Source organism: Streptomyces sp. RG80 (genome assembly GCF_040446465.1).
GTDB lineage: Bacteria > Actinomycetota > Actinomycetes > Streptomycetales > Streptomycetaceae > Streptomyces.
The window spans coordinates 55,945-111,088 of sequence record NZ_JBEAAJ010000014.1 but is presented as its reverse complement, the minus strand read 5'-3'; the positions used below and the strand labels follow the sequence as shown (position 1 = coordinate 111,088).

Below are 55,144 nucleotides of genomic sequence, written 5' to 3'. Positions count from 1 at the left end.
TGCCCGCCCGCTGCCCCGCGCTCACCGTCCTGGCCCGGGTCCGCACCCGCTGCGGCCGGCCCGGCGCCGCCGAACTCCTCACCGAGGCCTGGCAGATCGCCGTACGGACCGGCGAACTCCAGCGCACCGGCCCGGTGGCGGCGGCCCTCGCGGAAGCGGCGTGGCTGCGCGGCGACCTCACCGCCGTCGCCGCGGCCGCCGGCCCCGTCCACGCCCAGGCCGACCGCCTGCCCGGCAGCCCCTACCGCGTCGAACTCGGCTACTGGCTCGCCAGGACGGGACGTCCGGTGTCGTTGGAGGACTCGGACCATCCCTACGCCCTCCAGGCCCGCGGTCAGTGGCGGGCCGCCGCCACCCTCTGGGAGGCCGCGGGCTGCCCCTACGAACACGCCGGCGCCCTCGCCGAGAGCCCCGACCCCGCGGACAAGCTCACCGCGCTCGCCGCCCTCGACGCCCTGGGCGCCGAGCCCCGGGCCCGGCTGCTCCGCACCGAGCTGCGCCGGCTCGGCGTACGCCACATCCCGCGCGGCCCCCTCGCCGCGACCCGTGAGAACCCCGCGGGGCTGACCCGCCGCCAGCTCCAGGTCATGCGGCTGCTCACGGAAGGCCTCACCAACGCCGAGATCGCGGCCCGGCTCGTGGTGTCCGTCCGCACGGTCGACAACCACGTCCGCGCCGTCCTCGACAAACTCGACGCGCCCACCCGACGGCACGCCGCCGACCGCGCGGCCCGGCTCGGGCTGCTGCCGGAACCCGAACCGCCGCTTCCCTCGGCGTCCGACGAAACGTAGGTACCCGGCGGCGCCGAGCTGGGTGACCGCCACGGATGTCCGCTGTGGTGCGACACGAGTAGAACGTGCGGATCGAACCGATTCGGCAGAAAACGGGGGATCGCATGACCAGCACGCTCGCCCAGACCGCACGCAAGGAACTCACCGGGTTCACCGGGGAGTTGATCGGCCCCGACGACACCGCCTACGAGGCGGCCCGGACCGTGTACAACGCGATGATCGACCGCCGCCCCGCCCTGATCGCCCGCTGCGCCGACGCGGACGCCGTCGCCCGCGTCATCGCCTTCGCCCGCACACACCACGTGCCCCTCGCCGTCCGCGGCGGCGGCCACCACGGCGCCGGTCTCGGCACCGTCGACGACGGAGTGGTCCTCGACCTGTCACCCCTGAAGGACATCGAGGTCGACCCCGAGTCCCACACCGTACGGGTCGGCGGCGGCTGCGTCTGGGGCGAGGTCGACCGCGCCACCAACGCCCACCAACTCGCCACGCCCAGCGGCATCATCTCCACCACCGGCGTCGGCGGCATCACCACCGGCGGCGGGCTCGGCCACCTCACCCGCAAGTGCGGGCTGACCATCGACAACCTGCTGGAGGCCGACGTCGTCCTCGCCGACGGCCAAAAAGTGCAGGCCAGCGGCTACGAGAACAGCGACCTGTTCTGGGCGATCCGCGGCGGTGGCGGGAACTTCGGTGTCGTGACGTCCTTCCTGTTCCGGCTGCACGAGATCAGCACGGTCGTCGCCGGACCGACCTTTTGGGCCGTCGAGGACAGCGCCGAAGTCCTCGCCGCCTACCGGGACTTCCTGCCGAACGCGCCCCGCGAGCTGAACGGCTTCTTCCTGCACGGCACCGTGCCGCCGGCCCCGCCGTTCCCGGAGGAGATCCAGCTCCGCAAGACCGCCGGCGTGGTGTGGTGCTACACCGGCGCCGACACCGAGGCGGCCGCCCGCGAGATGGCCCCGCTCCTGGACGCCCTGCCACAACCGCTGCTGCACGCCCCGATGGTGCTTCAGCACCCGGAGCTCCAGTCGATGTTCGACGGGCTCTACCCGCCCGGCCACCAGTGGTACTGGCGCGCCGACTTCGTGGAGGACATCCCGGACGACGCCGTCCAACTGCACGCCAAGTTCGGCGCCGAGGTGCCGACCATGCAGTCGACCATGCACCTCTATCCGATCGACGGCGCCGCCCACGACGTGGGCCAGGAGGACACCCCCTGGGCCTACCGCCACGCCCGCTGGGCGTCGGTCTACGCCGGCGTCGACCCCGACCCGGCCAACGCCGAACTGGTCAAGCGGTGGACGGTCGACTACTTCGACGCCCTGCATCCGTACTCCGCGGGCGGGGCCTACGTGAACATGATGATGGACGAGGGTCAGGAACGCGTCCGGGCCAGCTACCGCGGCAACTACGCCCGCCTGGCCCGCATCAAGGCCGACCGCGACCCGGACAACGTCTTCCGCCTCAACCAGAACATCCAGCCGGCCCCGAAGCCCTCACACGGGACCCGGCCCTAGGCACTCACGCGCACGGGAGGTGCTCCGACCGCGGGGCGGGGCACCCCCGCAGTGGGGCGCGGATCAGGAGGTGGGCGCCGAGCGCACGAGCCAGTCGTACGCGGACCGGGCCGTGAACTCCGGCTGGCCGCCACGCAGGAGCAGGTCCGCGGTGGCGAACTCCGGGGCGTCGGCCTGCGCGGCCACGTAGGGGATCGCGATGCAGCGCATCCCGGCCGCGTGCGCGGCGGCGGCACCCGGGGCCGCGTCCTCCAGGACCACACAGTCGGCCGGGTCCGCGCCGAGCCGGCGGGCCGCCTCCAGGAAGACGTCCGGGGCGGGCTTGCCGCGCTCGACCTCGTCGGCGGAGACGACGGTGCGCAGGTAGGCGTCCAGACCCGTGCCGGCCAGGATCGCGTCGATGGCCTCCGGTGAGGAACCCGAGGCCACGGCCATCGGCACGCCCTCGGAGGCCAGCAGTTCCACGAACTTGCGCATCTCGGGGTAGGCGGGGGTGTTGGCGCGGGCCAGCTCCAGATAGCGGCGGTTCTTGGCGGCGAACAGCTCCTCGACGGAGGCGTCCAGGTCGTACCGGCCCTTCCACAGCTCGACCGTCTCCAGCGTGCTGATCCCGACGTACCGCTCGTGCTCCGCCCAGGTGAAGTCGGGGACGCCGTGCTCGGCAAGGGTCCGGCGGCCCGCCTCGTAGTAGTTCGGCTCGCTGTCCACGAGCGTTCCGTCGAGATCGAAGAGGACCGAGAGGGCGCCGAGGTTGCTCATGGTGCCCAGGATGTCAGGTGCGGCCGGCGCGGCCGATCGACTCCACCAGCGGGAGCAGCCGGTGCGGCACCCGCTCGCGCAGGGCCACCTCCGTCCGGGTGCGGACCACGCCCGGCAGGCTGATCACCTTCTGGATCACGTCCTCCAGATGCGCGTTGTCCCGCGCCACGACCCGGGTCAGCAGATCTCCGCCGCCCGCGATCGAGAAGGCCTCCACGATCTCCGGCACCGAGGCCAGCGCGTCGCCCACGTCGTCGAGCCGCCCCTGGGTGACCTCGATGTGCACGAAGGCCAGCACGGGGTGGCCGAGCGCCGCGGGGGAGAGGGCCGGACCCGTACCGGTGATCACACCGTCCCGCTCCAGACGGTCGAGGCGGGCCTGGAGCGTGCCGCGGGCGACGCCCAGGATCCGGGCGTACTCGCGCACGCTGGTGCGGGGCTGCTCCAGCAGCAGTCGCAGGATGCGGGTGTCGAGCTGGTCCACGGCCATGGTGCGTGGCCCCTCCTCGTCGTGGTCCGTTGGCCCGTCGCTGGACGGTCCGGGACCGATTTGTCTGTGCCAATGGTCCATCGTAAGCGAGGTCGCTTGAGCCAGTCGGGACGGCAGTGCTGCAATGGGCCGGTCGATGGCGCTGCGGACCCCGCGGCGCCTTTTTCATGCCGGAACCCGACACGGTTCCAGGGGACATGCCGGGACCCGTCACGGTTCCAGGGGAGGAGAGCGGTGCTGAAGAGGGTGTTCACGGCGCCGGACCCGGGGCGGGTGCGGCTGCGCTTCGCCGCGCGGGCCGTACTGGGCATCGGGCTCGCGGTCGTCGTCTGCGGCCTCGCCGGACACTCCCTCGTGGGCGCCGTCACCGGCGGCCTCGCCGCACTGCTCGCGCTCTTCACCGTCACCGATACCACGGTCCGCGGCCAGGCGACCACCACCGCGCTGCTCCCGGTCGTCGGCCTGCCCGTGCTGGCCGCCGCGGCCGGACTGCACGACCACCCCGTCGCCCGCGACCTCACCTTCCTCGCCGTGATCGGCGCGGGCGTGTACGCGCGCCGCTGGGGACCGCGCGGGCACAGCCTCGGCGTGTTCGCGTTCATGACCTTCTTCGTGGCGCAGTTCCTGCGGGCGGCCCCGGAGCAGCTGCCCGAGCTGTACGCGGCCGTCCTGCTGTCCGTGCTGATCGCGGCGGCGGTGCGCTTCGGCCTGTGGTGCTACGAGCGCCGGCTGCCCCCGGCTCCGGCGCCCGCGCCGCCCGCGGGCAGCGGCCTGGACCGCGTGACCACCCGCCAGGCGGTCCAGGCGACAGCCGGCGCTGCCTTCGCGCTCGTGGTGGGCCAGCTGGTGTCCCCCGAGCGCTGGTACTGGGCCGTCGGCGCCACCTGGTGGGTCTTCGTCAACACCACCTCGCGCGGCGAGACCCTCGTCCGGGGCTTCCGCCGGGTTCTCGGCACGGTGATCGGCATCGGCCTCGGCCTGCTCGTCGCCGTCCCGATCGAGGGAGCCCCGGTCCCCTCCGCCGTGCTCCTCACCGCCTGTGTCTTCGGGATCTTCTACACGGCCGCGGTGTCGTACACCTGGATGATGCTGTGCGTCACCGTCCTCGCCGAGCTCCTCTACGGCCTCCTCGGCCTGCTCACCCCCGGCCTGCTCGCCCTGCGCCTGGTGGAGACCGGCATCGGGGCGCTGGGCGCGGTCCTGGCCGTGCTGTTCGTGCTGCCCGTCACCACCCACACCACCACCGACGCCTGGATCCGGCGCGCCCTGCGCTGCGTCCACGCCTGTACCGCCGAGACCGCCGCCCGGCTGCGCGGTGTCGAGGGCGCCGACCCGGCCCCGCGCGTGGCCGAACTGGAGCAACTGCTGGCCCGGGTACGGCTCTCGGTCGCGCCGCTGGTGCACCCGCTCAACCCGATGCTGGGCCGCAAGCGCCGCGCCCGTCGCGTCCTCGCCCTCCTGGACGACTGCGCCCACGAGATCCGCGGCCTGGTCGCCGTCGCCGCCGACCCCGAGGCCTCGCACGACGCCCGCCTCGCCGCGGCCTGCTGGCGCGTGGAGACCGCGGTGGAGGCACTCACCGACGGGCGGCGCGACGAGTGGGCGGTCACCGACCAGCCGCCCGCCGCGGAACCGGCGCTGGCCCACCTGCACGGCCTGGAACGGGCCCTCGCCGAACTGGCCACCCCCCTGCGGACGCCGTCCGGGTCACCTCTGGTAGGAGCGTGACCCCTCCCGGAGCCGTCTCCGGGAACCCCATTGACCGGCCACCCAGAAGGGTTGATCAGGCCACCCGGCGGCCTACGCCCACCAGCCCGAGGCACTGGCGCGGGCCCGGGGCGGAGACGGCCCCGCTGTCGCCGGGCCCGCTGACGGAGCGGCCGAACGGCCCCGCGTCCCTTGCGGGATGACGACATTGGCGGTGTATGGTCTAGACCTTCGATGATCGGCTGAGCCGTCGTCCCGACGGCACAGGACCGAGAGGGGACTGCGGTGGCAGACGGCGGCGAGTGGCGGCGGGCCTTCATCGGGTCCTTCACGGCGGCCGGAGGGCCGGGGATCGTGATGGCGTCCGTGGCCCCGGACAGCGGCGCGCTGACGCCCCTGAACAGCGTGAACGGCCTGCCCGACCCCTCGTATCTGGCCCTGGCGCCCGACGGCCGCACGCTCTACGCGGTCAGCGAGACCGCCGAGGGCGCGGTGGCCGCGTACCGGGTGACCGGCGACAAGTTCGAGCCCGCCGGACCCCGTGTGCCGGTCGGCGGCGGACCCACTCATCTCGGCCTGTACGACGGTCACGTCCTGACCGCCGACTACGGCTCCGGCACCGTCACCGCCGTACCCGTACGCCCCGACGGCTCTCTCGCCGGCGCCCCCTCCGGAAGCCTCCGGCACACCGGCTCCGGACCGCACCCACGGTTCCAGCAGACTCCGCACGCCCACCAGGTGCAGGCCGACCCGAGCGGGCGCTGGGCGGTCAGCGTCGACCTCGGCACGGACTCGGTGCGCGTGTGCACGCTGGCCGACGGCAGCCCGCGACCGCACCGCGAGTTCGCCCTGCGCCCCGGTTCCGGCCCCCGCCATCTGGCCTTCCACCCCGACGGCACCCGCGCCTACGTCGTCAACGAACTCACCCCGACCGTCACCGTCTGCCGCTGGAACGCCGCCGAGGGCCTCCTGGAGCCCCTGACGGAGGCGCAGCTGCTGCCCGGCGCCCCGGTCGGCGACGCCTACCCCTCGGGCGTCGTCGTCTCACCCGACGGCCGCTTCCTGTGGACCGCCACCCGCGGCGAGGACGTCCTGTCCACGCTCGCCGTCGAGGACGAAGGACTGCGCCTCGTCGGCACCGTGCCCTGCGGCGGCCACTGGCCGCGGGCGCTCGCCGAGTCGGGGGGATTCCTCTACGTCGCCAACGAGCGCTCGGGTGACGTGACCTGGTTCGCGCTCGACCCGGGGACGGGACTGCCGTACCGGACCGGCTCGATCGAGCTGCCCGCGGCGTCCTGCGTGGTCTTCGGCTGAGCGCCTCTCCCGGCCCGGCCCCACACGAGCCCCGCCGAACCCCTGGTACACGCCGAAGGGCCCGCTCCCGCGCCGGGAGGGGCCCTTCGGCAGTACTGCTCACGGCTGTGCCGTGCGGCGCGACGTCAGCGCGTCGGCGCGCCCTGCGGCTGCTGCGGTGCGATGCCCAGCGCCGTCGTGTACTTGGCCAGCGCGAGCTTGCCGATCGCCGGGTAGGGGCCGAGCGCCTCGGCGGCGGAACAGCCCGCCTCCTTGGCCGCCTCCTCGATCAGCGCGGGCTCGATCTCCGGCCCTATCAGGTACGGCGCCAGTGCCAGCTGCTGCGAGCCCGAGGACCGAAGCTGCTCGGCCACGGAGGCGATCGAGCCCTCCTGGTCCAGCGCGGCGGCCATCACCGGCACGGCGAGGCGCGCGGCGAGCAGCATGCCGGTGATCCCGGCCGCCTGCACCGCCTCGTCTCCGCCCACCGAGGCCAGGATGATGCCGTCCGCGGCGGTCGCCACGGTGAACAGCCGGGCCCGGTCGGCGCGGGCCAGACCGGCCTCGGACAGCCGCACGTGCAGCGCCTCGGCGAGCAGCGGGTGCGGGCCGAGCACATCGGTCAGGTCGGCCGCGACACGGCTGTCCATCACGGCCTGACGGACCACCCGCAGCAGCGCGCTGTCCGGACCGGCCAGCAGCGGCACGACGACGGCGACGGGGCCGTCGGGCTCCTTGACGTCCACACCGGCGGCCTTGGCCTGCTCGTAGCGGGCGGTGCGCTCCTGGGCGGTGTGCGTGAGCACCGACTGGAGCGTGGGGAACTCCACGTCGTCCCCGTCGAGGTACCCGATCCGCGCGTCCAGGCCGGGGAGCTCGGAGCGGGCGATGCTCACGACCTCTTCGGCGAGGCTGCGGGTGGCGGCGCTGGGCTTGCCCGGCACCGCGAGGACAAGCGCGGGCGCGCCCTCGGGAGCCGCCAGCGGCTCGGGACGGCGGTGCCGTCCGGGCTGGCGGGGGCGCGGCATTCGTACTGGCAGGCCGGCGGGCCCAGTGGGGGAGCTCATGGCGCCGCATGTTACTGGCTTACTGGGCTTCCCTGTTCGGGGAGGGTGCAGGTGAGCGGTATCCGTCCGGTTTTGTCTGATGAGTTACGTACGGAACGGAAGCGTCGGACCTGTCGGGATCAGTCGCTCGTTCCGGTCACCACGTACAACATCGCCCCGTCACTCGGCAGAGTGAGAGCCCCGGTCGCGAGGTCGGTCGCGATCCGCACGGACCCGTGCAACGGGTCTCCGGCCGGCGGCACCCGGCGCGCGTGCGGCAGCCGTCTCTCCAACTCCTCCTCCAGGGGTACGAGGAGAGGCTCGCCGATCTTGAACAGGCCACCGGTGAGCGCGACTCGGGGCGCCCCTTCGGCGGGGCAGACGGCGGCCACGGAGTCGGCCATGTGACGGGCCGCGGTGCGCAGGATGTCCGCGGCGACGGGGTCGTCCGGGGCGCAGGCGGCGACCTGAGGGGCGAAGGAGGCGAGGACGGCGGGGCGGTCCGGGCGCGGGTAGAGCAGACCAGGCAGGCCCGGCATCGGGCCGAACAACTCCTCGGCGCGGTCCAGCAGCCCGGTCGATCCACCGGCCCGCCCGTCGTGAGCGCGCAGCGCGGCCTCCAGACCCGCCCGCCCGATCCAGGCACCGCCGCCGCAGTCGCCGAGCAGATGGCCCCAGCCGTCCGCACGGCGCCATCGCCGCAGATCCGTACCGATGGCGATCAGGCCGGTGCCGGCGGCGACGACCGCACCGGACGACGCGCCGAGAGCGCCCGCGTAGGCGGTGACGGCGTCCGCGACCAGGGCGATCCGCCCGACTCCGAACTCCCGCCTCAGGGCGTCCGGGAGATCGGCGCGCAGGCCCTCGCCCAGGGTGGTGAGACCGGCGGCGCCGACGACGGCGGTGCGCAACCGGGCGACTCCGGTCACCTCGGTCAACGCCCGGACCATCGGCACCAGTTGCCGCATCAGATGCTCCGGATCGATCCCCCGCGCCCCGGTCCGCACCGGCTCCCCCGACTCACGCTGCCCCAACACCCCACGCCGCACCGTCCCGACGACGACCCGCAGCCCGGAACCACCGGAATCGACAGCGAGGAAACCGGAGTCGTCGTTGAGGAGAGCGGAGTCGTCGGCGAAGCCGTTCTTGCTTGGACCGGCCGCGTCCCCCACCCCCGCCCCCGCTCCCGGTGTCGTCACGGCAGGCGCCAGTCCACCGGCTGTCCTCCCTGCCCGACCAGCAGGTCGTTGGCCCGGCTGAACGGACGGGAGCCGAAGAAGCCGCGGTCGGCCGACATGGGGGAGGGGTGGGCGGACTCCACGGACGGCAGACTGCCCAGCAGCGGACGGAGGTTGCGGGCGTCGCGCCCCCACAGGATCGACACCAGCGGCTTGCCGCGTGCGGCGAGCGCCCGTATCGCCTGTTCGGTGACCTCCTCCCAGCCCTTGCCGCGGTGCGCGGCCGGCTTGCGCGGGGCCGTGGTGAGCGCCCTGTTGAGCAGCAGCACGCCCTGCTGGGTCCACGGGGTGAGGTCGCCGTTGGACGGCTGGGGCAGACCCAGGTCCGTGTTGAGCTCCCGGTAGATGTTGATCAGGCTGCCGGGCAGCGGCCGCACCTCGGGCGCGACCGAGAACGACAGCCCCACCGCGTGTCCCGGCGTCGGATAGGGATCCTGGCCGACGATCAGGACGCGGACGTCGTCGAAGGGCTGCTGGAACGCGCGCAGGACGTTCGGCCCGGCAGGGAGATAGGTGCGTCCCGCGGCGATCTCCGCCCGCAGGAAGTCGCCCATCTCGGCGACGCGTCCGGCGACGGGTTCCAGGGCCTTCGCCCAGCCCGGTTCGACGATTTCATGCAAGGGTCGTGGTGCCACGGCGTCACCCTACTGCCGTAAGGACAGCGGTGATCAACCAGTGGCCAAAGCCCGGCGGTCCCCCCTCGTCGGTCATCCCACCACCGCGGCCCGCACACATAGCACGTCCGGCAGATGCGACATGAGTTGCCGCCAGCTGTCGCCGTCGTCGGCCGACGCGTACACCTCGCCGTTGCGATTGCCGAAGTACACGCCCGCCGGGTCCGCGTCGTCGGTGCACAACGCGTCGCGCAGCACCGTGCCGTAGTGGTCCCCCTGCGGCAGGCCCGCCGTGAGCGGCTCCCAGCTCTTGCCCGCGTCCGCCGTGCGGAAGACCCGGCATCGGTGGTCGGCCGGGACCCGGTCCGCGTCGGCGTTGATCGGGAACACATACGCCGTGTCACCGCGGTGCGGATGGGCGGCCGCCGCGAAACCGAACGTGGACGGCAGTCCCTCGCCGATGTCCGTCCAGTGCCCGCCCGCGTCGTCGCTGCGGTACACACCCCAGTGGTTCTGGAGGTACAGCCGGTCCGGGGTCTGCGCGTCCTGGGTGACCTTGTGCACGCACTGGCCGAACTCCGGGTCGGGATCCGGCAGGAACACCGCGGAGACACCGGAGTTGGAGGGGGACCAGCTCGCGCCGCCGTCGGCGGTCCGGAACACCCCGGCCGTCGAGACCGCGACGGTCACGGCCCGCGGGTCGCGCTTGTCCGTCAGGATCGTGTGCAGACCCTCACCGCCGCCGCCCGGCACCCACTTGGACCGCGTGGGGTGCTCCCACAGCGGACGGACCAGCTCGAAGCTCTCGCCGCGGTCCTCGGAGCGGTACAGCGCGGCCGGTTCCGTGCCCGCGTACACCACGTCGGGCTCCGCGGCCGCCGGGTGCAGCTGCCAGACCCGCTCCAGCGAAGCACCCGTGTCCTTGGGGAACTTGACGGCGGGCTGTGCCGGCTCCGTCCAGGTACGGCCGAGGTCGTCGGAGTGGAACACGGACGGACCCCAGTGCGCGCTGTCGCCGCCGGCCAGCAGCCGGGTCCGTTCGCCACGGGTGTCGATCGCGACCGAGTACACGGCCTGTGCGTTGAAATACGGACTTTCGTCGAACTCCCAGGTGTCACCCTGCCTGCGTCCGATGAACAGGCCCTTGCGGGTGCCCACGGCGAGCAGTACCTCGGTCATGCCGACCACCTCCGTGACGTCGTTGTCTCAGATATCGGCCAGTCTGCACCCCAGCACTGACAGTCACCCCTGGAAAGAGCTCCGCCGCAGGTCAGGGCGGGGATGGTAACCGCTTGCCGGGATCCGCGCGCCACTTTCGGCAAGACGCGGCCGCGAGTGTGTGACCCGTGCAACGGTCGAGTCGGGGCCGGTCCCTGAGCAGCGAGGAGCCATGCCCCGTATGGAGAGGCGGTCCGGGATGTTCGCGCGTTCATGAGGAGGAAGCCTTCGATGACGTTACGTGGTCCGAAGGTCTGGCTGTGGCGCTGGCGACGCAATCCGCTCAAGCGGCGCGCCGACAAGGTGGAGGCCTGGATCGTGCTCGGCGCCTGGCTGCTCACCGCGCTCGTCGGCGTGCTCGCCGGTATGGGCGCGACCCGGTCCGTCGAGCACAGCCTGGCCCGCGAGCGCGCCGAGTGGCGAGCGGTCGAGGCCCGGCTCGTCGAGGAGGCGCCGGGGACGTTCGGCGGGCAGACCGGGACGGCGAGCGGCGACCAGGTGTGGGCGCAGGTGCGCTGGGCGGCGACCGACGGCTCGTCCCACACCGGCCAGGTCCGGGTCCGCCCCGGCAGCCCCTCGGGCACCGCGGTCACCGTCTGGACGGATCCGGAGGGCCGCCTGGTCACCCGCCCGGCCACCGAATCCGAGGCCGCCCTCCGCTCTTCCCTGATCGGCGCCCTGGTCGGCGTCGGCGCCGCCTTCGTCCCCTTCGTCGGCGGCCGCATGCTCCGCGGCCGCCTGGAGCGCCACCGCATCGACCACTGGGACACGGAGTGGGCACGGTTCGGGCAGACGTGGGGGAGGACAGGCTGAGGTCGGGGTGAGGCCGGGGCGGAGAGGGCGACGTCGGAGGCGGAGGGGTGAGGCCGGAGCCGGACCGACGTAGGGCGGGGCGCCTCCGGCCCGCCCGCCTCAGCTGTCTGCCCCTGACCTACCCCGGCCGCATCATTCCGCCCCGCTCGCCAACGCCTCCCCGCACGCCCGCAGCAACTGCTCGTCCTCAAGCACGTCATGGCTTCCGTGACCCCCGGACGTCGCCAGATGCCGTCGCGGAGCGGCCAGTTCGTCCCGGAGCAGGTCGTGGAGCGGCGCCCCCGCCGGGCCCATCGCCGTGACGCACTCCGCGATGGTGCGGCGGGTCCGGGCGTTCTCCGCCCACGCTCGCCGCAGCACCGGATACGCCGGCTCGGGCTCCCCGGAGATCCGCCACACCGCGCACGCGGCCGCCGTCCGCTGCCATACGCACTCCGCCGCGGTCATCCGTCGCAGCCCGGTCAACGCGGGCGTCGCGGCCCGGCCCAACCGCCCCAGCACCTCGGCGGCCGACCGGCGCTGCCGGGAGCGTTCGTCCGCCACCTCCTGGACGAGCACCGGAAGCACGGCGTCCACGTCCCCCGACACCGACCACAGCGCGTCGGCCGCGGCGATCGCGCTCTCACCCTCCAACAGGCCGCACAGCACCGGTATCCCCTCGCCGGCAGCCTCCCCGAGCGCACCGAGCGTCCGCGCCCCGGCCGCCACGAGCGAGTCCCGGAGCCTGAGCCCCTCCGGTATGTCGCGCAGCAGCCGTACGACCAGCGGAGCGCACTCCCGGTCGTCCAGCACCCGGAGCGCCAGCAGCAGCGGAACCATGCGCTCGTGCAAGTCGGGGGCGTCTAGGGGGACACCGGCGAGCCGCTCCCGCAACGCCGGAGCCAAGGGGGCGGCGACCCGGCCGAGGTGCGGGATCACCTGACCGAGGTCGTCCGGCGCGACCGTCCCCGCCAGCACCTCGCCCAGCACGGGTACCGCCCGCGCGTCCCCGCTCCTGGCCAGGGCCTTGAGGGGGCCGCCCAGTGTCGGCGCGCCGTGCTCCCAGTGGCGCACCCACAGTTCGGGGCGAGCGGCGACCAGGCAGTGGAGGTCGTCGGCGGCGGGTACGGCCAGGTCGAAGAGGTCGACCAGGACGGACGTGGCGGCGTCACGCAACCGGTCCTCCTCGGCGTGCAGTTGGGCACCGATCAGCGCGACAGCCGTGGCGTGGTCGGCTCGCCACTCGCGGAACAGGCCCGCGGACATCCACACCGCGTTGCACCGGTCCGTCGGGTCGGGGCTGGTCAACTGGCCGTTCAGCAGGGCGATCCGGTCGTCCAGCCGCTCGCCGAGCGCGGTGTGCAGGGTCCGCAGCAGCTGGGACCCCTCTTCGTCGGAGGGCCGCAGCCGCCGCAGCCGTCCGACGAGCGTCTCCGTGTCCGGCCGGTCGGGGGCACAGCGCGCGGCGGAGCGCCGATCGGACCGGTCCCGGAGCAGCGCGACGACGGTGGGGACGAGGTCGGCCGGGAGCCGGTCGGGGGCGCACCCCGCCAACTGGCCGAGCGCGGCCAGCCGTAGCCCGGGACCGTACGGCGGCGCACTCTGGGCCGCCAGGAGGTCCACGGCCGCACGCGCGTGGCCGGGGTGGCGGCGGACGAAGGTCCCGAGGCCCTCGGTCAGTGCGAGCAGGACGCGGTCGTCCCGCTCCACCGTGATCCGCTCCCGCAACAGGTTCAGCACCCGCGCGGGTTGGTCGACGAACCGCACGACGGCCCCCGCGGCCGCCCTGCGGACCCCGGCGTCCACGTCACCGGTCAGCCGGGCGAAGACCTCGGCACCCGATCGCACCGCGGTCCGTGCCACCCCGTAGGCGCCCTCGGACGGTTCGCCGTCACCGCCGATGCTGACGAGGAGTTCCACTATCCCGCCCCGGTCCCGCACCTCCTCCCGCGCGGCGAGCGCGAAGAGGAACGGCACACAGGCCAGCGTCGAGTCGTACACGTCGCCCTGGTGGTGCACGGCGCCGTACATCCCGTCGAGCGCGATCTCCCGCTCGGCGGCGTCCGCGGAGGCCAGGCCCCGCAGCAGGCCGGGCACGTCCTCGGCGCTGCCGTACGCATGCCGCATCGAAGCCCAGTCGACCTCGTCGATCCCCGTGAACACGCAGTCCTCCCCAGGCGAAGTGCCATCTGATCGGAGTCTGCACCACGGCACTGACAACGAAGCGGAATCGCGGGGTGACTGTCTGCTAAGGGGTCCTACGGTGGCCGGTCAGCCTTCCCCGGGTGCCCTCGCTCGCCGCTCACCCCTCCCCGGGCAGCGCCCTCCTCAGGATCCCGCTCACGTCCGCCGAGTCGGGAAGGGTGCCGAACGCGTGCCCCCAGTCGCCGGCGAGGCGGGTCGCGCAGAAGGCGTCGGCGACCGGGGCCGGGGCGTGCCGGACCAGCAGGGAGGCCTGGAGGGTCAGCGCCATCTGCTCCACCAGGCGTCGGGCACCGGTCTCGGAGGCCGAGGCCAGCAGGCCCCGCAGCCGGGTCACGGCAGCGTCGAGACGCGCGTCCGCCCCCTGCGCCAGGGCGAGTTCGGCGAAGAGGGCGTCCGCCGTGCCGGGCTCTCTCACCAACGCCCGCAGGACGTCCAGGGCGTTGACGTTCCCCGAGCCCTCCCAGATCGAGAGCAGGGGTGCCTCGCGGTAGTGACGGGGCATGCCCGAGTCCTCGACGTAGCCGTTGCCACCGAGGCACTCCAGGGCCTCGGCGGTGAAGGCCGGGCCGCGCTTGGTGACCCAGTACTTGCCGACCGCGGTGGCGATGCGCCGGAAGGACTGCTCGGCCTCGTCGCCACGCACCGCGCGGTCGGCCGCCCCGGCGAGCCGCAGGGTGAGGGTCGTCGCGGCCTCGGACTCCAGGGCGAGATCCGCGAGCACGTTGCGCATCAGCGGCTGGTCGACCAGGCGGGCACCGAAGGCGCTGCGGTGCCGCGCGTGGTGCCCCGCCTCCACGAGCGTCTTGCGCATCAGCGTCGCCGACATCATCACGCAGTCCAGACGCGTGCAGTTGACCATCTCGATGATCGTCTTGACGCCCCGCCCCTCGGGTCCGACCAGCCAGGCGACGGTCCCGTCGAACTCGGGCTCGGAGGAGGCGTTGGAGCGGTTGCCCAGCTTGTCCTTGAGGCGCTGGATGCGGAAGGTGTTCCGGCTGCCGTCCGGCAGGACGCGCGGCACCAGGAAGCACGACAGCCCGTCCGGGGCCTGCGCCAGCACCAGGAAGACATCGCACATCGGCGCCGACGTGAACCACTTGTGCCCGCGCAGGGTGTACACACCCGGCTCGGCGGTGGGTGTGGCCGTCGTGGAGTTGGTCCGGACGTCGGAGCCGCCCTGCTTCTCGGTCATCCCCATGCCCGCCAGCAGACCCGGCTTCTCGGTCGGCACCCGCAGCACCGGGTCGTACTCCCGGCCGGTCAGCAGGGGTTCGTAGACCTTCGCCAGCTCCGGCTGCTGCCGCAGGGCGGGGACGGCGGCGTACGTCATCGACGTCGGACAGCCGTGCCCGGCGTCCGTGTGCCCCCAGGCCAGTCCGCCCGCGGTACGGGCGACATGGGCGCCCGGCCGGGGGTCGGCCCAGGGCGCGCCGGCCTGTCCCTCGGCGACCGCGACCCGCATCAGGTGGTGCCAGCTCGGATGGAACTCGACCTCGTCGACCCGGTGACCGTACCGGTCGTGCGTGCGCAGCACGGGCTCGTGCCGGTTGGCGAGCTCGGCCCACTCCTGGGCCTTGGCACTCCCGGCCAGCCGCCCGATCCGACGCAGGTCCTCCTCGGCCCAGCCGGCGCCCTCGCGGCGCAGCCCCTCCAGCAGGGCCGTGTCCTCGGACGTGTCGTACGGGGCCAGGGGAGGGGGCTGGTTGGTGACGTCGTGTGTCGCGTGTGTGGGGACCATGGACCGAGTGTTGCACTATCGCTGCGGTCGTAGCAATCGTGCAATACGACATACAGTACGTGACCATGCGGACGAACACCCAGGCGCTGCCCGACGAGCCGGCACTGCGCCCGCTGTCCGCGCGCTCGGTCGTCCTGAGCCTGCTGCTGGGGGCGCATCCGCCCGAGCTGCCGGTGAAGGAGCTGGTACGCCGCGTGGAGCCGTTCGGTGTCGGGGGCTCCACCGCGCGGGCCGCGCTCAGCCGGATGGTGGCCGCCGGTGACCTGCGGCGCGCGGACACCGTCTATCGCCTCAGCGACCGGCTGCTGGAGCGCCAGCGGCGCCAGGACGACGCCGTACATCCACGCACGCGCGCGTGGGACGGCGACTGGGAGCTGCTCGTGATCACCGCGACCGGTCGCGGCCCCGCCGAACGGGCCGATCTGCGCACCCGGCTCACCGCCCTGCGGCTGGCCGAACTCCGCGAGGGCGTCTGGCTGCGCCCCGCCAACCTGCCCCGACCGCTGCCGGCCGACCTCGACCAGGTGGCCGAGCGCTGCACCGCCCGCCCCGACCGCCCCGCGGCCGAACTGGCCGCGGCCCTGTGGCCGCTCGACGCCTGGGCCGCCACGGGCAGGGCCCTGCTCGCCCACGCGTCCCGCGCGGATCACCCCGCGCAGCTCTTCACCGCCTTCGCGGCGGTCGTACGGCATCTGCTCGCCGACCCCGTCCTGCCCGCCGCGCTGCTGCCGGGCGACTGGCCGGGTGAGGCGCTGCGTGCCGCGTACGCGAACTACCGCCGGGAGCTGGGCACATGATGCGGCGGCCGTGCGAAGCGCCGTGCGGGGACGCTTCGTACGGCCGCCTTCACCGTGGGGGGACTACCGGTAGGTGATGTCCGAGGTGGAGTACTTGCAGTTGGTGCTGTCCGGGCCGGTGCCGACCGCGGTGTTGTTGTTGTACTTCTGGCAGGGGATCACCTTGCGACCGGAGTCGTTGAGGATCGTGATGCCCCTCAGCGTGGCCACGTCGTTGCGGTTGACGTTGATGCCCACCAGGCGCGCGGTGGAACCGGTGCCGGTCACCTCGATGTTGCTGAGGTTCACCTTGCGCGTGTACTGCGTGGAGCAGTCGCCGCAGGAGCGGTAGAGCGTCTTGAACTCGCTGACGGCGAAGTTGGAGATGTTCAACGTGCCCGGTCCGTTGTGCTGGAAGACCTTGTCGGCTGCCTTCTTGGCGCCGCCGCCCGTCACGGTGTACGTCGAGCCGCCGCGGAAGGTCGCGGCGTCCTCGCCGACGTCTTCCCACCACACGTTCTGGAGCGTGCAGTTGCCTTCGCAGTGGATGCCGTCGGCACCGGGCGCGCCGATGATGACGTTCTTCAGGGTCGCGCCGGCCGCGAGCTTGAAGATCGGGTCCTGGCCCTCCTCCTGGCCGTCGCCGGCCAGGTCGCCACTGCCGTAGTAGCGCTTCATCCCGCCGTCCACGGTGCCCGAGACCGGGATCGTGGCGGAGACCGGCACACTGCTGGAGGGCGTCGGCCAGGACGCCGCGTTCGCCGGTGCGGCCCCTGTAGTCATGATCATGCCAAGCGAGAAGCCTAACGCGGCCGTCGCGCCGGTCAGCGCGCGCGTGCGGGCGCGCGTACGTGGTGCAGAAGTCATGTCCCGATTCCTTCTGTCCGTCGAGCGGTCGAGGGGGGTGTTCAGAGCTTTCCGGTGCCCGCGCCGGACGTCACCGAGGCGACGACCGTCGAGGCGGACTCCGCGGTGTAGCCGTAGGGCGGCGTGGTGAACGTGCCGACCCGGGAGATCTCGGTGGCGGCCCCGCCGAGATCGTTGCCGCGCAGATTCGCGTAACCGTCCACGTCACTGCTGCGGTTCGTGGTGACAGCGACCCCCGTGTTGCGGAAGACGTTGTTCTCCACGAGCATCTGGGCGCCCATGCGCGAGTGGCAGGCGGTCTCCGCGCCGTCCACGTAGTTGTTGTAGAAGTGGCCCGTCCCGAAGCGCAGGCTGGGGACGCGCGAGTAGACGTTGCTGAACCGGTTGTGGTGGTACGTCACCCTCAGGCGTCCGGTGTCCTCGCTCGCGTTGTTGTCGCTGTGACCGACGAGCGAACCCTTGAAGTGCTCCTTGAAGGTGTTCCATGACACCGTGACGTTGTCGGAGCCGTGGTTGATGTCCAGCAGGCCGTCGTAGTAGTCCTTGTCGTGACTGCGGTCGGCCGAGAAGGAGTTGTGGTCGATCCACACCTTCGTCGATGCCTGCACCTCTACCCCGTCGGCCGGCGCGAGCGGCTTGCTGATGTTCAGGTTGCGGATGACGACGTTGCTGACCTTCTTCAGCCGCAGCCCGCCCCCGGTGAACCCGGACGACGAACCGACGCCCAGCACCGTGGTGTTGGAGCCGATGTCGACCTGACCGCTCAGCGAGATAAGGCCGTTGACCCGGACCACCTTGGCGGAGCTGCCGGTGACGGCCGTCTTGAAAGCGGCCAGTGTCGAGACGGTGACGGCCGAGGCGCTGCCACCGCCGGTGGTGCCGGCCCCGAATCCGACGGGAGCGGAATCGGCCGCACCGGCCGACTGCGGAACGGCGAGCACGGTCACCGTCGCCAGGGCGGCCGCGCAGGCTGTCACCAGGGCGGATCTTTGCGTATGTGTACGTGGGGGGCGAGTACGCATGGGGGATGCGTCCCTTCTGGAGGGCGTTCGCGATCATGTATCTGAATGATGTCCAGCATTCAGAACACTGGTGCGCCAGCATTGTGATGTTTTAGGTCGGTGAGCGAGTCGACCGGTCACACTGCTGAACGGAACGTAGAGGGCAAGCGCTTTCTAGTCAACGCTTTGCGCAAAACATCTTCGGGTGCCGCAGGTGGCGAAGGTGTCGGTCGGACGAGAGGTGTGGGAGCGCTTCCATGGCGGCCATGTGCATGTCACCATGCCTTTGCTCCCCTCAGCGATGCCAGATGCCCCACGAGCCGTCATCACGAAGGGACCCACCCGTGTCCGCCACCCCCGGCACCACCGCGAGGAGACCGCTGCGCGCGGTCCTTGTCGCGCTCCACGGAATGCTGGTGGCGTTGCTCGCCGCCGCCCTCCTCGCCGCACCGCAGGCCGCCGCCCGCGAGGAGATCGCCCCGGCCGCGACGCTCACCGAGATCACGAACTTCGGCACGAACCCCAGCAACCTCCAGATGTACCTGTACGTCCCCGAGACCGTCACCGAGAACCCGGCGATCGTCGTCGCCGTGCACTACTGCACCGGTTCCGGCCCGGCGATGTACTCCGGCACCGAGTACGCCTCGCTCGCCGACCAGTACGGGTTCATCGTCGTGTACCCGTCCGTCACCCGCGCCAGCAAGTGCTTCGACGTCGCCTCACCACAGGCACTCAAGCGCGGCGGCGGCAGCGACCCGGTCGGCATCAAGTCCATGGTCGACTGGACGGTCGACGCCTATGACGCCGACACCAGCCGGATCTTCGCCACCGGCATCTCCTCCGGCGCGATGATGACCAACGTCCTGCTCGGCGACTACCCCGACGTGTTCGCCGCGGGCGCCGCCTTCTCCGGAGTGCCGTTCGGCTGCTTCGCCACCACCGACGGCTCCGAGTGGAACAGCGCCTGCGCCCAAGGCACCGTGACCCACACCCCGCAGGAGTGGGGAGACCTGGTCCGCGGCTCCTACCCCGGCTACACCGGACCCCGTCCGCGCATGCAGGTGTGGCACGGCACCGAGGACGACGTGCTGCGCTACCCCAACTTCGGCGAGGAGATCAAGCAGTGGACCAACGTCCACGGCGTCAGCCAGATCCCCGCGGCCACCGACACACCCCAGTCCGGCTGGACCCGCACCCGCTACGGCGGCACCGGTGACCGGGCCCAGGTGGAGGCCGTCAGCCTCCAGGGCGTAGGCCACAACCTGTACGCCTGGGGCATGGCCGCCCGCGTCCTGACCTTCTTCGGCCTCGACAGCGACGGCCCCGCACCCCAGCCCCCGGCGGGCCCCTGCAAGGTGACCGCGTCCACCAACGCCTGGAACACCGGCCTGACCGCCTCGGTCACGATCACCAACACCGGGACCACCACGCTCAACGGCTGGCAGCTCGGCTTCACCCTGCCCGCCGGCCAGACCATCACCAACGGCTGGAACGCCACCTACGCGCCGAGCTCCGGCGCGGTGACGGCGACGAACGCCTCGTACAACGCGACGCTCGCCCCGAACGCGAGCGTCAGCATCGGCTACCAGGCGACGCACACCGGCAACAGCGCGGCGCCGGGCACGTTCACCCTCAACGGAACGGCCTGCACGAAGAGTTGACGACCTGACGGTGGCCGGAGGTGCCGTCCTCCGGCCACTGCCCGCCCGGGCCGTGGCTCCCGGATCACGCCTCCACGTCGTCCCACCGCGCCCGCAACCGGGCCAACTGTGCGTCGCTGAGCGGGGGGTCGAACCCCTCCGGGAACAACAGCATGTGCGGCTGCGGCCACATGCTCTCCGGTCCGTGCTCCTCACAGTGCAGAGCGACGAGATGCGGCCCCGCCCCGCAGGACTCGCGCCGGTAGGGCCGGTCATGGGTCCGGCAGTGGTACCCGAACCTCCAGCAGGCGTCCCCGTCGGCCGGCTCGTGGAAGCCGGGGTCGCGGACGATCAGGGTCACCGGCTCCTGCCGGTTGAACCGGGGAACGGGCCGGGGGTCACGCCACAGCAGCCGGGGTGGGAGCATGCGCCCATCTTGCCTCGGACCGGTGCCACCGGTGCGGGCCAGGGCGGGCGGGCGGCCTCGGAGGACTAGTACGGCAGCAGGCGGCCGGACGGGGTCCTGCGGTCGATCTTCTCGTCGCGGGGCGCGGCGGGGCGGCGGCTGACGCGGATTCGGGTCTGGCGGCTCATGGCGCCCTCCTCACGTTCGATGCGGCCAGCCTCGTCGCCCGGGAGCCTCGGCGCATCGTGCCTATGGAGACATCGACCCCGAGCTTCCCGGAGTACGGGTCGGGGGCGCCGTACTCCGGAGGGAGGACCACGGGACTACGTCGCGGGTGCCGGTCCGATCGGGGCCGTGGACCGATCCGTCGGGCGCGGTGCCCTGGCTAGCGTCATGGCATGCGTATAGGACTGCTCGGCACCGGCAACGTCGCCCGCGCGCTGGCCCACGGCTGGAGTGCCGCGGGCCACGATGTGCTCCTCGGCTCCCGCAAGCCCGAGGAGCGCTCCGACCTCGACTTTCCCGTGGCGGGACTGCACGAGACGGCCGCTCACGCGGAGGTGCTCGTGAACGCCACCCCGGGGACCGTCTCCCTGGACCTGCTGCACTCCCTCGGGGCGCCGGCGCTGGCCGGCACCCTGCTGATCGACGTCGGGGTCGGCCTCTCCGACGACTACACCGAGCTCTCGCACCCCAACAGCAGCCTCGGCGAACAGATCCAGCGGGCCTTCCCCCTGACCCCCGTGGTCAAGACGCTGTGCACCATGGACTCCACGGTGATGATCGCCCCGGACGGCCTCGACGGCGCGAGCACCGTCTTCCTCTCCGGCGACGACACCGAAGCCAAGCGGACCACCGGCCGACTGCTCACCGACCTCGGCTGGCCGCCGTCGTCCCAGCTGGACATCGGCGGTATCACCACCGCGCGGGGCCAGGAGCACTTCGCCCTGCTCTTCATGGGGATCGCGGGCGGGCTGGGGGCCCACACCTTCAACATCAAGGTGGTGCCCCGCCGCCCGGCGTGAGGCTCAGACCGACCGGTGGTACTGGTCCGGCACATGCACGTCGGCGCCCAGCTCGCGCGCCGCGTGCCGTGCCCAGGACGGGTTCCGGAGCAGTTCGCGGCCCAGCAGCACCGCGTCCGCCTCACCGTTGACCAGGATCTTCTCGGCCTGCTCGGGCTCGGTGATCATGCCGACCGCGGCCACCGGCAGCGTGCTCCCGTCCTTCACCCGGGCGGCGAAGGGGACCTGGTAGCCGGGTCCTGTGGGGATCCGCACGCCGGAGGCGTTGCCGCCGCTGGAGACGTCGAGGAGGTCGATGCCGTGGGCCTGGAGATCGGCGGCGAAGCGGACCGTGTCGTCCGCCGTCCAGCCGCCCTCCTCCAGCCAGTCGGTCGCCGAGATCCGGAAGAACAGCGGCTTGTCCTGCGGCCACACCTCCCGTACGGCGTCCACGACCTCCAGGGCGAAACGGGTGCGGTTCTCGTACGAGCCGCCGTAGGCGTCCGTGCGGTGGTTGGAGTGCGGGGAGAGGAAGTTGCTGATCAGATAGCCGTGGGCGCCGTGGATCTCGGCGACCTCGAACCCGGCGGCGAGGGCACGCCGGGCGGCGTCCGCGAACTGGCCGACGACTTCCCGGATCTGAGCGACCGTCAGCTCGGTCGGCACCGGGTGCCGTTCGTCGAAGGCGAGCGGGCTCGGCCCCAGCGGCTGCCAGCCGAGGGCGTCCGGCCCCAACGGCGCCCCGCCCTTCCAGGGCTGGTCCGTGGACGCCTTGCGGCCGGCATGTGCGAGCTGAATCCCGGGGACCGTGCCCTGTGAGACCAGGAAGCGGGTGATCCGGCGGAACGCCTCGACCTGGGTGTCGTTCCAGATGCCGAGGTCGTACGGCGAGATCCGCCCCTCGGGGCTCACCCCCGTCGCCTCCACGATGATCAGGCCGGTGCCGCCGGCCGCGCGTGCCGCGTAGTGCGCGAAGTGCCAGTCGTTCGGCGCGCCGGTCTCCGGTCCCTCGGGCGCCGCGGAGTACTGGCACATCGGCGGCATCCACACCCGGTTGGGGATCGTCAGATCGCGCAGGGTGTAGGGCTCGAAGAGTGCACTCACGGCGGGCTCCATCTCGTCACGGGACCGGGTCGTCGACTCGTACGATAGGCATCGTAGTACGTAGAGTGTCAAACTACGAGAGGTCTCGTACAATGGGCAGCCCGAAGACTCTGGAGCCGCCGTGACCTCCCCCGCCGTCAGCAGCCGCGATCTTCCGCACCCGGCGCGGGACGAGATCCGCCTCGAGCCGATCCTGCACGCGCTCTCCGACCCGATGCGGTTGCAGATCGTGCGAGAGCTCGCCGCCGTGGGCGACGAGCTCTCCTGTTCGCAGTTCGAGCTGCCGGTCACCAAGTCCACGACCACCCACCACTTCCGGGTGCTGCGCGAGGCCGGTGTGATCCGGCAGATCTACCGGGGCACGGCCAAGATGAACGGCCTGCGCCGCGACGACCTAGAGGGCCTCTTCCCGGGACTTCTCGACGCCCTTCTCGGCGCCGCCGGTCGGCAGGCCGGCCGGCTCGGGAGCGCCTGAACCGGCGTTCGGGCGAAGGTGGTTGAAGAGCAGGTTCAGCACGATCGCCGTCAGGCAGCCCGCGCTGATGCCGCTGTTCATCACCGTCTGGAACCAGTCGGGGAACTTCTCGTAGACCGTCGGAACGCCGACCGGCAGCATGCCCATCGCCACCGAGACGGCCACCACCGTCAGGTTGTCGTTGCCCTTGAAGTCGACCTGCGCGAGGGTCCTGAGGCCGCTCGCCGCGACCGTCCCGAACATCACCAGGCCCGCACCGCCGAGCACCGGCGCCGGTATGGCGGCCACCACCGCGCCCAGCTTGGGCAGCAGACCGAGCAGCACGAGGATGCCGCCCGCCGTGGCCACGACCCAGCGGCTGCGGACACGGGTCATACCGACGAGGCCCACGTTCTGCGCGTACGCCGTGTAGGGGAAGGTGTTGAAGACACCGCCGAGGACGGTGGACAGACCGTCGGCGCGCAGACCGTCCGCGAGCGAGCGCGGCTCCACCTTGCGGTCCGTCATCTCGCCGACCGCGATCAGGTCCCCGGTCGTCTCGGTCATCGTCACCAGCGCCACGACCAGCATCGACACGATCGCCGAGAACTCGAAGGTGGGCGCCCCGAAGTGGAACGGGGTGCTGATCCCGAGCCAGTCCGCGTCGCCGACCCCGTCGAAGTCCGTGAAACCGAACGGAACCGCCACCGCGAGCCCTACGACGATGCCGATCAGGACGGCGATCCGGCTCAGGAAGACCGGCGCGAAGCGCTGCACGGCGAGGACGACGAGAAGGACGAACGCGGCGAGCCCGAGGTTCTTCGGTTCCCCGAAGTCGGCCGAACCGACCCCACCGGCCGCCCAGTTGCCCGCGACCGGCAGCAGTGACAGGCCGATGATCAGGATCACGGTGCCCGTGACCAGCGGCGGGAAGAACCGCAGCAGCTTCCCGAACACCGGCGCCAGCAGCATGATCGCGAGTCCCGCGACGATCACCGAGCCGTAGATCGCGGGCAGTCCGCCGCCGGTCGTCCCGATGAGGACCATGGGCGACACCGCCGCGAAGGTGCAGCCCTGCATGATCGGCAGGCGCACGCCGAAGCGCCAGAAGCCGATGCACTGGATGAGCGTCGCGATGCCGCACACCAGGAGGTCGGCGGTGATGAGGTACGCCAGGTCGGCGGGCGACAGCTTCATGGCGCTGCCGACGATGAGGGGGACGGCCACGGCGCCGGCGTACATCGCGAGGACGTGCTGCAAGCCGAAGGCGGCGAGTTGGCGTGCGGGTGGGACTTCGTCGACGGGGTGTGTGGTCATGTGGGGGACCGTAGGCTCCTTGCACAGTTTGTTGATTTCGGGGTTGTTGCTGGTTCGTTGCCTGGTGCGGGCTGTCGGTGGTCGCTCGCGCAGTTCCCCGCGCCCCTACGGGGCGCCCCTGTGGGCGGCGTTCATCAGTGACTGCCAGTCAGGGAGTTTTACTACCCCTCTGCCCAGCGATGCGCCGAGTTGCGCCTCCGCCTGCTCGATCGCGCACCAACCCGCCCACTCGACCGGCTCGATCCCCTCCGCCCGCAGCGCCGCCAGCGGATCGCCCGGACGTTCTTCGCGTACGAGATCGGTGGCGTCCTCCAGCAACGACGTGACCGTCTCCTTCGCGCACGGGCGGTTCGTGCCGATCACTCCCGTGGGGCCCCGCTTGATCCAGCCGGCCACGTACTCGCCCGGTGCGACGGACCCTTCGCGCAGCACGCGGCCGGCGAGGTGCGGGACCGTGCCGGTGGTCGGGTCGAAGGGGAGGCCCGCCAGGGGCACCCCTCGGTAGCCCACCGAACGCAGCACCAACTGTGCCGGGATGTCCTCGTGTCGGCCCGTGCCGGTCACCCCGCCCCGGCCGTCGGGCACGGTCCGCTCGAAGCGCACCGCGCTCACCCGGCCGTTCTCGGCGAGGAGTTCGACGGGACGCAGGAAGAAGCGCAGCCGGATCCGGCGGGCGGCGCCCCGCCGTGGCCCCGTGGCCCAGCCGCGCAGCACCTCCACGTTGCGGCGCTGTGCGGCGGGCAGGGCGGAGGGGTTCAGATAGGCCGGGTCGAGCGCCAACTCCTCCGGGTCTACGGTCACTTCGGCGTCCGGCAGTCCGCCCAGCTCGCGCAGCTCCTTGGTGGTGAAGCGGGCCTGGGAGGGGCCGCGCCGGCCGACCATGTGGACCTCGGTCACCCGGCTCTCGGCCAGCGCGCCGAGCGCCGCCTGTGGCATGTCGGTGGGGCTCAGCTCGGCGGCGCCGCGGGCCAGCATCCGCGCCACGTCGACCGCGACGTTCCCGACGCCGATGACCACGGCCGAGCGGGCGTCGCGTACGAAACCGTCGTCGACGGCGTCCGGATGGGCGCTGTACCAGGACACGAACTCGGTCGCCGACCAGCTGCCCGGCAGTTCCTCGCCGGGCACGCCCAGGTGCCGGTCGGTGGCGGCGCCGACGCAGTACACGACCGCGTGGTAGAGCTCCCGCAGCCGGGCGGCCGGCACCCCGTCCTCGCCGATCCGGACGCCGCCCAGGAAACGCACCCGTTCGTGCTCCAGGACCGCGCGAAGGTTGCCCTGGAGGGACTTGATCTTCTCGTGGTCCGGCGCCACCCCGTAGCGCACCAGGCCGTACGGGCAGGGCAGCCGGTCCAGGACGTCGACGTACACCGAGGGGTCCAGCTGGACGAGGCTCTGGGCGGTGTAACACCCGCTCGGCCCGGAGCCGACGACGGCGACACGAAGCACGGCGGTACTCCTTACCCCGGGGGATCAGAGCAGATCGCTGATGTCTCCAGCATCGCACCGCCGCCGCTGCGCTGACAGGGTGCTGTGCGCGCCGGTGAACGCGTGTCCGTTGGTATGGAAAGTGATCATGCGGTTACGTTGCGTGTGTGCTAGAAGCATCGTTTCTTAATCTTTCTGATCGTTGCCCGACGGACGGTGCGGTGTCCGTGTGGCCCGCGTGGGAAGTGCAGGAGGGCGAGGGCGCCGCTTCGACCGCGTGGTTCAACGTCCGGCTGGCGTTCACCGACGGCGCCCGGGTCGACGCGCTCGCCGTGGTGGCCGAGGGGCACCTCTCGATCGAGGACGTCAGGGCGCAGCCCGCGCTCTCCCTCGACGACCTCGCGCTGTTCGCCGACTGGATCGAGGGCCCGCTCTTCGAGGCGTGCGGGCTCGGACCGGCGGAGGAGGACGAGCCGGCCGGATCGCGGCGCGCCCGGCCGGCCTGGCCGCGCGGTACCGAGGGCCGCCGGCTGATCGCCCAGGAGTACCGCGCGGCCCAGGACGAAGGTGTCGACCCGGTGCTCGCGGTGATGTGCGCGACCGGGCACAGTCGCCGCAAGTCGCTCAGGATGATCGCGCAGGCCCGTGACGCGGGGTACCTGACGCCACGTCACGCGCGCCGCTGACACAGATGGTTGGCACGGGCTTCTACAGCATGTCCCGCATGCGTGAGATCTCGGCGGTCTGCTGGGCGACCACGTCGTCGGCCATCTCCTCGATCCGGATGTTGTTGCCCTGCCCCTTCACTTCGGTGGCCATGGTGATCGCCCCTTCGTGATGCGTGATCATCAGAGTGAGGAAGAGCCGGTCGAACGTCTTGCCCCGGGCCGCCCCCAGCTCCTTGAGCTGCGCCTCGGTGGCCATCCCGGGCATGGAGGCGTGGTCGTGCTCGTCGCCCTTGGTGTCCTTGTGATACGTCTCCAGCCAGCTCTCCATGGACGCGATCTCCGGCCCCTGGGCGGCCGCGATCCGCTCGGCCAGTTTCCTGACCTTCGTGGACTCGGCGCGTTTCGGGGCGAGTTGGGTCATCTCCAGTGCCTGGGTGTGGTGCTCGATCATCATCCGGGCGTACGAGACGTCCGCCGAGTTGGGGGAGTCGTCCTCGGCGCGCTGGTCCGCGGCCTCGTCGGCGGAGAGGGTGCGGTTCTGTTCGCCGGGTTTGCCGGGCACGATCACCGACGGTCCGCTCGGGGCGGGGCGGGCGTCCGAGCCGGAGTCACAGGCCCCGAGTCCGAGCACCGCGACAGCGGTGATCGTCACCGGGACAAAAAACTTCGTTGCCGGTTTGTTGCCCCCTGTTGGTATGTGCATGGCGAAGACGATACTTCGGTGGTGCGTGAACCGTTCCGACACGAACGGAACCAGGGAGGAAACAGTGATCCTGTTGAACATTCCCCGAAGACGGCGCGGACGCTTGGGAGTTGCCGCCGCCGCCACGGGACTCCTGGCGGCGCTGCTGACGGCAGCGCCGGCCGCGGCGACCCCTGATCCGGGTGACGCCCCGGCCGCGGGCCAGGAGGTGTCCGAGAGCACCGAGGCCCAGGTCCGGGCCGCGATAGCCGACGGCGAGATACCGGGCAAGGACGAGATCGTCCACTCCGACAACATCGAGCACGTCGCCAACTCGCCCAAGGCGCTGGCCAGTCTCAACTCGGACCTGGCCTTCCAGGGCCGATACGCCTTCTCCGGCAACTTCGACGGCTTCGTCATCTACGACATCAGCAACCCGAAGGCACCCAGGACCGTCTCCCAGGTGCTGTGCCCCGGCTCCCAGAACGACATCTCGGTCTCCGGCAACCTGCTCTTCCTGTCCACCGACTCCTCGCGCACCGACAACAGTTGCAACAGCACCACCCAGCCCGCGACGGAGAAGTCCTCCTGGGAGGGCATGAAGGTCTTCGACATCAGCGACAAGGCGAACCCGAAGTACGTCGCCGCCGTCGAGACCGCCTGCGGCTCGCACACCCACACGCTGGTGCCCGAGCGCAAGAACGTCTACGTCTATGTCTCCTCGTACTCGCCGAACGCCGCCTACCCGGACTGCCAGCCGCCGCACGACGGCATCTCCGTCATCAAGGTGCCGCGCGGCGCCCCGGAGAAGGCGGCGGTCGTGAGCTTCCCGGTGCTGTTCCCGGGTGAGGGTCCGGACGGCGGTGGCAACCCCGGTGGGCCCACCAACCCGGGCGTCTCCAAGACCACCGGCTGCCACGACATCACCGTGCTGCCCTCGAAGGACCTGGCGGCGGGCGCCTGCATGGGCGACGGCATCCTGTTCTCCATCAAGGACCCGGAGAACCCGAAGGTCATCGACCGGGTGCAGGACAACGTCAACTTCGCGTTCTGGCACTCGGCGACCTTCAACCAGAAGGCGAACAAGGTCGTCTTCACCGACGAGTTGGGCGGCGGCGGCGCGGCCACCTGCAACGCGGAGGTCGGTCCGAACCGTGGCGCCGACGGCATCTACGACATCGTCGGCAAGGGCGACAAGCGCAAGCTGGTCTTCCGCAGCTACTTCAAGATCCCCCGCCATCAGGCGGAGGTCGAGGTCTGTGTGGCCCACAACGGCTCGCTGATCCCGGTCAAGGGCAGGGACATCATGGTCCAGGCCTGGTACCAGGGCGGCGTCTCCGTCTGGGACTTCACCGACTCCTCGCGTCCGAAGGAGATCGGGTACTTCGAGCGCGGCCCGGTCGACACCGAGCAACTCACCACGGCCGGCCCCTGGTCGGCGTACTACTACAACGGTTACATCTACGCCAACGACATCGCCAAGGGCTTCGACGTCCTGAAGATCAAGGACCGGCGCACCGATCCGGCCCAGCGGGTACGGCTGGGCGAGCTCAACGTCCAGACGCAGCCGGACTACTTCGACTGACCGGTCGGCCAGGGGTCTGAGCGGTCGCCCGTCGCCTGACCGGGCGATCGGTCGCCGGTCGCGAAGAAGCGTGACAGATCGGTCTCGTACGTCCCGCCGGACGCCTCGTCGGTGTCCGGCGGGACGCCGAGCCCGCGGTCCAGCCGGTAGCGCGCGAACAACTCGGCGCGCAGCACCGGGATCGGCATCGGGACGCCGGGCACCAGGGCGGCGTACACCGAGCCCATGAGCAGGGCGCGCAGCATCGGATAGTCGGCGTCGACGTCGTTCGAGCCGTGGCGGGCGACGGTGTCCCGGAGAAGTTCGGCCAGGCGCTGTTGTTCCGGACACGGCATGAAGCCCTCGGCCTGGAGCAGCCCGGCCATGTGCTGGCGCATCAGCAGGGGCCGGTCCCGGGCCAGCCCCAGGATCGCGTCGATGGCCCGCGCCATCCGCTCCTTGCCGTCCTCGGTGTGCGGCTCGCGCTCCAGCGCCTCCTCCAGCGTGCGGTGCATCAGCCGGTGCACGGCGGACTGCACGAGCTGGCGCTTGCCGGGGAAGTAGTACGAGGTCAGACCGCGTGCCGAGCCTGCCCGGTCCGCGATGTCGCCGAGTGTCGTCGCCTCGTAGCCGTGCTCGGAGACCAGCTCGACGGCCGCCTGGAGAAGCCGTTCCCGGGAACGGCGGCGCAACTCTTCATTGACCGAGGCGCTGCGCGGGGACATGCTGTACTCCTGCGTTGACTGGTTACCAGCCAACTATACTCAGTACGTCCGGACCGGCCAGTGAATCGGCTGGTCAGGGCTGCCGTCTGTCTCGGGCGACGCGGGGGATCGCCCGAGGCGGGCGGAACTTCCCGCCCCACTGGTGGCCTGAGGCTACTTATCGGAGCCGCAGGCGCTGTCCTCGCACGCCCCGTCCACCAGTTCCAGCACCGGCAGCAGGCCGTCCGGCCGCTCGGTCACCGGCAGATGGTCCACGAAGTGCACCCCGCAACCGAGCACGGCCGCACCGCCGTCCGCCCGTCGGTCGTCGCCGACCATCAGCGTCCGGTGCGGATCGGCCCCGAGCGCCTCGCAGGCGGTGGCGAACAGCTTCGGGTCCGGCTTCTGGACGCCGTGCTCGTACGACAGCACATAGGCGTCCACGTACGGGTCGAGGCCGTGCTCCCGGAACACGTTCCGCAGGTCCCACCCGATGTTGCTCACCACGCCCACGCCGATCCCGCGCTCGCGCAGCGTCCGCAGCACCTCGGCGGCGTCGGGGTAAGGCTGCCAGGCGGCGGGGGACCGGTGCCGGTCGTAGAGCCGGTCGTGCAGGCGTGGGTCGGGCAGCGGCACCTGCCGGGAGAGCCCGGTGTAGGTGGCCCGGTGCAGCTCGGCGCTCTCGTCGCGGATCGCCCACAGCCGGATCAGCTCCTCCGGCACCCGCACCGGATTCGCCCCGCCCGGCAACGCCCCCGCCACCTCCAGCGCCTTCGCCGTCCCGGCGATCTCGTCCTCGGAAAGAGTGATCCCGGCCTCGGCGAGTCCTCCGCGCAGCCAGGACTCGGTGGACTCGATACGGAAGAGGGTCCCGGAGAAGTCGAACAGCACTGCGATCATGCGGAAGATCCTACGAGTCGACGTTCCAGTCGAGTGGCAGATCGCTGCCGCAGAACACACAGACGAAGTCGTCCTCACGTACGACGGAGCACTCCCGGCAGCGCTCGCAGCGACGGAACACCACCGCGTGTGTGAAGCGGCCCGGATGCCCGACCCCGGCCGCCTCCAGAGCCCGGGCCACCGCGTGCCACGAGGAGAGGTCCGGGCAGTAGCCGGTCGACAGGTTGCTGATCTCGTGGGCCCGCCAGTGCTCCGAAGGGCCACTGAACGCCATCTCGCCTGCCGCGAGCACGGGACGGCCGCCCGCGCAGGCCACGTGCTCGCTGCGCCGCGGCGCGAGCCGCAGCCGGCCGTCCAGGCCCACGACGTAGGTGAAGGGCTCCGCCGCCTCGGCCGTTCCGCGCTCGGACACCCATGCCGCGAGGTCGTTCGTGGAGGCGATGACGCGGCCCTCGGATTCCGGGCGGACAGCCGCCCTGATCTCCTCCGGGCCCACGTAGCGGTGGCTCACGTGCGGCGTCGCCCGTGCGCGAACACCGCCACGGCCACCACCAGCGCCCCCAGCAGCCAGCCGCCGACGACGTCCGAGGTCCAGTGGACGCCCAGCCAGATGCGGGTGAGGCCGACGCCCGCGACGGAGAGGGCGGCCACGGCCAGGGCGATGCGGACGAGGGTGCGGCCGGCGCCGTAGTGGTGGAGAAGCCACAGCAGGAGACCGAACGTCACCGTGGCGGTCATGGCGTGGCCGGAGGGGTAGGCCGCGTAGTGCGCCGAGTCGACGGGGTCCGGCCAGACCGGGCGGGGACGGTCTACGGCGGCCTTGATGCCCTGCTGGAGCAGCGCGCTCAGCAAGCTGGTGATCCCCAGCCACAGCGCCGCCCACCACGCCGCGAACCTCCACACCAGCCACACCGCGGCCACCGTGCACAGCAGCCGCATCGTCCACGGATCCCACACCCAGTCCGTGAGGATGCGGAAGGCGTGCGTGAGGCCGGGCTCGTCCACCGCCCAGCGGTGGGTGGTGGTCGCGATGTCCTCGTCGACGCTCACCAGCGGGCTCCACCGGACCGCCACCAGGGTGAGCAGAAGCACGGAGCACACGGTCAGGACACCGGCCGAGCGGAGGGCGGTGCGCTGGTCCTGCGGGCGGGACGGGGCGTCGACGGGCGGCGAGTGCATACCTCGATCCTCGCCGACGGGTGGGGTCGGAGGCGAATTCCGCACCGTAGGACTGTCAGCCGAGGGCGCGCAGCCCCGGCACGAACGCCACCAGTACCGGTACCACCGGCACCAGCGCCGCCGTCGCCGTGAGGCGCAGCCGTCGTCCCGCCGTGAGCCGGTCCGGGGGAGTGAGCAGTCGGTTCACGCGCTGCGGGACGTGCGCCTGCGGGGTCGGGCCGGGCCCGAACACACCCCGGTCCTCGTTCAGTTCCACCAGCGCCAGCGCGGTCGTCAGCCGTCCGAAGCGCCGCGAGGCCATGTCGTCCGCGGCGAGTTCGACGAGCCGGTGCATCTCGGCACGGAACGCGGCGAACACCGGAACCTGCGGAAAGCCGCCCGCCAGCGCGCCCGAGCAGTGCAGCAGCCAGTCGTGCCGGGCCTGCGCGTGCCCCTCCTCGTGGGCGAGGAGGGCGTCCAGCTGGCGCCCCTTCAGGCGGCGCAACGCGGCCGTGGTGATGACCAGTTGGGGCGCCGACCCGGGCAGCCACCAGGCGTCGGGCCGCTCGCCCTCCAGCACCGTGAGGCGTCCGCTGCCCTGCTCCTCGCCGGGCAACAGCGGGGCCCGCACCAGGAGTTCGGCCCGGCCCAGCCGACGCCGCGCACGCGCCCGTACAACCTCACGGACCAGCATCGCCGCGGTCCACACCCCGCCGAGCGCCAACGTCACCGCGGTCGTCGCCGCCCAGGCACCGCCCGCGCCGAGCGCGTACGCCTCCACGACCCCCGACGGCGCCGTGGCGAAGAGATGGCCGCGCACCGCCTGCCAGGCCGCCGCCGCGCTGAGTGTCATCGACAGGGCGCAGCACAGCAGTACGGCCGCCACCGCGCACTGCCACACCCACAGCGCGACCACCGGTTCCCGGTCCACCCAGTCGGCCCGGGCCAGCAGCCGGGGAGCGACGACGGCGGTCAGCGCGCCGAGCAGCAGCAGTGCCGCGGGGACCATCATGGGGAGCAGCCTATGAGGGGCCTGCCGCCCAGGGGTACGACCCGTGGTGGCAAAGTGACGCAGGACACGGCCGAGTTCACAGGGTCGCCAGCATCGCCACCATCGCGATCCCCATCGACAGCCGGCAGGCCCGCGCCAACTCCGGCCGGTCGCCCCACCCGAGGGCCGCTCCTCCGGTGGTCGCGGGCACGAGGCGGACGCCGGACAGCAGGACGTAGCCCGTGAAGTAGAGCAGCAGCACCCCCGTCAGCAGGGGGATCCCGGAGCCCGCGTGATGTCCCGGCGAGGCGGCCATCACGAGCGCCATGTAGACCATGGCCGACGCTCCCACCAGGTGGTGCAGATGGTGGGCGTTCGTCCGCGCGGCCCACAGGGCCCGCAGGGCGGCTGTGCCGAACACCGCCGCGTAGGCCGACCAGGCCCACGCCGGGGGAGTGAACACCGCCGCGGGTACGGCCATCGCGGCCATGCCGAAGCCCATGAGCGCCTCGCCGCCCGCCGTCCGGCGCTGCTCCTCGACACCGCTGCGCATCCGCAGCAGGCAGTAGGCCCCGGTCGCCGCGCACAGCGCCACCAGCAGCCAGCCGGGCGAAGCCGGTCCGTGCACACGCACCTCCCCGCTCGACGGTCGGTCAGGGATGCGATGCCCGGCCCCTGTGGCGCGCACGCGAGCGCACGGGTGTACACGGGGAGCATTCGACGGAGCACGGCAGGTCGGTCGGCAGGTCGGCGGAGAGACCGCTCGATATCTTTTACGAGTAAAACACCTGTTAATCTTATGGGTATGAGTCGTGCGACCCCCCGTCTCCCCCTGGCCGGTGTCCTGCGTGTCGGCAGGCCCTCGGACATCTGGTTCAAGCCCGCCCTGAGCGTGGTCCTCGCGGTCGCCCCGCCCAACCTGACCCTGCTGACCCTCGGCCGCCTCGACCTGGCGATGTACACGATGGCCGGCTCGCTGTGCGCGCTGTACGCGCACAACCTCCCGTACGCCGCCCGGGCCCGCACCCTGGCGCGGGTGGTCCTCGGCATGGTCGCCGGCCTCGGTGTCGCGCTCGTCGCCGCCTCGCTCACCGGCAGCGCCGTCGCCCTGGTCACCTTAGGCGCCCTGCTGGCCGCGGCGCAGAAGGCGCTGTGCGACGCGAGCCGTATCGGCCCGCCCGGCAACGTGATCTTCACCTTCATCACGTCCGCCGCCCTGTTCGTCCCGCAGACCCTCGCCCAGGTCCCCGGCCACCTGGCGCTCGCCGTCGCGGCCGGCGCCTGGGCCTGGCTGATCGGCATGGCCCCCGGCCTGGTCCGCCCGCACGGTCCGGAACGCCGGGCCGCCGCCCACGCCCTGCGCACCGCCGCCGCCTACGCCGAGCGGCCCACCGACCCCCGCGCCAGGGCCGTCGCGGCGGCCGCCGTCCAGGCCGCCTGGCAGACGCTGCTCTCCGCCGGTGCCCGCACCGAGCCCCGCCGCGCCCTGGACCGCCTCGTCGTACGCGCCGAGGTCGCGATCGCCGCCCCCGCCGACACCGACCCGGAGCGGCTGCGGGCCTGGGCACGCGCCCTGCGCGGCAACGGGCCGGTGCCGCGCACCGAGGACCACGGCGAGCTGCTCGGCGTCGACGCCGAACTCGCCGTCCCGGCACGTCCGTTGTGGCGCGCCCTCGGTCCGCTGGCCCCGCTCGCGCTGCGCACCGCCCTCGGCTGCGCCCTCGCCGGATACGCCTCCCTCGCCCTCGGCGTGGGCCGCCCCTACTGGGCCCTGGTCACTGCGGCCTCCCTCTACCAGGCCAACCTCACCCTCACCTGGAGCCGCGGCGTCCAGCGCGTCGTCGGCAACCTCGCCGGTGTCCTCCTCTTCGCCGCCGTCGTCCCGCTCGCCCACCTCGGCCCGGCCGCCCTCGTCCTCACCTGCCTCGCCTTCAACTTCGGGGCCGAGGCGCTGATCAGCCGCAACTACTGGCTCGGCAGCGTCTGTGTGACTCCGATGGCACTGCTCATCACCGAGTTCACCGGCTTCCAGGAGCCCGGCAGGCTGATCACCGAACGGCTCGTCGACACCCTCGTCGGCGCCCTGGTCGGCTTCGCCGCCGCGCTCGTCGTCACCGACCGGCGCATGGGCGACCGTGTCGAGCACGCCCTGACCGCCGTCGACCGCGCCCGTGAGCGCACCGCCCGCCTCCTCGTCGAGCCGCACCCCGACCCGGCTGCTCTGGAGCCCGCCCGCCGCGCCCTGGCCGCCGCCCTCGTCGAGCTGCGCGCCACCATGGACGCCGCGTCCGGCGAGTGGGGGGGACGTGCCCTGCCCCAGGAGCGGGTCGTGCTCGCCGAGCAGTCCGGACACCGTACGCTCGCCGCGACGACACGACGCCAGACCAGCGCGACGACGGAGGACGTACGGCCATGACGGCGCAGAGCGGCAGGGAGAGCGGCCCGAGGGCGGACACCGTCGCGGCGGTGGTCCGGCAGTGGCAGGCCGTCCATCCCGGCCTCGACACCGGCCCCATGGAGATCATCGGCCGCATCAACCGCTCCGCCGCCCTCCTCCAGCAGGCCGAGGACGCCCCCCTGCGCCGGGCGGGCCTGAGCCGCCCCGAGTTCGACCTGCTCGGCGCGCTCCGCCGCACCGGGCACGAACTCACCCCCGGGGAACTGGCCCGTGAGACCTTCTCCTCCGGCGCCGCCGTCACCAAGCGCCTCAAGCAGCTCACCGAGCGCGGCCTGGTCGAGCGCCGCGTCGACACCCGCGACCGTCGGGTCGCCCACCTCCGCCTCACGGACGCCGGCCGCGACCTCGTCGACGGCATCCTGCCCGAGCAACTCGCGTACGAGACCGCCGTACTCTCCGTCCTGGACGCCCGAGGACAGGGCGAACTCGCCTCGCTGCTGGGCGAGTTGCTGACACAGCTGGAAGGCCGCCTCGGAGCGCTCCGCGCCTGAGCAGCCCTTTCGGACGAACTCCGGCTCGACCGGCTGACCGGAACCGTGAAGGTGACCGCGTTCTCCCACGTCACCGGCGGCAAGGCCGTCGACGGCATCGGCCGTTGCCCCGCCAGCGTCGTCACCCTGACGGTGACGGCGGACCGCGCCGGACGCATGCGCTCACGAACCGCTACTCCAACGGCGAACAGCCACACCGCTCGCCCGACGCCCGCCTTCCCGGAAGCTAGAGCACCTCGGTCGCCGTGCGGCGGTATCCGGAGCGGCGGTCTTCGATGTCCGTCCAACGGTCGCCGTAGATCGTCCTGACCACGGCCGGATCCCGTACGAAGTCGTGCGGGAACCCGAGGGACACCGCGCTGGCCTCGTCGAGGCGGGCGACCGCGTCGGCGTCGAGGCGGACGTCCACGCTGCCCAGGTTGTCGGCGAGCTGGTGCTCCTTGGTGGCCGCGACGATCGGGACGACGTTGCCGGGCCGTTGGAGCAGCCAGGCCAGCGCCACCTGGGCGGGGCTCCAGCCGCCCTGCTCGGCGATCTCCAGGACGGCGGTCACGACCTCCTCCTCCTGAGCGCTCGGCTTCTCGCCCGAGGAGTCGAGCCGACCCGTCTCGCCGCGCCGGTACTTGCCGGTCAGCTTCCCGGCGGCCAGCGGCGCCCACGCCAAGACTGCCTGGCCGAACGCCCGTGCCTGCGGCAGCAGTTCACGCTCCGGCGTCCGCTCCAGGAGGTTGTAGCGCAGCTGGGAGCCGGCGAACGCGGTCCAACCCCGCAGCTCCGCCAGCGTGTTGGCCTGCGCGATCTCCCAGGCGGGCCAGTCCGAGACACCGATGTAGAGCACCTTGCCGGTGCGCACGAGGTCGTCGAGGGCCCGCATCACCTCCTCGACCGGGGTGAAGTTGTCCCGGGCGTGCACCCACAGCACGTCGAGCCGGTCGGTGCGCAGCCGCTCCAGGCTCGCCTCCACCGAACGCACCAGGTTCTTGCGGTGGTTGCCGGCCGCGTTGACGTCCCCGGCGCGCGTCCCGCAGGTGTACTTGCTGGCCAGCACGAATTCCTCGCGCCGCCCGTCCAGCAGTTCGCCGAGGATCCGCTCGGAGGCGCCGCCCGAGTAGATGTCGGCGGTGTCCACGAAGTTGCCGCCCGCCTCGGCGTAGGCGTCGAGCAGCTTGGCGCTGGTCTCCTTGTCGGAGCCGACCCCCGAGTCCTCTCCCATCACCATCGCGCCGAGACTCAGCTCGCTGACGCGCAGACCGGTCCTGCCGAACAGTGTGTAACGCACGATCAGTTCCCCCTCCGGACGGTTCGTGCGTACGACGCTATGAGCTGGAGCGCACTTCAACGCAAGCGCGTTTCGAGCAGGAAGCCCGTCAGACCTCCGCACCCGCCAGGTACACCCCGAACATCGCCCCCGGGGGATCCCGCAGCACCGCGATGCGCAGGCTGTCGCGCACGGTGGTGGGATCCATCAGGACCGTGCCGCCCGCCTCCGTCGCCGTGGTGGCGCTCGCGTCCACGTCCGCCACCGCGAAGTAGGGGAGCCAGTGCGGCGGCACCTCGGGCGGGAACTTGTCGTCCATCGTCACCATGCCGCCGAAGTCGGCACCGTCCAGGCCCCACTGCGTGTAGCGCTCCGAGGCGTTGACGCTCCAGCCGAACACCGTGGTGTAGAAGTCCACCGAGCGGTCGGGCTGTCTGCTCATCAGCTCCACCCAGCCCAGCGAGCCCGGCTCGTTGAGCAGCCCCGCCCCCTCGAAGCCCCTGGCCTGCCACACATGGAAACCGGCGCCCTGCGGATCGGCGACGGACGCGAAGCGCCCCATGCCCGGCACCTCTCCCGGTTCGAACACCACCGTGCCGCCGGCCGACCTGATCCGCTCCACCGTGGCGTCGACGTCCGCCACGGCGAAGGTCACGAACCAGGTGACCGGCGCCGGCTCCGCACCCAACGGAACGATTCCGGCGACCGGGAGCTGACCGACATGGGCGATCGTGTAGCCGCCCATCTCCGCACGGGAGTCCGTCTCCGCGCGCCATCCGAAGAGCTCGCCGTAGAAGCCCTCGGCCGCCTTCAGATCCGGGGTTCCCACCTCGGCCCAGCAGGGCCCGCCGGCCACCGGCTTGTCGAGTTTCATGACGTCACGGCCCTCCTGCCGACGCGGGCGCCCCCTCTGGCACGCTAGCTCCGCTCGCCCGCCCCTGCCATCCGGCGTCGCGCTCTGGCCGCAAGCCCCCGGCCGCGCGTACCCTCGGCGGCGTACCGCACCTCATGGCGGCCTCCCCGCTCACCACCACGGCCCGGAGGTCCCGTATGTCAGCCCTCGAGGTGCGCCCGTTCCGCCGCGACGACCGCGACCAGCTCACCGATCTCGTCAACGCCCATGTCGCCGCGGTCGTGCCCGGCGTCTCCGTCTCCACCAACACCGTCCTGAGCGCCCTGGAACGGCAGCCCGACGAGTTCATCACCGACCCCTGGGTGTCCGAGCGCGTCACCCTCGTCGCCGAGCAGCGGCGGTACGTGGTCGCCGCCGCCCATCTGCTGCGTTATCGCGCGGATGCCGAGGTGGGCGAGAGCTACCGGGACGCGGGGGAGATCAACTGGTTCGTCTGCCATCCGCGGGCGTCCTTCTGGCCGGACGCGGACGAGGCCGCCGACCTGCTGATGGCCGCCTGTCTGGCCCGGCTGGCCCGCTGGGACGTCCGCGTGCGCTACGCCGACGGCTCCCTGCCCGCGCCGGTCGTGTACGGCCTGCCCCGAAACTGGCCGCACATCCGGGCCGCCTACGAGCGGGCGGGCTTCCGACACCTCGGGGACACCGAGGTCGTGCTGATCGCACGCGTCGCCGACCTGCCGGCCCCCGAACCCAGGCCCGGCGTGACCGTCGAGCGAGGCCTGGGGGAGTGCGGCACCCGCTTCACGGCCTACGACGGTGCGCGCGCCCTGGGCTTCGTCGAGGTCGACACCGCACTCGCTCGCCCCGAGCGCCACATCCGGGCCGCGGGCCTCGCCGACCTCGGCAACCTGCGCACCGAGGCCGAGGGCTGGGACCGCTGGCTCCTCGCCCAGGCCGCCGACTGGCTGCGCCTGTGCGGCGTGGACCGTCTCGTCGCCTACGAGGAGGCCGCGGACCGGGCCGCGATCGACCGCCTCACCTCAGCCGGGTTCCGGGAACTCACCCGCACCGACCGGGGCTGGGAGCACCGGCCCTAGATTCCCGGCCGGTACCGGATCGGGTGGTCGGACGGCACCTCCACCAGCACGATCGGGGTGCCGTCCGGGTCGGCGATCCACATCTCGATCAGGCCCCACGGCTCCTTCACCGGCGCGCGCACGATCGCGACGCCCTTCGCCACCAGTTCCTCGTGCGCGGCGGTCACGTCCGGGACCTGCATCCACAGCCGCACGGACGGGGACGGCGGCGTCTCGGAGCGCCCGGAGAGCTCCAGGAAGCCACCGCCGAGGAAGTACACGGTGCCGCGCTCGGGGCCCGTGCCGAACTCGCGGTAGACGGCGAGGCCCAGCTGCTCGCCGTAGAAGGTCCGGGAACGCTCGGGGTCGGTGGGGTGGAGGAGGGTCCGGCCGCTCAGTACATGCACCATGCGGCGGAGCCTAGTGGGAGCGTTACGCTCGTCCGTGCCCGTGCCGTGCCCGAGAGCGGAGACACCCCCATGACCGCTGGACTGACCTTCCGTGAAGCGACCGACGCCGACGTGGACACCCTGGTCGCGCTGATCGAGTCGGCGTACCGCGGGGACTCCAGCCGGACGGGATGGACCACCGAGGCGGACATCCTCCAGGGGCAGCGGACCGATCCGGAGGGCGTCATCGCGGTCATCAAGTCGCCCGACAGCCGGCTGCTCACCGTCGAGCGCGACGGTGCGGTGGTCGCCTGCTGCCAGCTCGAACACCGGGGCACCCACGCCTACTTCGGGATGTTCGCGGTCAGCCCCGAGCTCCAGGGCGCCGGCCTCGGCAAGGTGATCATCGCCGAGGCCGAGCGCACGGTCCGTGAGGAGTGGGGCGCCACGGAGATGCAGATGACGGTGATCTCCGTACGCGAGGACCTCATCGCCTGGTACGAGCGGCGCGGCTACCGCCGTACGGGCCGGATGACCCCGTTCCCGTACGGCGACGAGCGCTTCGGTATCCCGCAGCGCGCGGACCTGGAGTTCGAGCTGCTGGTCAAGCCGCTGGTGTGACGTTCATGCAGTAGGTCAGGCGGTGAAGCGGCCGGTGCGCTTGATCTCCGGGTAGTCGGTGGTCGCGCCGTCCAGCTGGAGGGCCCGTACGAGCCGCAGGTGGTCCTGTGTGTTCACCACCCAGCCGATGATCTTCAGGTCCGCCTTGCGGGCGTGCTCGACGACCTCCAGGGTGATCCGCCGGATGTTCAGACAGACGGTCGAGGCACCGGCCTCGACCGCGCGGTCCACGATGTCGGTGCCGTAGCGGCTGCCGATCAGCGCGGTCCGGACGCCCGGCACCAGACGGGAGATCTCGGCGATCGCCTCGTCGTGGAACGAGGACACCTCGACGCGGGCGACCAGGTCCCGCCGGAGCATGACCTCGGCCAGCGCCCTGGCTGCCTGGAGGTCCTTGATCTCGGCCTGGAGCGGCGCCCGCACCGCGTCCAGGACCTCCTCGAAGACGGGGACGCGTTCCCCGCCGCCGGCGTCCAGGGCGCGCAGTTCCTCGAGGGTCTTCTCGGCGATCGGTCCGGATCCGTCGGTCGTGCGGTCCACATCCGTGTCGTGCATGACGACCAGGGCGCCGTCCTTGCTCAGATGCAGGTCGAGTTCGATGACGTCGAGGCCGGCCTGCTGGGCGGCGACGAAGGAGCGGAGGGTGTTCTCGGGTTCGAGACCCATGACCCCGCGATGACCGATGGTAAGGAAGTTCAAGGTTCAACTCGCTTCCGTCGACGGCGGCTCGGCCTCCGCGCGGACCGGAGCGGACGGTCGCGCGGACAGATCCGCAGCCTAGTGCGCCCGGCCGGTGATGAACCCGCGCGTACACGGGGGATCGGGGTGACACCAGGGGCGGACCTGCCCGGTACGGCTCCGGGCGGTCACCCTGGGGTGGGCGAGTTGCGCGGGCATTGACCGAACCGGAGTCCCGGGGAGATCGCGTATACCCACTCGGGTGGCACTCATGGCATCAGGCAGGAAAAAGTTTCGTGACCATGTGGCTGCGCAGGATAATTTCCGGAGCCTCCCCTTGCTGGGAGGAAGGGCGAACACATACGGTGTCTTTACGCGAGGTTCTCCCGTGGAGGATGGGACATGACGGAAATTCTTGTGCAGGCGGCGACGGAGGAGCGGGTTCCTCCCGTGGCCAGGGTGGTGGAGCACCCGGCATGGCCCGTGCTCAAGGATGCCGTGGAGCGGATCCGGCCCTGGCAGTCCAAGGACGGGTCGATCGACTTCACCGCGGAGGGCGCCCCCGAGGCCGCCGACGCCGAGGCCGTCGTACGGCAGGTCGTCGGAGCCGTCGAGGAGCTGTCCCCGCTGCTCCCGCACGACGTCGCCTACCACGAGGCCCTGGTCAAGGACCTGAACCGGTGGGCCGAGGGCGGTTTCGAGGTGCCCGACTTCCTCGACTCGCTGCTGGCCTTCCAGCCCGCCGCGGGTCGTGCGGACGGCCTCCAGCACCTGGTCGTCTTCCCGATGTACACGCAGAACGGCAACCCCGACCGCAATCTCGAAGCGGTCGTGCTGCGCATGGTGTGGCCCGATTGGCTGGCCGAGCTGGAGCGCACGCGCTACGACAACCCGCTGTTCTGCGGCATCAAGTTCGAGGACTTCACGGCGGGCTACGACACCAACTCCGCCGTGCTCTTCCCGGAGACCATCGCCGTGCGCGAGGCGCCGGAACGATTCTCCTGGGGCGGTATCTTCTGCGACCGCGAGGCCGCCCGCTTCCGCCGGGTCACCGACGCGGCCGTCGGCATCCTCGGCCTGGAGCTGCCCGAGGACATCGCCGCGATGGTCCACGACCAGACGCGCTGCGAGGAGGCCTTCGTCCTGTGGGACATGGTCCACGACCGCACCCACAGCCACGGCGACCTGCCCTTCGACCCCTTCATGATCAAGCAGCGCCAGCCGTTCTGGATGTACGGCCTGGAGGAGCTGCGCTGCGACCTCACCGCCTTCAAGGAGGCCGTGAAGCTGGAGGCCGAAGGCGTCTCGCAGGCCCGTGACGTGCAGTTCGCGGTCCTCTTCGACCGCATGTTCCGCTTCCCGGTCACCGGCGAGCGGGTCCGCAACTACGACGGCCTCGGCGGCCAGCTGCTCTTCGCCTACCTGCACAAGCACGACGTCGTCCGCTGGACCGACAACAAGCTGCACATCGACTGGCAGCGCGCCCCGCAGGTCACCAACCAGCTCTGCGCCGAGATCGAGGACCTCTACCGGGCCGGCATCGACCGCCCGAAGCTGGTCCACTGGTTCGCCGCGTACGACCTGGTCTCGCGGTACCTCGCCCCGCACCCCGGCTCCCGCTGGGCCAAGGGTCCGGACGCCCTGGACCTGTCCCAGCCGCCCCGGAAACTCGTCGATGACGTGCTTCCGGACGAGTTTCCGCTGAGCATGTTCTATGAGGCCCTCTCCAAGAAGCTCAAGAGCGTCATCGCCAGCACCAAGGGCATCCGGGCGGAGAGCGCCGAGCAGGTCGCCGCGTGAGCGACCGCGGTATCTCGAACACTGCTCAGCAAGCTCAGGAGGCGAAGAACATGGCGGGGAACGGAGCTCTCAGCGGTGCGGTGATCGCGGTGGCAGGCGCGGGCGGACCCGCGGGCCGCGCGACACTGCTGCGGCTCGCCGAGGCCGGGGCGACCGTCGTCGGCGCCGACAACGACCCCGAGCGGCTCGCGGAGGCGGTGAGCGCGGCCCGGGACGCGGGCGGCGGCGCCACGGTCACCGGGGAGCCGGTCGACCTGCTCGACCTGGAGTCCACCAAGCACTGGGCCGCCGGGATCGAGAAGGAGTTCGGCCGGGTCGACGGCGTGGTCCACCTCGTCGGCGGCTGGCGTGGCAGCGAGACCTTCATCAAGACCAGCCTCGACGACTGGGACTTCCTGGAGCTGCTGCTCATCCGCACCGTGCAGCACACCTCCCTCGCCTTCTCCGAGGCGCTCCAGCGCAGCGACCGCGGCCGCTACGTCCTGATCAGCGCGGCCGGCGCGACGAAGCCCACCGCGGGCAACGCCGCGTACGCCGCCGCCAAGGCCGCCGCCGAGGCCTGGACGCTCGCCATGGCCGACTTCTTCCGCAAGGCGGGGGCGGGTGCGGAGCTCACCTCCGCCGCCACCATCCTGGTGGTGAAGGCGTTGGTGCACGACGCGATGCGCGCCGAGCGACCCAACGCGAAGTTCGCGGGCTTCACGGACGTCAAGGACCTCGCCCGGGCCATCGCCGACGTCTGGGAGCAGCCCGCCGGGGAAGTGAACGGAAACCGTCTGTGGCTGACCGAGAAGCCGTGAACCCACCGAAGACCGACGCACGGCGTCATCACGACCCGGACAGCCGGGGCTTCGCGAGCGACAACTACGCCGGCACCCACCCGGAGGTGCTCGCCGCCCTGGCCCTGGCCAACGGGGGGCACCAGGTCGCCTACGGCGAGGACGACTACACCGAGAACCTCCAGTCGATCATCCGCAGCCACTTCGGCGCCACGGCGGAGGCCTTCCCGGTCTTCAACGGCACCGGCGCCAACGTGGTCGCCCTCCAGGCGGTCACCGACCGCTGGGGCGCGGTGATCTGCGCCGAGAGCGCGCACATCAACGTCGACGAGGGCGGCGCCCCCGAGCGCATGGGCGGCCTCAAGCTGCTCACCGTGCCCACGCCGGACGGCAAGCTCACGCCCGAGCTGGTCGACCGGCAGGCGTACGGCTGGGACGACGAGCACCGCGCGATGCCGCAGGTCGTCTCGATCACCCAGTCCACGGAGCTCGGCACGCTCTACACGCCGGACGAGATCCGCGCCATCTGCGACCACGCCCACGCGCACGGCATGAAGGTGCACCTGGACGGCTCCCGGATAGCCAACGCCGCCGCCTCGCTGGACGTCCCGATGCGGACGTTCACCAACGCGGTCGGCGTCGACATCCTGTCGCTCGGCGGGACGAAGAACGGCGCGCTGTTCGGCGAGGCCGTCGTGGTGATCAACCAGGACGCGGTCTCCCACATGAAGCATCTGCGCAAGCTGTCCATGCAGCTCGCCTCCAAGATGCGCTTCGTGTCCGTGCAACTGGAGGCCCTGCTCGCCAAGGACCTGTGGCTGCGCAACGCCCGCCACTCCAACGAGATGGCCCAGCGCCTCGCCGAGGGCGTCCGTGCCGTGCACGGCGTGGAGATCCTCTACCCGGTGCAGGCCAACGGCGTCTTCGCCAAGCTCCCGCACGAGGTGAGCGTCCGGCTCCAGAAGCGGTTCCGGTTCTACTTCTGGGACGAGTCCGCCGGAGTGGTGCGCTGGATGTGCGCGTTCGACACCACCGAGGAGGACGTGGACGCGTTCGTCGCGGCCCTCAAGGAGGAGATGGCCGGCTAGTACGGCGGACCGGAAGGGTGCACCTGCTCGAAGGGCCCTTCCGGTCGCCGTACCGGGCGATTTCCGCTGTGCGCGCCGGTCAGCCGTTGACGACGATCGCCGACACGTTGTTGCGCAGGTTCGGGTCGAACTTCCCGATGGGCAGCTCACCGTCCTCGACGGTCTCGACCACGGCGCGCGCCCCGCGCACCACCTCGTCGATCCGCAGCTGGACGTCCACGGTGAACGACGCCTTGTCGTGCAGGTAGATCGGCGACCAGCAGAAGTAGGTCTCCGCGGAGGGGCCCTCCTCGGACGGCGGCAGGGTCCAGCAGTCCTCAGGCAGTCCGACGACCGAGGTGCCGACCGGCGCCTGGAACCGCACCGTGGCCACCGGCGAGCCCGCGCCCAGGGACGCCACCCAGGCCGGACCGCGGTTGAACACGGTCATACGGGCGGTGACCGTGTCCCCGGCCGCCCCGCGCACCCTGCTGCCGGTGAGCTTGAGATCGGCGGAGTTCTTGGCGTCGAGGATGACGGTCCGGTAGTTGTCCGACAGATCGAGGTCGTCCTCCCCGGCCGCGGCCCGCTGCCCGGCCACGGGCCGCAGATCCAGCTCCGGGCCCGTTCCCCGGGTCCACTCCCCGTCGCCGCGGGCCTCCTCGAACGCCGCGTCCGAGTAGGGCAGGACGGAGTGGTCGAACCGCTCGTACAACGCCTTGCGGCCGACGCCGAGCCTGGTCACGAGGTCGTACCGCTGCCCGGGAGCCACTTTCTCGTCCAGCACGCACAGCGCGCTCGTGCCGGTGGCGTGGTCGCGGTACTCGCAGTTGGCGTGCCGGTCCTTGAACCGCAGCCCGTACGACGCGTTGACCCACAGCAGCGTCCGCTCCACGGCCCGGTTGCCGTTGTTGGCGACGGTCGCCCGGACCGTGTGGTTCGTACCGGGCGTGAGCCCCCGCTGCCACGGCGCCTGGCTGAGCCCGAGGTCCGGTCCGTCGCCCACGGTGATCCGGGTCTCCGCCTCGGGCGCCGAAAGATCCCCCGCGGCGGCCGAGTACCGCACGGACCCGGAGTCGTCGAGGTCCGCGTCCGGCAGGGCGCGCAGGCCGATCAGGGCGGCCGGGACGCCGTCCGTGCCGGCGGGCATCGCCGGGACGTCACAGACCGCTCTGGCCGCCGCCTCGGGTGCGCAGTTGGCGGGCCACGACACCTGCGCGAAGGAGGCGATCTCACTCGCGTCCACGGTCAGCCGACCGCTCGGCACGTCGTTCTCGACGTTGTCGTGACTGACCCGCACCTCGAAGGTGCGCTCGCTCGTGCCGCCGTCCGCGTCCGGTCCCGGCAGCACGGTCTCGGACGGCGCGCCGATCCACAGCTGGTCGGACTGGGCGTGCACGGGCCCGGCCGAGACCGCGGCCAGGGCACACCCGGCGACCGCGGCTCCGAGCAGACGATGCTTCATGAGTTCCCCCTTGTGGTGTTCGGTCGGGGGTCGAGACCCGCGGGGCGGGGGACGGGTTGTAGACGGCCGTGGGGTTGCGGCGATGTTCAGCCGTTCTGCGCACGCGAGGCGACCTATCGAATGCATAGATATGCGAGGGGCGGAAATATAATTGACTCATCCGCGGCCCTCCGCCTACGCTCTGGCGCCATGCAGATGATCCAGGAAACCGCCGACCTCTCCGCCTACTTGGCTGCTGGAGAGGTGATCGACCACCGTCATTCGCTGGTGCGCGAGACGGCTGCGAGGCTCGCCGAAGGTGTGGCGGACTCGTATGAGTATGCGCGAGCGGCCTATGAGTTCGTGCGGGACGCCATCCCCCACTCGCAGGACTCGGGAGACCCGCGCGTCACCTGGCGCGCCTCCGACGTGCTCGAACAGGGCACCGGCATCTGCCATGCCAAGGCGCACGCGTTGGCCGCGCTGCTGCGGGCCGAGGACATCCCGACGGCGCTGTGCTACCAGCGGCTCAAGCATGACGACGGGAGCGGGTTCGTCGTGCACGGGCTGGTCGCGGTGCGGTTCAACGGAGCCTGGCACCGGCAGGATCCGCGCGGCAACAAGCCGGGCGTGGACGCTCGGTTCTCCCTCGACGGCGAGCGGCTCGCCTGGGTACCGGACGCGGAGTCCAATGAGATGGACTATCCAGTCTTGTATGCTGAACCTCATCCGACCGTGCTGAGCGCACTCCAGGCGGCCCCCGACCGGCCGTACCTCTGGAAGACGCTCCCCACCGCACTCTGAGGCAGCCGATGACCTTCTCCCTGTCCGTCTCCGACGAGGTACACGCCCTCGCGCCCGGCTTCACGCACGTCGCGATCGAGGCGCACGGCCTGGTCAACGGACCCAGCACCGACGCCGGTTCGGCACTCCTCGACGACGCGGCCCGCCGCCTCGCCGCCCGCCTGGACGGGCGAGCCCCGCACGAGGACCCGCACATGGCGGCCTGGCGCGAGGTCTACACGGCGTTCGGATCGAAGCCGTCGCGCACCCGCAACTCGGCCGAGGCATTGGCCAAGAGGGCCTTGGCGGACGGCGGACTGCCCCGGATCAACCTGCTCGTCGACCTCTACAACGCCATCAGCGTCGCCCATCTGATCCCGGTGGGCGGCGAGGACCTCGACCGCATCGAGGGCGGTATGCGCCTGGTGCGGGCGAGCGGCGACGAGGACTTCGTCACCGTCTCCGGCGGCGAGGAGATCGTCGAACACCCCGACGCCGGCGAGGTGGTGTGGTGCGACGAGCGGGGCGTGACCTGCCGCCGCTGGAACTGGCGCCAGGGCCCGCGCACCCGCCTCACCGAGGAGACCGTCTCCGGCATCTTCCTGCTGGAGAGCCTCGCCCCGATGCCGGTCCCCGAGGTCGAGACGGCGGCCGCCGAACTCGCCGAACTGCTCGAGAAGTTCAGCCCGGGGGCGCGGATCGAGGTGCGTGAGGCCGACCCGGTGCGCGGCTGATCCGTCGCGCTCGCTAATCTCCGGGCATGCGTGACGGGGGAGAAGTCGAGGACAGTACGAGCACGGACGACGAGCGGCCCGTGCGGTCTCTCGCCCGGCTGAGGAAGCACTGGCTGCTCACCTCGGCCGTGGCGCTGGCCCTGCTGACGACCGCCACGGCCGTGCCGATCGTCCTCGCGGACTCCGGGGGCGGTGAACCCCCGTGCGAGGAGATACCGGCGTCCACCCGCGCCCTCGCGAAGGACCCGGCGGCCGCCACCCGCGCCCTCGACCCCGGCGACGAACTCACCCTGTTCGGCGCCGCACGCGACCTCCTGGTCCACGAGAACCCGTGCGGGGACGGCGCCGAGGTGCTCGGTCAGGTCGTCGAGGCCGCCACCCGTGCCTCGGCCCACGGCAAGCCCCACACCCTCGCCCAGGCACGCAGTGCCTACGCCGTCGTCGCCGCCTTCGACGACCGCGACGTCCCCGCCGGCATGGCCCCCGCCCTCGCCCGCATGCTCGCCGAGTACATCGTCGACGCCAACCGCTACCTGAGCAACGACGACGAGGCCTACACCCCGGCCGTCGACGCGACGACGGCCGCACCGGACGACACCGGCTGGACGACGTACGGCCGCTTCCTCGCCCCCGGTGAGGCGCACACCGACTTCGAGCACTCCCAGCCGTATTCCTCCGTGCGCGCGAATCCGGAGGCCCTGCTGGCCGAACTGGCCAAGGACCCCGAGGCGTTCGCCATCCTGTACGACGCCCAGCGCGCGTACCTCGCGTACTACCTCGAACGCATCACCCGGACCGGCACCGACCCCGACTACCACCCCGAGCCGGACAAGGACGGCGCCCCCGAGTCCGCCGACACTTGGGTCGACATCGACCTGGCCCACCTCGCCGACCGCGTCGGCACGCTGATGAACCTCCGGGCGCGCTACGCCAGGGAGGGGGAGATCCCCGACCTCACGGCCTTCGACAAAGCGGTACGGCAGCACACGCGCGGCGCCTACCGGGCGGCCACGGAGCAGCAGAGCAGCCGGCCGCCGGTCGGGGACATCGCCGAGCGGGAGGTCTCCGGACCCGTGCGCGGGGACCTGACGGACGGACGGCACCAGCTGTTCACCACGCTGGACGCCTGGACCGAGGCACGGAAGGTACCTCGGGAACGCGCGGCGGAGCTGCGGCAGTTGATCGACGACCAGTACGTCAGGGCGCTGTGGATGTCGAGGTGAGCGCAGTCAGCCGCCGAGGCGCAGGTCCGAGCAGCCCCGCTGCCGCACCTGCTCCTCGGCGAAGGCCGCGAGCAGCTTCCGCTTCTCGGCCTCGCTCACGCCGGGTGCGTCCTTGGCGGCGCTGAGGGCGAAGGTGGCCGCCTCGCCGTCACAGCGGGCCGTCGCCGTCCGGGCGGCGGGCCAGCGGTCCTCCTCGGCGATCAGACGGCTGCTCCAGTCGCCGTACCAGGCGGCGAACGACAGCTGCGTCTCCATCTCACCGGAGTCGGCGTGCCGCGCGGAGAAGTCGCACCGCCCGACCGGACCCGCGTCGTTCATCAGCGTCGCGACGCGCCACCGGGACTTGTCGAGCAGGTCGGTCTCGGACGCCCAACCGCAGGCCGTGCCCGCGGACTCGGCGAGGGACACCGTCCTCGGATCGGCCTCCGGATTCACCGGAGCGGCGTCCCCGCCGGGCGTCTTGAGCGGCTCGGCGCCGCAACCCAGCCGCTCGGACGCGGAGTTGGTGAGCGTCACCGCCGTCTCGTAGGCGGCGGGCGTGCCCCAGAGGGTGTCCCGGCCCAGCTGGGTGCGCACCAACATCCTGCGCTGCCGGCCTTCGTCGTCCTCGCCGAGGGCCGGACAGGGCACCAGGAACTGAAGAGCGCCGAACTGGTCGATGAAGCCGGGCAGCCCGTCCGGCATCGGCGCCATGTCGTCGAACCCCGTTTCGGGGAAGACCGTCTTCAACTCCCGGTCCACATCGTCCCGGCGGGTGTACGCCTCCATCATCAGGAGCCGGTCGCTGCGCAGTTCGTCTCCCTCGAAGTCGAGGGAACAGCCGTAGTCGCCCAGCACTTCGTGGGAGGCGGACGTCGCGTCCTTGAAGTGCGAGCCGTTGCGCCCCAGTTCACGCACCGCGTCGACGGGCAGCGCCCCGTCGCAGGCCGTGCGCAACAGCCACCAGTCCTGCGCGTACGGAGCGGCGATCCAGCCGCCAACCCCCAGCACGACCGCAGCCGACACCGACACCTTGACCCAGCGCCGCATTCCTTGCCCCCGTAGCAGGTCCACCCGTTTACGGGCGGGACCCTATCCGGCGGCGGAGCGAGCGGCGCGAGGCGGGGCGGGTTCGCGGACACACGGTGCTCGGCGGGGCCTCGCGGCCCCGACCTCTTCGGTCGTGTCGCGCTCAGCGCGCCTCGGCGGCCTTGACCTCTTCCGGAGTGGGGGCCGTCCCGCCGAGGTGGGCCGGCATCCACCAGGTGTCGTCGGCGTCCTTGGGGCGGACCGGGTAGGCGCGCTGGGCGGCCTCCAGCATCTGCTGGACGCTCTCACGCAGCTGGCGGGTGATGGCGCCCGCGTACTTGTCCTTGGACGCCTCGATCGCCTCGCCGACCCGGATGGTGATCGGGATGTGGCTGCGCTTGAAGTTGCGCGGGTGGCCCTTGGTCCACAGCCGCTGCGTGCCCCACACCGCCATCGGGATCAGCGGGACGCCCGCCTCCTGGGCCATGCGCGCCGCACCCGACTTGAAGCTCTTCAGCGTGAACGACTGCGAGATGGTGGCTTCCGGGAAGACGCCGACGATTTCGCCCGAGCGCAGCGAGTCCAGCGCGTGCTGGTAGGCCGTCTCACCCTGCTTGCGGTCCACGGGGATGTGCTTCATCCCGCGCATCAACGGACCGGAGATCTTGTGCCGGAACACCGACTCCTTCGCCATGAAGCGAACAAGACGTTTCTGCGGGAGCGCCGCCAGCCCGTCGAAGATGAAGTCCAGGTAGCTGATGTGGTTGCTCACCAACACGGCGCCGCCCGAGCGCGGGATGTTCTCCGATCCCTTGCAGTCGATCTTCAGGTCCCACGCCTTGAACAGCGTGAGGGCGAGGCCGACGGCCGGACGGTAGACAAGCTCTGCCATGGACGGAGTGGACCCTTCCTTCTCTGCCTGGGAAAGGAGGCCCCCGGCGGGAAAGTTACGGCGCCGTAGGTTTACGGCATCTCGCAGATCGTGCCCCAAGAACGGACCGGGGGCCAGTCCTGGTGCCGGTGAACGGCGAGATCCTTGTCACGTCGGCAGCTTGATCCACCTCGGGCTTTTACGCCGCCTTTACTGCGCGCGTACCGTCACCCGCCGTACGAGCAGGTACATCTCGCAGCCCAGGCAGTATCCGAACGCGGAGTTGAGGAACGCGGCCGCGAGCGCCGCCCCGGTCGCGGCGAGCCCCAGCCACGCCGGCCCGAGCCCGTACCCGACGAGCCCCACCGCCGCGAAGACGAGCCCGACCGCCTGCGCGAACCGCGGTGGCTCAGGCGCCTCGAACTCGGTCGGCGGGCCGATCCGGGGACGGACGACCTTGCGGAACAGCCAGCCGTACGGCGAACGTCCCACCCCGCCCGCCGCGCCCAGCGCGAACGCCAGTGTCTGCCAGGCCAGGAGCCACACACTGCCGGTGATCAGTACGACCGCCAGCACTAGGGTCGTCACGGCCGCGCCGAAGCGCGGTCCCCTCACGTCGATGTCCATGAATCAAGCATTCCGCATGGAGTTCCCGGCGTGGAGCCGGGAATCTTTGCAGTCTCGTGAACGCTGGAGCCCAGTGATGACCGGAGTTGTGGTGTGTGTGGTGGTGCTCGCGGTCGCGAGCGCCTATGGACTGCTGCACAAGCGGCGGAGCGGGAGAGTACGGGTGCGCGGGCGTGACGACGGCAAGCGGCTCGGCGCAGCCGAGTTGGGCGGGGAGTTGGGGGAGCGCGCCACGCTCGTCCAGTTCTCCAGCGCCTTCTGCGCGCCCTGCCGGGCCACCAAGCGGGTGCTGGGCGAAGTCGTCGGGATGGTGCCCGGAGTGGCCCACATCGAGATCGACGCCGAGGCCCACCTCGACCTCGTCCGCGAACTCGACATCCTCAAGACGCCGACCGTGCTCGTGCTGGACGCCGACGGCCGTGTGGTGCGGCGCGCCACCGGGCAGCCGCGCAAGGCGGACGTCATCGCGGCGCTGGGGGAGGCGGTTTGACACCGGTTGCGCGGACGGTGAGGCATCTCCCATATCCCGGAACGCACTTGACTGTGCGCACCACCTATCGTCAGCCTGACCTGATGCCTTCGGAACTCCTTCTCTTCGGGCGGGTCCATGTCGACCTCGCCCGCACGGCGAGCGCGCGCTGTCCGGGTTGCTGAACAGCCACGGACACCCCCGCCCCTCCTTGCCGAAGGACCACTCCATGACGGCCTCACCGGATCTCCGCACTCCTCAGCTCGGCTCTCCCGACCTGCTGCGCTCCGTCTTCCGACGGCACGCGGCGGGGGTCGCCGTGATCACCGCCGGTGGCGAGCAGGGCCCCGTCGGCTTCACCGCCACCTCCCTCACCTCTGTCTCCGCCGAGCCCCCGATGCTCTCCTTCGGGGTCGGCACCGGCGCCTCCAGCTGGCCGGTGCTGTCCGAGGCCGACCATGTCGGCGTGCACATACTCGGCGAGCACCAGCAGGAGCTGGCCGCCACCTTCGCCCGCAGCGGCGCCGACCGTTTCGGGGCGCCGACGGTCTGGCGCGAGGGTCCCGAGGGGGTGCCCGTCCTCGACGACGTCCTGGCCTGGCTGGTGTGCCGGGTCGTCGCGCGCGTGCCCGCATGTGACCATCGCATCGTCCTGGCCGAGGTGGTCCTCGGCGATCCCGCCGGCCCGGGCCGTCCGCTGCTGTACCACCAGGGCCGGTTCGGCGGTCTGCGCGACTGACGCCCCTTCTGCGAGGCCGTCGAGTTCCGATTACGCTGCGTTGCGAAGGTCACAGTTCAAAGCGCTTGCTTAGCGGGAACGAAATGGGTGTACTGACGAGTAATATTTCGTTCGGAGCGCGGGTCGCCCCGATCGGGATCGGCCGCTTGAGGCGCCTATGCTGCCTGCAAGCAGGCAGCACAGAAATGTCGACGCAGCAGTAGGAGAGCCGGCGTGAGCTTGAGGATCGTTGTCACCGTGAAGTACGTGCCCGACGCCACCGGCGACCGGCACTTCGCCGATGACCTGACCGTCGACCGGGACGACGTGGACGGTCTGCTCTCCGAGCTGGACGAGTACGCGGTCGAGCAGGCGCTGCAGATCTCGGAGAACTCCGACGACGACGTCGAGGTCACGGTCCTCACCGTCGGTCCGGAGGACGCCAAGGACGCGCTGCGCAAGGCGCTGTCCATGGGCGCCGACAAGGCGATCCACGTCGAGGACGACGACCTGCACGGCACCGACGCGATCGGTACCTCGCTGGTGCTGGCCAAGGCGATCGAGAAGGCCGGCTATGACCTGGTCATCTCCGGCATGGCCTCCACCGACGGCACCATGGGCGTGCTGCCCGCGCTCGTCGCCGAGCGGCTGGGTGTGCCGCAGGTGACGCTGCTGTCCGAGGTCTCGGTCGAGGACGGCACGGTCAAGGGCCGCCGGGACGGCGATGCCGCCTCCGAGCAGCTGGAGGCTTCGCTGCCGGCGGTCGTGTCGGTCACCGACCAGTCGGGCGAGGCGCGCTACCCGTCCTTCAAGGGGATCATGGCGGCCAAGAAGAAGCCGGTGGCCTCCTGGGACCTGTCCGACCTCGACATCGAGGCCGAAGAAGTGGGTCTGGACGGCGCCTACACCAAGGTCGACTCCGCGGCTGCGCGTCCGGCGCGTACCGCCGGCACGATCGTCAAGGACGAGGGCGAGGGCGGCAAGCAGCTCGCCGAGTACCTCGCGAGCCAGAAGTTCATCTAAGGCTCACCCCCCCTACCGCCCCCAGACTTCGCAATTCGCAGGAGAGCATTCCCATGGCTGAAGTTCTCGTCTACGTCGACCACGTGGACGGTGCCGTCCGCAAGCCCACCCTGGAGCTGCTGACCCTGGCCCGCCGCATCGGCGAGCCGGTCGCCGTGGCGCTGGGCAACGGCGCCGCCGACACCGCCGCCGCCCTCGCCGAGCACGGCGCGGTCAAGGTCCTCACCCACGAGGCCGCCGAGTACGCCGACTACCTGGTCGTCCCCAAGGTCGACGCCCTCCAGGCCGCCTACGAGGCCGTCTCCCCGGCCGCCGTGCTGGTCCCCTCCTCCGCGGAGGGCAAGGAGATCGCCGCCCGTCTCGCACTGCGCATCGGCTCCGGCATCATCACCGACGCCGTCGACCTCGAAGCGTCCGACGAGGGCCCGGTGGCCACCCAGTCGGTGTTCGCCGCCTCCTTCTCCACCAAGACCCGCGTCATCAAGGGCACCCCGGTCATCACCGTCAAGCCCAACTCCGCCGCCGTCGAGGCCGCCCCCGCCGCCGGCACCGTCGAGGCCCTCACGGTGTCCTTCGGCGCATTGGCCACCGGCACCAAGGTCACCGCCCGCACCCCGCGCGAGTCCACCGGCCGCCCCGAGCTCACCGAGGCCGCGATCGTCGTCTCCGGCGGCCGCGGCGTCAACGGCGCGGAGAACTTCGCGCTCATCGAGTCCCTCGCCGACTCCCTCGGCGCGGCCGTCGGCGCCTCCCGCGCCGCCGTCGACGCCGGCTGGTACCCGCACACCAACCAGGTCGGCCAGACCGGCAAGTCCGTCTCCCCGCAGCTGTACATCGCCTCCGGCATCTCCGGCGCGATCCAGCACCGCGCCGGCATGCAGACCTCCAAGACCATCGTGGCGATCAACAAGGACGCCGAGGCCCCGATCTTCGACCTCGTCGACTACGGCGTGGTCGGCGACCTCTTCGACGTCGTCCCCGCCCTCACCGAGGAGATCAACACCCGCAAGGGCTGATCGCGCGCAGGCATGACGAGGCCCCCGTGACCGCTATCCCAGCGGCCCACGGGGGCCTCCTCTCATGCCAGGGTCAGTGACGCCTGCACGGGCAGATGGTCGCTCGGGAACTGCCCGTCCCGCGCGAACGTGTTGATCCAGGCGCGGTGGACGCTGGCGCCGGGCGTCGCGAGGATCCAGTCGATCCGCTCCCCGCCGGGCATGAGCGGCTTGTAGCCGTGGAAGGTCGCGTACAGCTCGCCGCGCTCGGCCGCGGCGTCCCAGGTGTCGACGAGCCCGGCGGCGAGCAGGGTGTCGTAGGCCTGGTTCTCCCCGGCCGCCGCGTTGAAGTCGCCGGTCACGATGATCGGTGAGGAGCGGGCGAGTTCCGCGATCCGCTCGCCCACGAAGGACGCGGAACGCTCGCGCGCGTACTGGCTGACATGGTCGAAGTGTGTGTTGAGGACGTGGAACTGCCGCCCGCCACGGACCCGTTCGCGGAACCGCACCCAGGTCACGATGCGGGGGAGCGCGGCTCCCCAGGTGTTCGAGCCGATCGCCCTGGGGGTGTCGGAGAGCCAGTACGTGTCGTGCTCGAGAGGGGACAGCCGGCGGGCGTCGTAGAAGATCGCCGTGGACTCGTCGTGGCTGCCGCCCTCGCGGCCGGTGCCGATCCAGTCGTAGTGCGGGCCGAGGTCGGTGTGGATGTCGCGCAGTTGCTGGTAGAGGCCTTCCTGGGTGCCGATGAGTGTGGGGGTCTCGCGGCGTAGGAGCTCGCGCATCACCGGGCGGCGGGCGGCCCAGCTGTTGGGTTCGGAGGTGCTCGCGAAGCGCAGGTTGAACGTCATGACCTCGAGCCGGCGGTGGCCAGATCCGGCGACGGGGGCGGGCATCGTGGCCATCAGCGGCACGGCGAGCGCGGTGGCCACCGCCGTTCTCAACCCCATGCGACGGGTCATTCTGTTGGTGTGCGACATGTAATCCCCTCCCGACGGGCCAGGATGAAGGTCCGAACCCGCGTGCGAAAGAGGGCGTCGCGAATGACGGTGGTGGCTCATGCTGCGGACGGGTGTTGACCGGCGGGAAGTCCACGGATAACTTCGCTCTACGGATTGTTGATTCCGTAGAGCGGAAAATAGGAGGGTGTGGCATGGGTCAGGGCCAGCAGGAGCAGGTGGCGACGAGCCTCGCGGGCGCCGTCAGCGAGGAGATCAGCGCCTCTCTCGCCCCGGTCGACGCCGAGCTGGAGCGCCGCTACCCCGGTGACCCCGGCACCCGCCAGCCCGTCCACACCGTCTACGTCCCCGGCGACGCCTTCGCCGCCGACACCCTCCGCTCCTGGGGCGACCGGGCGCTCGCCGCCCTCGACGAACACGCCCCGGACGCCGCGTCCTTCGCCGCCGTACTGGGCCTGTCCGACGAGCTCGCCGAGCCCGTGTACTCCCGCGTCCGGGCCAAGCTGGAGCGCGAGCCCATCGAGGACCTGCGGGTCGACTTCGAGGACGGCTACCAGGGCAAGGACGAGGACCAGGACGCCGCCCGCGCCGCCCGCCTGATCGCCGAGGCGTACGAGAACGGCACGGCCGCCCCCTACATGGGCATCCGCATGAAGTGCATGGAGGCGCCTGTCCGCGACCGTGGGATCCGCACCCTCGACATCTTCCTCACCGGCCTGCTGGAGGCCGGCGGCCTGCCCGAGGGCCT

General features: G+C 71.7%; 56 protein-coding genes (2 of these 56 running past the window's edge). 26 read left to right on the top strand and 30 right to left on the bottom strand.

Translation table 11 applies throughout. The annotated features are described in order from the left end of the window. Together ABKA17_RS40025 and ABKA17_RS40020 are read left to right on the top strand one after the other, a co-directional pair. Positions 1-791, top strand: the end of a protein-coding gene (locus tag ABKA17_RS40025) for an ATP-binding protein (RefSeq protein WP_353697322.1). The gene continues 1,837 nt to the left of window position 1, outside the view; the window shows 791 of its 2,628 coding nt (coding positions 1,838-2,628); its start codon lies off the left edge, out of view; it ends in the stop codon at positions 789-791. 104 nt (positions 792-895) lie between these two features. Beyond that, the gene (locus ABKA17_RS40020; protein ID WP_353697321.1) at positions 896-2,311 is read left to right on the top strand and encodes an FAD-binding oxidoreductase; all 1,416 of its coding nucleotides are present in this window, start codon (positions 896-898) and stop codon (positions 2,309-2,311) included. 63 nt (positions 2,312-2,374) lie between these two features. Here ABKA17_RS40020 and ABKA17_RS40015 read toward each other — a convergent pair whose 3' ends face one another. Together ABKA17_RS40015 and ABKA17_RS40010 are read right to left on the bottom strand one after the other, a co-directional pair. Then, positions 2,375-3,070, bottom strand: a complete 696-nt coding sequence (locus ABKA17_RS40015) for an HAD family hydrolase (protein WP_353697320.1) — start codon at positions 3,068-3,070, stop codon at positions 2,375-2,377. A gap of 13 nt (positions 3,071-3,083) precedes the next feature. Continuing rightward, positions 3,084-3,560 carry an Lrp/AsnC family transcriptional regulator gene (locus ABKA17_RS40010; protein WP_353697319.1) on the bottom strand — a complete coding sequence of 159 codons (477 nt, stop codon included), beginning with the start codon at positions 3,558-3,560 and terminating at the stop codon, positions 3,084-3,086. A 234-nt stretch (positions 3,561-3,794) separates the two neighbouring features. On the opposite strand from ABKA17_RS40010, the gene ABKA17_RS40005 reads away from it, so the two are divergent. Next, a complete protein-coding gene (locus tag ABKA17_RS40005; protein WP_353697318.1) occupies positions 3,795-5,288 on the top strand; it encodes an FUSC family protein in 1,494 nt (497 codons plus the stop codon). A 264-nt stretch (positions 5,289-5,552) separates the two neighbouring features. Beyond that, on the top strand, positions 5,553-6,581 hold the full coding sequence (locus tag ABKA17_RS40000; RefSeq protein ID WP_353697317.1) for a lactonase family protein: 1,029 nt from the start codon (positions 5,553-5,555) through the stop codon (positions 6,579-6,581). A 125-nt stretch (positions 6,582-6,706) separates the two neighbouring features. On the opposite strand, the gene ABKA17_RS39995 is transcribed toward ABKA17_RS40000, so the two are convergent. The 4 genes from ABKA17_RS39995 to ABKA17_RS39980 all read right to left on the bottom strand — a co-directional run bounded on the left by ABKA17_RS39995 (position 6,707) and on the right by ABKA17_RS39980 (position 10,637). Beyond that, complete coding sequence (locus tag ABKA17_RS39995) at positions 6,707-7,627, bottom strand: sirohydrochlorin chelatase (protein WP_353697316.1); 921 nt, start codon at positions 7,625-7,627, stop codon at positions 6,707-6,709. A 119-nt stretch (positions 7,628-7,746) separates the two neighbouring features. Next, on the bottom strand, positions 7,747-8,805 hold the full coding sequence (locus ABKA17_RS39990) for an N-acetylglucosamine kinase (RefSeq protein WP_353697315.1): 1,059 nt from the start codon (positions 8,803-8,805) through the stop codon (positions 7,747-7,749). Beyond that, positions 8,802-9,479, bottom strand: a complete 678-nt coding sequence (locus ABKA17_RS39985; RefSeq protein ID WP_353697314.1) for a uracil-DNA glycosylase — start codon at positions 9,477-9,479, stop codon at positions 8,802-8,804. Before ABKA17_RS39985 ends, ABKA17_RS39990 begins: the two co-directional genes overlap by 4 nt. 72 nt (positions 9,480-9,551) lie before the next feature. Next, the gene (locus ABKA17_RS39980) at positions 9,552-10,637 is read right to left on the bottom strand and encodes a WD40/YVTN/BNR-like repeat-containing protein (protein ID WP_353697313.1); all 1,086 of its coding nucleotides are present in this window, start codon (positions 10,635-10,637) and stop codon (positions 9,552-9,554) included. A 270-nt stretch (positions 10,638-10,907) separates the two neighbouring features. On the opposite strand from ABKA17_RS39980, the gene ABKA17_RS39975 reads away from it, so the two are divergent. Then, positions 10,908-11,489 (top strand): Rv1733c family protein, encoded by a 582-nt coding sequence (locus ABKA17_RS39975; protein WP_353697312.1) that lies wholly within the window; start codon positions 10,908-10,910, stop codon positions 11,487-11,489. Between the two features lie 132 nt (positions 11,490-11,621). Here the strand turns inward: ABKA17_RS39975 and ABKA17_RS39970 are convergent, their stop codons facing one another. Together ABKA17_RS39970 and ABKA17_RS39965 are read right to left on the bottom strand one after the other, a co-directional pair. Continuing rightward, complete coding sequence (locus ABKA17_RS39970) at positions 11,622-13,631, bottom strand: HEAT repeat domain-containing protein (RefSeq protein ID WP_353697311.1); 2,010 nt, start codon at positions 13,629-13,631, stop codon at positions 11,622-11,624. A 139-nt stretch (positions 13,632-13,770) separates the two neighbouring features. Further along, positions 13,771-15,411 (bottom strand): DNA alkylation response protein, encoded by a 1,641-nt coding sequence (locus tag ABKA17_RS39965; RefSeq protein ID WP_353697310.1) that lies wholly within the window; start codon positions 15,409-15,411, stop codon positions 13,771-13,773. Between the two features lie 65 nt (positions 15,412-15,476). Here ABKA17_RS39965 and ABKA17_RS39960 point away from each other — a divergent pair, with 65 nt between their 5' ends. Continuing rightward, the gene (locus ABKA17_RS39960; protein WP_353697309.1) at positions 15,477-16,208 is read left to right on the top strand and encodes a PaaX family transcriptional regulator C-terminal domain-containing protein; all 732 of its coding nucleotides are present in this window, start codon (positions 15,477-15,479) and stop codon (positions 16,206-16,208) included. Positions 16,209-16,271: 63 nt separating this feature from the next. On the opposite strand, the gene ABKA17_RS39955 is transcribed toward ABKA17_RS39960, so the two are convergent. Continuing rightward, positions 16,272-17,054 carry a pectate lyase gene (locus ABKA17_RS39955; RefSeq protein ID WP_353697308.1) on the bottom strand — a complete coding sequence of 261 codons (783 nt, stop codon included), beginning with the start codon at positions 17,052-17,054 and terminating at the stop codon, positions 16,272-16,274. Positions 17,055-17,095: 41 nt separating this feature from the next. Beyond that, positions 17,096-18,076: a pectate lyase family protein gene (locus ABKA17_RS39950; RefSeq protein WP_353697307.1), complete on the bottom strand. Its 981-nt coding sequence runs from the start codon at positions 18,074-18,076 to the stop codon at positions 17,096-17,098. 389 nt (positions 18,077-18,465) lie between these two features. Here ABKA17_RS39950 and ABKA17_RS39945 point away from each other — a divergent pair, with 389 nt between their 5' ends. Beyond that, positions 18,466-19,716, top strand: coding sequence for an extracellular catalytic domain type 1 short-chain-length polyhydroxyalkanoate depolymerase (locus ABKA17_RS39945; protein ID WP_353697475.1), 1,251 nt, complete (start codon positions 18,466-18,468; stop codon positions 19,714-19,716). Positions 19,717-19,780: 64 nt separating this feature from the next. Here ABKA17_RS39945 and ABKA17_RS39940 read toward each other — a convergent pair whose 3' ends face one another. Then, positions 19,781-20,122, bottom strand: a complete 342-nt coding sequence (locus ABKA17_RS39940) for a hypothetical protein (RefSeq protein WP_353697306.1) — start codon at positions 20,120-20,122, stop codon at positions 19,781-19,783. Between the two features lie 377 nt (positions 20,123-20,499). Here ABKA17_RS39940 and ABKA17_RS39935 point away from each other — a divergent pair, with 377 nt between their 5' ends. Further along, the gene (locus ABKA17_RS39935; protein ID WP_353697305.1) at positions 20,500-21,126 is read left to right on the top strand and encodes an NADPH-dependent F420 reductase; all 627 of its coding nucleotides are present in this window, start codon (positions 20,500-20,502) and stop codon (positions 21,124-21,126) included. 3 nt (positions 21,127-21,129) lie between these two features. Here the strand turns inward: ABKA17_RS39935 and ABKA17_RS39930 are convergent, their stop codons facing one another. Next, complete coding sequence (locus ABKA17_RS39930; RefSeq protein WP_353697304.1) at positions 21,130-22,209, bottom strand: NADH:flavin oxidoreductase/NADH oxidase; 1,080 nt, start codon at positions 22,207-22,209, stop codon at positions 21,130-21,132. A gap of 121 nt (positions 22,210-22,330) precedes the next feature. Between ABKA17_RS39930 and ABKA17_RS39925 the strand changes: the two genes are divergently transcribed. After that, the gene (locus tag ABKA17_RS39925) at positions 22,331-22,684 is read left to right on the top strand and encodes an ArsR/SmtB family transcription factor (RefSeq protein ID WP_353697303.1); all 354 of its coding nucleotides are present in this window, start codon (positions 22,331-22,333) and stop codon (positions 22,682-22,684) included. Here ABKA17_RS39925 and ABKA17_RS39920 read toward each other — a convergent pair. Continuing rightward, a complete protein-coding gene (locus ABKA17_RS39920) occupies positions 22,604-23,980 on the bottom strand; it encodes a nucleobase:cation symporter-2 family protein (RefSeq protein WP_353697302.1) in 1,377 nt (458 codons plus the stop codon). The genes ABKA17_RS39925 and ABKA17_RS39920 overlap by 81 nt on opposite strands. 105 nt (positions 23,981-24,085) lie before the next feature. Beyond that, positions 24,086-25,429: an FAD-dependent oxidoreductase gene (locus ABKA17_RS39915; protein WP_353697301.1), complete on the bottom strand. Its 1,344-nt coding sequence runs from the start codon at positions 25,427-25,429 to the stop codon at positions 24,086-24,088. Between the two features lie 200 nt (positions 25,430-25,629). On the opposite strand from ABKA17_RS39915, the gene ABKA17_RS39910 reads away from it, so the two are divergent. Then, a complete protein-coding gene (locus ABKA17_RS39910) occupies positions 25,630-26,094 on the top strand; it encodes a DUF6214 family protein (protein ID WP_353697300.1) in 465 nt (154 codons plus the stop codon). A 22-nt stretch (positions 26,095-26,116) separates the two neighbouring features. Here the strand turns inward: ABKA17_RS39910 and ABKA17_RS39905 are convergent, their stop codons facing one another. Further along, positions 26,117-26,779, bottom strand: coding sequence for a DUF305 domain-containing protein (locus ABKA17_RS39905; RefSeq protein ID WP_353697299.1), 663 nt, complete (start codon positions 26,777-26,779; stop codon positions 26,117-26,119). A 64-nt stretch (positions 26,780-26,843) separates the two neighbouring features. Here ABKA17_RS39905 and ABKA17_RS39900 point away from each other — a divergent pair, with 64 nt between their 5' ends. Then, entirely contained in the window at positions 26,844-28,343 is a 1,500-nt protein-coding gene (locus ABKA17_RS39900) for an LVIVD repeat-containing protein (RefSeq protein WP_353697298.1), read from the top strand. On the opposite strand, the gene ABKA17_RS39895 is transcribed toward ABKA17_RS39900, so the two are convergent. From ABKA17_RS39895 to ABKA17_RS39870, 6 genes are all read right to left on the bottom strand, one after another. Then, positions 28,331-29,047 carry a TetR/AcrR family transcriptional regulator gene (locus ABKA17_RS39895; protein ID WP_353697297.1) on the bottom strand — a complete coding sequence of 239 codons (717 nt, stop codon included), beginning with the start codon at positions 29,045-29,047 and terminating at the stop codon, positions 28,331-28,333. The two genes, ABKA17_RS39900 and ABKA17_RS39895, sit on opposite strands and share 13 nt — an antisense overlap. 153 nt (positions 29,048-29,200) lie before the next feature. Then, complete coding sequence (locus tag ABKA17_RS39890; protein WP_353697296.1) at positions 29,201-29,926, bottom strand: HAD family hydrolase; 726 nt, start codon at positions 29,924-29,926, stop codon at positions 29,201-29,203. A gap of 10 nt (positions 29,927-29,936) precedes the next feature. Further along, positions 29,937-30,437, bottom strand: a complete 501-nt coding sequence (locus ABKA17_RS39885) for a hypothetical protein (protein ID WP_353697295.1) — start codon at positions 30,435-30,437, stop codon at positions 29,937-29,939. After that, the gene (locus ABKA17_RS39880; RefSeq protein ID WP_353697294.1) at positions 30,434-31,105 is read right to left on the bottom strand and encodes a phosphatase PAP2 family protein; all 672 of its coding nucleotides are present in this window, start codon (positions 31,103-31,105) and stop codon (positions 30,434-30,436) included. The genes ABKA17_RS39885 and ABKA17_RS39880 overlap by 4 nt, the downstream gene beginning before the upstream one ends. Positions 31,106-31,160: 55 nt before the next feature. After that, positions 31,161-32,096, bottom strand: a complete 936-nt coding sequence (locus ABKA17_RS39875; protein ID WP_353697293.1) for a M56 family metallopeptidase — start codon at positions 32,094-32,096, stop codon at positions 31,161-31,163. A 76-nt stretch (positions 32,097-32,172) separates the two neighbouring features. Further along, positions 32,173-32,703 carry a DUF5134 domain-containing protein gene (locus tag ABKA17_RS39870; protein ID WP_353697292.1) on the bottom strand — a complete coding sequence of 177 codons (531 nt, stop codon included), beginning with the start codon at positions 32,701-32,703 and terminating at the stop codon, positions 32,173-32,175. Positions 32,704-32,880: 177 nt separating this feature from the next. On the opposite strand from ABKA17_RS39870, the gene ABKA17_RS39865 reads away from it, so the two are divergent. Beyond that, the gene (locus ABKA17_RS39865; protein WP_353697291.1) at positions 32,881-34,491 is read left to right on the top strand and encodes an FUSC family protein; all 1,611 of its coding nucleotides are present in this window, start codon (positions 32,881-32,883) and stop codon (positions 34,489-34,491) included. Then, positions 34,488-35,024 carry a MarR family winged helix-turn-helix transcriptional regulator gene (locus ABKA17_RS39860; RefSeq protein ID WP_353697290.1) on the top strand — a complete coding sequence of 179 codons (537 nt, stop codon included), beginning with the start codon at positions 34,488-34,490 and terminating at the stop codon, positions 35,022-35,024. The genes ABKA17_RS39865 and ABKA17_RS39860 overlap by 4 nt, the downstream gene beginning before the upstream one ends. A gap of 226 nt (positions 35,025-35,250) precedes the next feature. Here the strand turns inward: ABKA17_RS39860 and ABKA17_RS39855 are convergent, their stop codons facing one another. Further along, on the bottom strand, positions 35,251-36,303 hold the full coding sequence (locus ABKA17_RS39855) for an aldo/keto reductase (RefSeq protein ID WP_353697289.1): 1,053 nt from the start codon (positions 36,301-36,303) through the stop codon (positions 35,251-35,253). An 88-nt stretch (positions 36,304-36,391) separates the two neighbouring features. Then, a complete protein-coding gene (locus ABKA17_RS39850) occupies positions 36,392-37,156 on the bottom strand; it encodes a VOC family protein (RefSeq protein ID WP_353697288.1) in 765 nt (254 codons plus the stop codon). Between the two features lie 176 nt (positions 37,157-37,332). On the opposite strand from ABKA17_RS39850, the gene ABKA17_RS39845 reads away from it, so the two are divergent. Next, complete coding sequence (locus ABKA17_RS39845; protein ID WP_353697287.1) at positions 37,333-38,232, top strand: GNAT family N-acetyltransferase; 900 nt, start codon at positions 37,333-37,335, stop codon at positions 38,230-38,232. On the opposite strand, the gene ABKA17_RS39840 is transcribed toward ABKA17_RS39845, so the two are convergent. Further along, complete coding sequence (locus tag ABKA17_RS39840; protein ID WP_353697286.1) at positions 38,229-38,621, bottom strand: VOC family protein; 393 nt, start codon at positions 38,619-38,621, stop codon at positions 38,229-38,231. The genes ABKA17_RS39845 and ABKA17_RS39840 overlap by 4 nt on opposite strands. A gap of 69 nt (positions 38,622-38,690) precedes the next feature. Here ABKA17_RS39840 and ABKA17_RS39835 point away from each other — a divergent pair, with 69 nt between their 5' ends. Beyond that, positions 38,691-39,221: a GNAT family N-acetyltransferase gene (locus tag ABKA17_RS39835; protein ID WP_353697285.1), complete on the top strand. Its 531-nt coding sequence runs from the start codon at positions 38,691-38,693 to the stop codon at positions 39,219-39,221. 15 nt (positions 39,222-39,236) lie between these two features. Here ABKA17_RS39835 and ABKA17_RS39830 read toward each other — a convergent pair whose 3' ends face one another. Then, the gene (locus tag ABKA17_RS39830) at positions 39,237-39,920 is read right to left on the bottom strand and encodes a glycerophosphodiester phosphodiesterase (RefSeq protein WP_353697284.1); all 684 of its coding nucleotides are present in this window, start codon (positions 39,918-39,920) and stop codon (positions 39,237-39,239) included. A gap of 381 nt (positions 39,921-40,301) precedes the next feature. Between ABKA17_RS39830 and ABKA17_RS39825 the strand changes: the two genes are divergently transcribed. From ABKA17_RS39825 to ABKA17_RS39815, 3 genes are read left to right on the top strand one after another with little or no spacing between them, the layout of a single operon-like run. Next, on the top strand, positions 40,302-41,699 hold the full coding sequence (locus ABKA17_RS39825) for a DUF6421 family protein (RefSeq protein WP_353697283.1): 1,398 nt from the start codon (positions 40,302-40,304) through the stop codon (positions 41,697-41,699). A gap of 50 nt (positions 41,700-41,749) precedes the next feature. Beyond that, a complete protein-coding gene (locus ABKA17_RS39820) occupies positions 41,750-42,499 on the top strand; it encodes an SDR family NAD(P)-dependent oxidoreductase (RefSeq protein WP_353697282.1) in 750 nt (249 codons plus the stop codon). Next, positions 42,496-43,566, top strand: coding sequence for a threonine aldolase family protein (locus tag ABKA17_RS39815; RefSeq protein ID WP_353697281.1), 1,071 nt, complete (start codon positions 42,496-42,498; stop codon positions 43,564-43,566). Before ABKA17_RS39820 ends, ABKA17_RS39815 begins: the two co-directional genes overlap by 4 nt. Positions 43,567-43,645: 79 nt before the next feature. Here ABKA17_RS39815 and ABKA17_RS39810 read toward each other — a convergent pair whose 3' ends face one another. Further along, complete coding sequence (locus ABKA17_RS39810) at positions 43,646-45,010, bottom strand: hypothetical protein (RefSeq protein ID WP_353697280.1); 1,365 nt, start codon at positions 45,008-45,010, stop codon at positions 43,646-43,648. Positions 45,011-45,199: 189 nt separating this feature from the next. On the opposite strand from ABKA17_RS39810, the gene ABKA17_RS39805 reads away from it, so the two are divergent. Genes ABKA17_RS39805 through ABKA17_RS39795 form a run of 3 tightly spaced genes read left to right on the top strand, consistent with a single transcriptional unit; the run spans position 45,200 to position 47,729 of the window. Then, positions 45,200-45,793, top strand: coding sequence for a transglutaminase domain-containing protein (locus ABKA17_RS39805; RefSeq protein WP_353697279.1), 594 nt, complete (start codon positions 45,200-45,202; stop codon positions 45,791-45,793). 8 nt (positions 45,794-45,801) lie between these two features. Beyond that, entirely contained in the window at positions 45,802-46,506 is a 705-nt protein-coding gene (locus ABKA17_RS39800) for a B3/B4 domain-containing protein (RefSeq protein ID WP_353697278.1), read from the top strand. A gap of 26 nt (positions 46,507-46,532) precedes the next feature. After that, positions 46,533-47,729 carry a hypothetical protein gene (locus tag ABKA17_RS39795; protein ID WP_353697277.1) on the top strand — a complete coding sequence of 399 codons (1,197 nt, stop codon included), beginning with the start codon at positions 46,533-46,535 and terminating at the stop codon, positions 47,727-47,729. Between the two features lie 6 nt (positions 47,730-47,735). Here ABKA17_RS39795 and ABKA17_RS39790 read toward each other — a convergent pair whose 3' ends face one another. The 3 genes from ABKA17_RS39790 to ABKA17_RS39780 all read right to left on the bottom strand — a co-directional run bounded on the left by ABKA17_RS39790 (position 47,736) and on the right by ABKA17_RS39780 (position 50,235). Then, positions 47,736-48,758, bottom strand: a complete 1,023-nt coding sequence (locus tag ABKA17_RS39790) for a hypothetical protein (RefSeq protein ID WP_353697276.1) — start codon at positions 48,756-48,758, stop codon at positions 47,736-47,738. Positions 48,759-48,900: 142 nt separating this feature from the next. Next, the gene (locus ABKA17_RS39785) at positions 48,901-49,629 is read right to left on the bottom strand and encodes a lysophospholipid acyltransferase family protein (RefSeq protein WP_353697275.1); all 729 of its coding nucleotides are present in this window, start codon (positions 49,627-49,629) and stop codon (positions 48,901-48,903) included. Between the two features lie 189 nt (positions 49,630-49,818). Further along, a complete protein-coding gene (locus ABKA17_RS39780) occupies positions 49,819-50,235 on the bottom strand; it encodes a DUF4395 domain-containing protein (RefSeq protein WP_353697274.1) in 417 nt (138 codons plus the stop codon). Between the two features lie 76 nt (positions 50,236-50,311). On the opposite strand from ABKA17_RS39780, the gene ABKA17_RS39775 reads away from it, so the two are divergent. The 4 genes from ABKA17_RS39775 (at position 50,312) to ABKA17_RS39760 (ending at position 53,461) form a co-directional block, all read left to right on the top strand. After that, positions 50,312-50,725 (top strand): TlpA family protein disulfide reductase, encoded by a 414-nt coding sequence (locus ABKA17_RS39775; RefSeq protein WP_353697273.1) that lies wholly within the window; start codon positions 50,312-50,314, stop codon positions 50,723-50,725. A 208-nt stretch (positions 50,726-50,933) separates the two neighbouring features. Then, positions 50,934-51,443, top strand: coding sequence for a flavin reductase family protein (locus ABKA17_RS39770; protein ID WP_353697272.1), 510 nt, complete (start codon positions 50,934-50,936; stop codon positions 51,441-51,443). 213 nt (positions 51,444-51,656) lie between these two features. Then, positions 51,657-52,445 carry an electron transfer flavoprotein subunit beta/FixA family protein gene (locus tag ABKA17_RS39765; RefSeq protein ID WP_353697271.1) on the top strand — a complete coding sequence of 263 codons (789 nt, stop codon included), beginning with the start codon at positions 51,657-51,659 and terminating at the stop codon, positions 52,443-52,445. A 53-nt stretch (positions 52,446-52,498) separates the two neighbouring features. Then, a complete protein-coding gene (locus ABKA17_RS39760; protein ID WP_353697270.1) occupies positions 52,499-53,461 on the top strand; it encodes an electron transfer flavoprotein subunit alpha/FixB family protein in 963 nt (320 codons plus the stop codon). Positions 53,462-53,523: 62 nt separating this feature from the next. On the opposite strand, the gene ABKA17_RS39755 is transcribed toward ABKA17_RS39760, so the two are convergent. Next, positions 53,524-54,387, bottom strand: a complete 864-nt coding sequence (locus tag ABKA17_RS39755) for an endonuclease/exonuclease/phosphatase family protein (RefSeq protein ID WP_502994522.1) — start codon at positions 54,385-54,387, stop codon at positions 53,524-53,526. Between the two features lie 203 nt (positions 54,388-54,590). On the opposite strand from ABKA17_RS39755, the gene ABKA17_RS39750 reads away from it, so the two are divergent. After that, positions 54,591-55,144: the start of a DUF6986 family protein gene (locus tag ABKA17_RS39750; RefSeq protein WP_353697268.1), read on the top strand. The gene runs 742 nt beyond the window's last position; only the first 554 of its 1,296 coding nucleotides appear in the window; the start codon lies at positions 54,591-54,593; its stop codon lies off the right edge, out of view.

Coding starts and splice junctions, on each gene's coding strand:
- ABKA17_RS40020 (WP_353697321.1), top strand. CDS start 896: ATGACCAGCACGCTCGCCCAGACCGCACGCAAGGAACTCACCGGGTTC.
- ABKA17_RS40015 (WP_353697320.1), bottom strand. CDS start 3,070: ATGAGCAACCTCGGCGCCCTCTCGGTCCTCTTCGATCTCGACGGAACG.
- ABKA17_RS40010 (WP_353697319.1), bottom strand. CDS start 3,560: ATGGCCGTGGACCAGCTCGACACCCGCATCCTGCGACTGCTGCTGGAG.
- ABKA17_RS39995 (WP_353697316.1), bottom strand. CDS start 7,627: ATGAGCTCCCCCACTGGGCCCGCCGGCCTGCCAGTACGAATGCCGCGC.
- ABKA17_RS39980 (WP_353697313.1), bottom strand. CDS start 10,637: ATGACCGAGGTACTGCTCGCCGTGGGCACCCGCAAGGGCCTGTTCATC.
- ABKA17_RS39975 (WP_353697312.1), top strand. CDS start 10,908: ATGACGTTACGTGGTCCGAAGGTCTGGCTGTGGCGCTGGCGACGCAAT.
- ABKA17_RS39965 (WP_353697310.1), bottom strand. CDS start 15,411: ATGGTCCCCACACACGCGACACACGACGTCACCAACCAGCCCCCTCCC.
- ABKA17_RS39960 (WP_353697309.1), top strand. CDS start 15,477: ATGCGGACGAACACCCAGGCGCTGCCCGACGAGCCGGCACTGCGCCCG.
- ABKA17_RS39955 (WP_353697308.1), bottom strand. CDS start 17,054: ATGACTTCTGCACCACGTACGCGCGCCCGCACGCGCGCGCTGACCGGC.
- ABKA17_RS39950 (WP_353697307.1), bottom strand. CDS start 18,076: ATGCGTACTCGCCCCCCACGTACACATACGCAAAGATCCGCCCTGGTG.
- ABKA17_RS39945 (WP_353697475.1), top strand. CDS start 18,466: ATGCTGGTGGCGTTGCTCGCCGCCGCCCTCCTCGCCGCACCGCAGGCC.
- ABKA17_RS39940 (WP_353697306.1), bottom strand. CDS start 20,122: ATGCTCCCACCCCGGCTGCTGTGGCGTGACCCCCGGCCCGTTCCCCGG.
- ABKA17_RS39935 (WP_353697305.1), top strand. CDS start 20,500: ATGCGTATAGGACTGCTCGGCACCGGCAACGTCGCCCGCGCGCTGGCC.
- ABKA17_RS39920 (WP_353697302.1), bottom strand. CDS start 23,980: ATGACCACACACCCCGTCGACGAAGTCCCACCCGCACGCCAACTCGCC.
- ABKA17_RS39905 (WP_353697299.1), bottom strand. CDS start 26,779: ATGCACATACCAACAGGGGGCAACAAACCGGCAACGAAGTTTTTTGTC.
- ABKA17_RS39895 (WP_353697297.1), bottom strand. CDS start 29,047: ATGTCCCCGCGCAGCGCCTCGGTCAATGAAGAGTTGCGCCGCCGTTCC.
- ABKA17_RS39890 (WP_353697296.1), bottom strand. CDS start 29,926: ATGATCGCAGTGCTGTTCGACTTCTCCGGGACCCTCTTCCGTATCGAG.
- ABKA17_RS39880 (WP_353697294.1), bottom strand. CDS start 31,105: ATGCACTCGCCGCCCGTCGACGCCCCGTCCCGCCCGCAGGACCAGCGC.
- ABKA17_RS39875 (WP_353697293.1), bottom strand. CDS start 32,096: ATGATGGTCCCCGCGGCACTGCTGCTGCTCGGCGCGCTGACCGCCGTC.
- ABKA17_RS39865 (WP_353697291.1), top strand. CDS start 32,881: ATGAGTCGTGCGACCCCCCGTCTCCCCCTGGCCGGTGTCCTGCGTGTC.
- ABKA17_RS39860 (WP_353697290.1), top strand. CDS start 34,488: ATGACGGCGCAGAGCGGCAGGGAGAGCGGCCCGAGGGCGGACACCGTC.
- ABKA17_RS39850 (WP_353697288.1), bottom strand. CDS start 37,156: ATGAAACTCGACAAGCCGGTGGCCGGCGGGCCCTGCTGGGCCGAGGTG.
- ABKA17_RS39845 (WP_353697287.1), top strand. CDS start 37,333: ATGTCAGCCCTCGAGGTGCGCCCGTTCCGCCGCGACGACCGCGACCAG.
- ABKA17_RS39840 (WP_353697286.1), bottom strand. CDS start 38,621: ATGGTGCATGTACTGAGCGGCCGGACCCTCCTCCACCCCACCGACCCC.
- ABKA17_RS39835 (WP_353697285.1), top strand. CDS start 38,691: ATGACCGCTGGACTGACCTTCCGTGAAGCGACCGACGCCGACGTGGAC.
- ABKA17_RS39825 (WP_353697283.1), top strand. CDS start 40,302: ATGACGGAAATTCTTGTGCAGGCGGCGACGGAGGAGCGGGTTCCTCCC.
- ABKA17_RS39820 (WP_353697282.1), top strand. CDS start 41,750: ATGGCGGGGAACGGAGCTCTCAGCGGTGCGGTGATCGCGGTGGCAGGC.
- ABKA17_RS39810 (WP_353697280.1), bottom strand. CDS start 45,010: ATGAAGCATCGTCTGCTCGGAGCCGCGGTCGCCGGGTGTGCCCTGGCC.
- ABKA17_RS39805 (WP_353697279.1), top strand. CDS start 45,200: ATGCAGATGATCCAGGAAACCGCCGACCTCTCCGCCTACTTGGCTGCT.
- ABKA17_RS39800 (WP_353697278.1), top strand. CDS start 45,802: ATGACCTTCTCCCTGTCCGTCTCCGACGAGGTACACGCCCTCGCGCCC.
- ABKA17_RS39795 (WP_353697277.1), top strand. CDS start 46,533: ATGCGTGACGGGGGAGAAGTCGAGGACAGTACGAGCACGGACGACGAG.
- ABKA17_RS39790 (WP_353697276.1), bottom strand. CDS start 48,758: ATGCGGCGCTGGGTCAAGGTGTCGGTGTCGGCTGCGGTCGTGCTGGGG.
- ABKA17_RS39785 (WP_353697275.1), bottom strand. CDS start 49,629: ATGGCAGAGCTTGTCTACCGTCCGGCCGTCGGCCTCGCCCTCACGCTG.
- ABKA17_RS39780 (WP_353697274.1), bottom strand. CDS start 50,235: ATGGACATCGACGTGAGGGGACCGCGCTTCGGCGCGGCCGTGACGACC.
- ABKA17_RS39775 (WP_353697273.1), top strand. CDS start 50,312: ATGACCGGAGTTGTGGTGTGTGTGGTGGTGCTCGCGGTCGCGAGCGCC.
- ABKA17_RS39770 (WP_353697272.1), top strand. CDS start 50,934: ATGACGGCCTCACCGGATCTCCGCACTCCTCAGCTCGGCTCTCCCGAC.
- ABKA17_RS39760 (WP_353697270.1), top strand. CDS start 52,499: ATGGCTGAAGTTCTCGTCTACGTCGACCACGTGGACGGTGCCGTCCGC.
- ABKA17_RS39755 (WP_502994522.1), bottom strand. CDS start 54,387: ATGGGGTTGAGAACGGCGGTGGCCACCGCGCTCGCCGTGCCGCTGATG.